Genomic DNA, 57,671 nt, shown 5'->3' with positions numbered 1-57,671 from the left:
GGTAAAGCCGTCCGGCCAACAGGCCTGTCGCCATCACAGACGGCAAGGTGCCCAGACCAAACGCCGCCATGTAGAGCGCGCCATTCACTGGCCCCACCTTAGTGGCCGTGGAGATCAGCATGGTGTACACCAGACCGCACGGTAACCAACCCCATATCGCCCCATAGACGACGGCCAGCGGAATCGATTCCACCGGCATCAACCGCCGGCCAAGCGGTTCAAGCCAACGCCACAGCGGTGCGCCGATTCGTTCAACCTGCGCCAATCGCGGCAACCAGCCCGCAATATGCAGGCCTATCAACACCATGATCAATGCGGCAAACCACTGTAACCAGCGGTGCCCTTGCCCCGGTCCCAGGGCTTCCAGCAGGGCACTACCCAGCAAACCGATCAGGGCACCGGCGGCCGCGTAACTGAGGATCCGGCCGCTGTTGTAAGCCAGCAAAAACAGCATGAATTTCATACTATTCTGACGCAGGGTCGACGGTAACCCGTAACTCAGTGCACCGATAATGCCGCCACACATGCCGATGCAGTGCAGCGTGCTGAACAAGCCAACGGTAAACGCCAGCGGCAATGACAGGTCCAATTAAATCCACCATCTCGTATCTAACTCCACAGACGGACTCACTCCTTCTGCAGACGTGTTGTCATGTGATGACCCGTCAGCGCCATCACTACCCGGTATCCCACCGTCCCGATATGATATGACATTCTCTCAAAATGGGTATTGATGAATGACAATTGCCCACCCGCGCACCTTTTGTCTGCTATGCGGGATTAAAGACTGATAAAGTGCGCCGGGATGGGCACAACAAAGGACTAATAATGAAAGAGCTGCACGATCTTGAGCTGATTCTGACTTCCCATACCCCGGTCATCGTCATCGAGTCGCTGGAGGAGGTGCGCGTCACCCAGATGCTGGCGCAACTGGGGTTGAGGCTCGACCATCCCATGTACCAATGGGCGGTTACCGAGGGGCTGAAGCGTTTGGAGGCGGATTTCGGGGCGCAGAAATTCACCTCGGAGCCGCTGGAAGTATTGAAGCATATCAAGTCGGTTTCCCAGCCGGGATACTATCTGCTACTGGACTTTCACCCCTTTCTCGACAACCCGATTCATGTACGGCTGATCAAAGAGATCGCCCAGGAGTATGAGCAGATCGCCAAGACCCTGATCTTCCTCAGCCACGACATTCCCATCCCCCCCGAAATCCGTCACCTGACCGCACGCTTCAATCTCCGGCTACCGGACCGCGCCAGTATCAAGATGTTGATCAAGGAGGAGGCGCGGCGCTGGCAGTCACACAACCGTCGCAAGGTGCAGGCCGATCCGCTTGCGGTGGATCGCCTCGCGTCCAATCTCACCGGCGTCACCGCTACCGACGCCCGACGGCTGATCCGCTCAGCTATCGAAAATGACGGCGCCATCAGCCAGGATGACCTTCCCGGCTTGATGAAGACCAAGTATGAATTGATCAACCAGGACGGTGTGATTGCGTTTGAATACGATACAGCCAGTTTTGCCGACGTGGCCGGTCTGTCGCGGCTCAAGGAGTGGCTAAGCCAGCGTCATAAATCCTTTGCCGGTCACAGCCCCAGCCTGGATCCACCCAAGGGGATTATGCTGTTGGGGGTACAGGGCGCCGGCAAAAGCCTGGCCGCCAAGGCGGTAGCCGGTACCTTTAGCGTCCCGCTGTTACGTATCGACTTCGGCATCCTCTACAACAAATACATTGGCGAAACGGAGAAGAACCTGCGCAACGCCCTGGAGATCGCCGAGAGTATGGCGCCCTGCGTACTCTGGATGGATGAGATCGAGAAAGGGGTCTCGCCCAGCCAATCGGATGACGGCGTATCACTGCGCATCCTCGGCACCCTGCTCACCTGGATGGCGGAAAACCGCCGTCGCGTCTTCATTGTCGCCACCGCCAACGATATCCAGCGCCTGCCGCCGGAACTGATTCGCAAGGGCAGGCTGGATGAGATCTTTTTCATCGACTTGCCCCGCCTGGACGTGCGCCGGGAAATCTTTGAAATACACCTACGCCGCCGCAACCAAGCACCCAGCGGGTTCGATCTGGAGCTACTGGCAAACAGCAGCGACGGTTTCACCGGCGCGGAGATAGAACAGGCGATCGTCTCCGCCCTCTATGCGTCCCAGGCGCAGGAGAACAGGCTGGACACCCAGCACCTGCTGGAAGAGCTGGAGCGGACCCGGCCGCTATCAGTGGTGATGGCGGAAAAGATGGATCAGTTACGGTCATGGGCGGCGGAACGTACCGTGCCGGCAGACTAACTATCGGAAAGCGGCTACCATACCCACCTGCAGCCGTAACCGCAGGAAACATTTGCCATGTCACCCACTCACCCACTGGGCCAACTCAGCGCCCTGCAGCAGATGATGGCCCAACTGCTGGAGCCCCTTAGCGACAGCGAGTGCCGGCACAGCCCGGCTCCCGAGGTCGCCCCGTTACTCTGGTATTACGGGCGTGCCGTTTACCTGGAGACGTATCTGCTCAGAGATCGGGTTCAGGGCAAGCCGGATATGACCGACCGCGTGGCCGACATTTTCACTACTGGCGCCCCTTCACCCGAAAGCCAGTGGCAGCAGCTACCGCCCAAAGTGCATCTGCTCAGCTGGGCCACAACGCTCCAGGACGAAAACCTGATGCGCCTGGCCAACCCGGACAAACTACCGCCTCATGAGTGGCTGAACGATAACCGCCTGATATGGCTGATCAACCAGCATCGGGCCATCCTGTATGAGCAGATGCTGCAGGCACTGGTAGAGCGACGTCTGGCGCACGCGGCCCCCTACCGGGCAAATCAACGCCTGATTGCCCAAGCACCCACAGACGATCTGGTGGGTGTTTCCCAAGGACATTACCGGATCGGCGCCAAGGACGACCCCGCCGCCCGCGACAATGAGCTCCCGACTCAGGTGGTCAACCTGAGCAATTTCCGCATCCAGCGCCATCCGGTCAGTAACGCGGACTGGCTCGCCTTCATGGAAACGGACGGCTACGGTTCACAGACCTTCTGGGATGAAGCCGGCTGGACTTGGCTCCAGACACACCCCCCACACCCACACCATTGGCGTCGTGACGATCAGGGTGCCTGGTATGGCATCGGCTTGAATGGTCCCGCCGATCTACCACCGTCCGATCCGGTAATGGGCATCACCTATCATGAGGCACAAGCCTACGCCCGCTGGATTTCAACGCTGGGCGGTGAACTGAGCGGAGCGGTATTGCAACACGAATATCAGTGGGAAGCCGCCATGCGCACCCAGGCGCTGGAGCCGTCCGGTCGGGTCTGGGAGTGGTGCGCCAATCGTTTTGCACCCTATAGTGAATTTCAGCCGGGCGCCGATCCAGAGGGGGGTGAGCAACAGTTTACCCTGGAGCATTTTGTACTGCGCGGTGGCTGCCTGCATAGCCAGGCAGCGCTCCGCCGCATCAGTTTCCGGCAACATGCCGCTCCCGGCTCCCGAACCGGCTTCAGCGGTACGCGACTGGTCTTTCCACCCGAGGGAGCCTAGCCCGGATGCTTAACTACGACATGCCACTCTATCGTCCCCCCAGTGAGGGCAATAACCTGATTATCCAGGCTACGCTCGGTTGCCATTTCAACCAGTGCTCGTTCTGTTCCATGTATAAACAGAAGCGCTTCAGCGTACGGCCGCTTGAGCAGGTTTTTAGCGAAATCGACCAAGCGGCGCGGGATTGGCCGGATGCCCAGCGGATTTTTCTCGCCGACGGGGATGCCCTGACACTGCCCACCGACCACTTGCTCGCTATCCTGGCAAAACTGGCGGAGACATTCCCCCGGCTGAATCGCGTCTCCTGTTACGCCAACCCAAGCGACATCCTGCGCAAGCAAACGTCCGAGCTGGAGAAGCTAAGAGCACACAAATTGAACCTGCTCTATGTCGGGATCGAATCGGGTTCGGGGACTATCCTGAAGAAAATCACCAAGGGAGCCAGCCCACGCAGCATTCGCGCTGCCCTGGAAATGGCGCACCAATGCCGACTCAAGGTATCTGCCACCATCATTCTCGGCCTGGGTGGCCGATCCCGCTCAGCGGAACATATCCAAGGTACGATTGAGTTGCTGAACCGCGCGCCGGTGACCTACCTGTCGACCTTGCAGCTTTTTCTCGATCCGGGAGAGGAAGAACGGTTCCTGGAAAAGTTTGGCGAGCCTTTCACGCCCCAAGACGATCAAGCGGTACTCCAGGAGCAACGTCGTCTCATAGCGGGCATCGAGCCGCCACAGCCGATTATCTTTCGTTCCAACCATGCCTCGAACGCGCTGGCCCTGGCCGGCAATCTACCCCGAGACCGGGCACGTCTGTTAGCCCAGCTGGATCAGGCGCTGGCATACGGCAAGCGACTGCGCCCCCGCCACTTACGTCGGTTATAGGAGGCAAGGTATGCGCCCGCCCTAACGGGCGGGGCATACATTGTGCCGCTTATTCGCCTTTCTTCTCTTCCAGCACCTTGGGTGCTTCGAAGGAGATCAGCTCAACCTCGAAAATCAGGGTCTCATTGGGGCCGATGGCGCCTGGCGCACCCACTTCTCCGTAACCAAGGCTGGCTGGGATAAACAGTTTCCACTTGGCACCCTTGTTCATCTGGCTGATACCTTCCCTGAAACCGGGAATCACGCCATTCAGTGAAAAGCTGGCAGGCTCGCCACGGGCATAGGAGCTGTCAAACTCTTGGCCGGAAATCAGCGTACCGCGATAATTCACCGTTACGGTGGCACCGGCCATAGGCTTTTCGCCCTCGCCAGCCTCTAACACCTGATACTGCAGACCGCTAGGCAACACCACTACGCCGCTCTTTTTGCCGTTCTCCGCCAAGAACTGCTCACCGGCCTGCTTGGACGCTTCTGCCGCCTGCTGCTTGGCCTTGGTCATCTCCTCTTTGGTCTGGCGGAACGCCTCGGACATCTGTTCCAGCGTTAATTGGGTTTTCTTGCCGCTCAGGACATCATCGATAGCCGCGCCAAAGGCCGCCCCTTCGACAGTTACCCCCTGCTGCTGCAGCTGTTGGGCAAACTGATAGCCCAAGGCGTAACTGAAGCGCTGCTCCAAACTGCCCAGATCGGCCGCTTGGACAGAGAAGGCCGTAGTGGCTAAAACAGCTGCCGTGATGATTGGTTTGATAGACACAGACATTAATTTTCCTTTGTGTGATGAATGGTGGCCCACCGGGCCTATTGAGTATAACCGGACAAGATAGAATTTTTATTCTTTAATGCCGTCAAATAATTGCGAATAGTCACATTATTGACTATTTTATCTAGTCAATATCCCATTGGACCTCTATGCTGAAATTAGCACTCTATTTCCAGGAACAGGCATGGCCATCAACTCCATATCGGATTCCGCCCTTCAGGGCATCCAGCGCGGCATGCAGCAAATGCGCCGCAATGCGGCGGATATTGCCAGTGCCAACCAGTTGACCAGTAAGGCCCCCACCAAAGACGCCGTCCGGGCCTTGGTGGAACTTCACCAAAGCAGCCTCCAGACAAGTGCCTCGATCAAGGCATTCAAGACCGCCGATTCACTGATAGGTTCCCTGCTCGACGTCAAAGCCTGAACTTACTCGTCAAAAAACCGCATCGAGAGATCGATCGCCCTCACATCCTTGGTCAACGCCCCGACTGAGATGTCGTCCACGCCGGTCTCCGCAATACCGCGAATCGTCTCCAGAGTAACCCCTCCGGATGCCTCAAGGCGAGCTTGCCCACCGACACGTGCCACCGCCTGCCGCAACCTCTCCAGAGAAAAATTATCCAGCAGAATACGCTGGGCACCGGCCGCCAGCGCCTCGTCCAACTCGTCCAGCGACTCCACTTCCACCTCAATCTCTACATCCGCCGCCAACGCCTGAGCGGCTTGCAACGCCGCCGTCACCGACCCGGCCGCTTCAATGTGATTCTCCTTAATCAGCACAGCATCAAAGAGACCGATTCGATGGTTGTGGCAGCCTCCGCAGGTTACGGCGTACTTCTGCTGCAACCTCAGACCCGGCACGGTTTTACGGGTATCCAGTATACGCACGCCCGTGCCGGAAACCGCATCCGCATACTGCCTGGCTAGCGTAGCCGTACCAGAGAGAGTCTGCAGATAATTGAGGGCAGTGCGCTCACCGCTTAGCAGCGCTCGTGTATTACCGCTCAACTCACAGACCAGGCTATCGGCTCCAATCGACTCCCCATCACGGCAGTGCCAATCAATGACGACAGACGAATCAAGCTGCCGAAATACCTCTTCAAACCAGGCGACGCCGCAGATCACCGCCGACTCGCGGCAGATCACCCTGACCCGGGACCGTGCCTCGGCCGGAATCAGTGCGGCCGTACGGTCACCGCTACCCAGATCCTCTTCCAGCGCCAGCTTTACCTGGGATTGAACCATTAACCGATCGGGTAATGACAACTCAGCGTATCTCCAACAACTCAACCTCAAACACCAGGGTGGCATTGGGAGGAATTACGCCCCCGGCACCCCGCGCGCCATAACCGAGCTGCGGCGGGATAGTGAGTTTTCGCTTACCACCAATGCGCATGCCCTGAACCCCCTCATCCCAACCGCGAATCACCTGCCCAGCGCCGAGCGCAAACGAGAAAGGATCATTCCGGTCAAGACTGGAATCAAACTTGCTCCCATCCGTGAGCCAACCGGTGTAGTGCACCACAACCCGCTGACCTGCCGCAGCCACTTCGCCCTCACCCTCTACCAAGTCATCATATTTGAGACCGGAATCAGTCATTTTCTCTGCCATTACCACACCCTCTGGGATTCAATAAAGTTGGTTATTGTATACCGCCGCCGATCTCAACCACCAGTCGACCCAACACATCGCAGTTGTCCCCAGCCCTCGCACCTCTCAAGCCGCTCCCGGCCATCCTTGGCCTCGGCTCTAGCCTCCTGCTTCGCCCTACCTCCTCCATCCCTGGAGTCGTCCGCGGCATAAGTCCATCCCCTCCCAACGCCGCTCCCGGCCATCCTTGGCCTCCGCGGCATAAGTCCATCCCCTCCCAACGCCGCTCCCGGCCATCCTTGGCCTCCGCGGCATAAGTCCATCCCTGGACAAAAAAAATACCCCCGCGAGGCGGGGGCTTTAATGGCACAGTAAACTCACTCATAACTTCACTTCTCTTTCCCACCACCGGGCTTTTTCGCCAGTGACTGATTCAACGTCACCACCATCGAATTCAACGCCCTATCCATTAATGGCACATCTACCTCTGGTAGTAACACCACTTTGCCACTACGCAGCCAGGCACCGAGACCCCGCTGCGACACCTCAGCGACCTTCATCCCTTTGCGGTTAACAAACAGGCAGCTACCACTGATACTGCTACGCCAGGAGAGCTTGGCACGAATCACCGAGCCATCTTCCTCGGTGAGCTCCAGCCAGCTACCCACAGCCAACTCCTCAGCCTGCTTATCGAAAGCATCGGGCTCGATATCGACCGGAGCAATCTGGGCATCCACCGTCTCGAGAACGATCTCCTCCATGCCCCCAGCGGCCTCACCACTCTGCCCCGCCCCTTCTGACTGAGTGTCTGTCACCTCATCCAGAGCCCGGCCACCGCGCAGACAAGCCAGATGACGCGCCTGCAACCCTTTAAAGGCCCGGGTCATCTTGTGCTGGTTATAAGAGATATCGCTAAGACCGGCGCGCAATCCCTTCAACAGCTCCGGAATAGAGCGTAGCAACTCCTGCCGCTCACGGTGACTAGGCTTGGGCATAACACTCCAAACCAATCGCTCCATCAGGTTGACCGCTTCACCCCACTCTTCGCTCTCTTTGCCTTTCCGCAGATAGATCAGCAACATCACGTCATTCCAGCCATCCCTGACCAGGTTTTGCACGACATCAGGAACTGAAGAGTAATTCGCCAGGCAACGACCAATTTCATCCGCCACATGACGCTTGGCCTCAACCAATGCCTCTTTCCCCTGGGTAACCTGAGCCGCCCGCTCCTCAGCAACATGCGCTCCCCGTTGCTCACGCTCAAGAAAGGCGGAAAACTGTTCGTACAGTTCATCGAACAGCGCCAGATCATCATCAAACTTCGCCAATATCCGGCTCACCGCCGACTCGATATGGGCATACAAGCCATCGCCACTGCGGCCAGACTCTTCTGTCCAACCGATAGCTGCCTGCGCCATCGCGTTAAGCAGGCGGCGCGCCGGATGATCCTTACGCCCAAAAAAGCTCTTATCCAGGATCGCCACTTTCAGCATCGGAATCTGCAACCTTGCCAGCAGCGCACGCATGGGATCAGACAGACCGGGGTCATCAAGAATAAACTCGAACAGCATGGAGATGACGTCGATGGTATCTTCGTCTGAGCGACCAATAGCCACTTTGCCGGACCCATCCTGTCCAATCTGCGGCATGCTCAGCAGCACCGTCCGCATAGCCCCGGCATCCAATACCTGTCCGGCGGGCGTCTTGGCACTATCGCTCTGCTGCTGCAACACTGAGAGCGCCGACAGCAGGCTTCCGGAATCGACGTACTGAACCGACCCTGGAGGTGTCTGCGGCATCGGGCGACGCTGCAACAGCAACTGCTGCAAAGTGGCAAACACCTCCGCCTGCAACTCCGGGTTATCCCCAGCCACATAGGCCGCCCGATCATCCGCGGCGGAGCTCCTTGATGACGAGTCATCGGATCGATAAGGCGAATTCCGCCGCATGGTCGGCTTGATACCCGGCAGGATACCGGCCTTGGCCAGCGTCGCGTTGACCTGGTCGTAAAGCGGGCCCAGCTTAGCAATCACCTCTTTCTCAAACTGCTTGTAAATCACCAGCTTGACAGCAAGCGGCACCTCCAACATAGAGATGGATTGCTTGAAGGCGGTACAAAATGTAGCCGGAGCCAGCGGATTACCGTCCTCGCCGATCTCCATCCCATTCAAGAGATAACTGAATCGCTGGTCCAGGGCATAGAGATCGCGATAAAAGCTATTATTGCCCTTGGAAACCATACCGGTGATCGCCAACCCCTCTTCCAGGTCATCGCTTTCCACCAGGTCCAGCTCGTCACAGGAGAGGGACGCACCCGACGCCTGCTGCGGCACCGCCCCCGGACCATGAGTCCAGAAACGATCAAACCGTCCCAATATGCCTTTGTTGTAAGCGCTTTGAATGGCAACGCGCTCCAGGCGCAGAATACGCATCGATTCAAAATAAGCCGTCTGATTCTGATCACTACCGGCCTTATCCGCCTGCGCATACAGCACATCATCCAAACGCTCGAACAGGCCGTCCATCTGCTTCGGCAAGTCCTTTACCAGCAACTGACGACAAGCATTAATGGTTCCGTTGTAACCCGACCTCAGGGTCACCCCCTGATCACCTGAACGCTTTCCGTCAAAAGAAATGATATTCCCGGCCTTCATAACTGGATTCCAATCGTTACCTGTCTCAAATTTAGAATCGGCGGCACCCGATCAAAGGGCCCTCCACAGCATGAAGTCTGGACCCCGCCAGACTGGGCTGTCGTGAGAAGCGTCACAAATAGTCAAAAGTCAAATACTTGTCACTCAAAACCGTGATTTAGCTCCCAGATAACCGGGCAATTCAGCACATTCTTCGAGTGATTAGCCGCCAATGTAGAGATCGACACCTATCTCACACCACCTATACATTTGGTTAACATCAATTTATCCGTCGTGTATTGTTACGGCGTGAACAAACTCATCCAACATTTTAGTAGGGCGCTGACAGAGAGCATTCGCGACCTACTCCCTATTGTAGTCGTAATTGCCTTTTTCCAACTGCTCGTATTCCGCCAACCGATCCCCGACTTGGGCAAGATGCTGCTCGGAACGGCACAGGTAGTGATTGGCCTGACGCTGTTCGTTCAAGGACTGAAAATGGGGCTGTTCCCAATTGGTGAATCGATGGCCCATGATTTCGCCTCAAAAGGGAGCCTCCTCTGGCTCACCTTGTTTGCCTTCGCTCTCGGCTTCGGTACAACCGTGGCGGAACCCGCACTCATTGCCATCTCAAATGAAGCGGCCCGTGTCGCCGCTCTCGGCGGCATGATCGCGGAAAGCCAACCGGCCATGCAACGTTACGCCGATGGCCTGCGCCTCACCGTGGCCGTTTCGGTTGGCCTGGCCATCGTGATCGGTGTAATAAGGATCATCAAAGGCTGGCCGGTGCAATATCTGATCATGGGCGGCTACGCCGGAGTGGTAATCATGACCGCTTTCGCTCCACCCGAAATCATCGGCATCGCTTATGACTCCGGCGGCGTCACCACGTCTACCATCACCGTCCCGCTGGTAACCGCACTCGGCGTCGGTTTGGCCAGCAGTATCCGTGGACGAAATCCAATGACCGACGGCTTCGGACTGATCGCCTTCGCTTCACTGACACCGATGATCTTTGTAATGGGCTACGGGATCCTGCTGTAATGACCTGGTTATCGGAATTTTTCAGCACACTGATCGCCACGGCCTCCGACGTTTTGCCCATCGCCGCCATCCTGTTTGGATTTCAACTGTTTGTGCTACGCAAACCCGTCCGTCACTTGGGACAGGTAGTCATCGGTTTTTTTCTGGTTCTATTGGGGCTGACATTTTTTCTCCAGGGCCTGGAGGAGGCGCTCTTCCCGCTTGGCAAGTTGATGGCGGCGCAACTCACCGCCCCCGAATTCCTGGGTATCAGCCAAACCGCCCATGAACTGGGCGCTAACTGGCAACACTATCTCTGGGTTTATCTGTTTGCCTTTGCTATTGGTCTCTCCACCACCATTGCCGAACCCTCTCTGATCGCCGTAGCAATTAAGGCCAATCAGGTATCCGGCGGCGCCGTCGGTACCTGGGGGCTGCGTATCGCCGTAGCGCTGGGGGTAGCGATTGGCATCGCGCTGGGGGCCTACCGCATCGTCACCGGCACCCCACTGCACTACTATATTATCGCCGGTTATATCGTGGTCCTGATTCAAACCCTGTTCTGCCCCAAGGCCATCATTGCCTTAGCCTATGATTCCGGCGGCGTCACCACCTCCACCGTGACCGTCCCGCTGGTGGCCGCACTGGGGTTAGGTCTATCCAGCACCATCCCGGGCAGAAACCCGATGCTGGACGGCTTCGGGTTGATCGCCTTTGCCAGCCTTTTTCCCATTATGAGCGTCATGGGCTATGCCCAACTTAGTGAATGGCTTGCCCGTCGGGCAAGAGCAACCCGAGAGAGGGAATAACTATGCATTTCAAATTGATCATCGCCCTCATTGAGGACAGCAAGACCAATATCGTAGTGGATGCGGCGAGAAATGCCGGCGCCACCGGTTCGACCGTAATCAACCAAGCCCGCGGCGAAGGGCTGCAGAAAAGCAAAACCTTTTTCGGACTTAGCCTGGAAGTACAACGGGACATGGTGCTGTTTCTGGTTGAAGAGCACCTGAGCCGCACCATCCTCGAAACCATTGCCGAAGTCGGAGAGTTCGATGACAAGCCCGGCACCGGGATCGCCTTCCAGATTGACGTGGAAGATGCTGTTGGGGTCAGCCATCAAATTCGCCAACTTACCAGCGTTGTGGAGGGCGAGCTGTGAACAGCGAAAAGGTTATCCGGGTCCGGGATGTCATGAAGCAACAGGTAGATACCGTTGACGGCATGGATACGGTAGAAGCCGCACTGCAGAAGATGAACTATGTGGAAACCAAGACATTGTTGGTCAACAAGCGGGATGAGAACGACGCCTACGGCATCGTCATGTTCTCCGATATCGCCCGCAAAGTACTGGCCAGGGATCGTCCACCGTCCCGCGTCAATATTTACGAAGTGATGACCAAACCCGTCATCTCCGTCGAGCCCGATATGGACATCCGTTACTGCGCGAGGCTGTTCGATCGGCTCCACCTGTCACGCGCACCGGTAATCAGCCATGGCCAAGTGCTTGGCGTAGTAAGCTTCTCCGATATGGTGATCAAGGGCATAAAAAAATGAGTCTCCCGAACTGGTCGGGGTGGCTGGATGGGGTACGCCACTGCCCTTCGCCCAATCAAGATGATCGCCCCGAATCCTGCCAAATCGATCTGCTGGTCATCCATGGCATCAGCCTGCCACCTGACCAATACGGCGGCCCCTGGATCGACCGACTGTTTCTCAATCAGCTGCCGCCAGACGCGCACCCCTATTTTGCCGACATTCACCGGCTTCGGGTATCGACCCATCTACTGATTCGACGGGACGGCGAGCGGGTTCAGTATGTACCATTGACACGGCGTGCCTGGCATGCCGGACAATCCTGTTTCGCGGGACGCGAGTGCTGCAACGATTACTCTATCGGTATTGAGTTGGAAGGGAGCGATACCACGCCTTATACCGCGTCGCAGTATCAGGTTTTGGCGCAGACGATTCGTGAAATTCAAACATACTACCCGACCATCAGCGATGAGCGGATAACCGGCCATAGCGATATCGCCCCGGGTCGTAAGACCGACCCCGGCCCGGCGTTTGACTGGGATTACCTAAAACGGCTGTTGGCGCAGAACCATTAATCCGCTTGCTTGACTTGTCGCCCGACAAAGGCATCCAGAAACAGCAGCGCCACCCCGAGGGAAATGGCGATATCCGCGACGTTAAACGCCGGCCAGTGATACGAGTTGTAGAAAAAATCCAGAAAATCGATGACATAACCGAACAGCAACCGATCCAGCAGATTGCCCACCGCCCCGCCAATGACCAAACTTAAAGAGATCGCCAACAACCGCTCACGCCTGAGTCGCGACAGCCAAATCACCAAAACCAGCACCACCACCGCGGCCACCAGGGCGAAAAACCAGCGCTGCCACCCCGCCTGGTCACTTAACAAACTAAACGCGGCGCCCTCGTTATAGGCCAGGGTCAGATTGAAATAGGGCAGGATGGAAACGGTCTCATAGACCAGCAAGCTGGACTCGATCAGCTGCTTACTGATCTGATCCAGTGCTATAACCACCAACGACAACCAAAGCCAACGATACATCAATGCTTCCCTAGGGTTTGCCAGGCAAAGGGGATAACGACGGATCAGGCAATCCGCCTGACCTCACCCACACCATCCACGTTCTCAACACAGCGCCCACAGAGGGCAGGATGAGCCGCGTGTTGACCCACATCCTCCCGATGGTGCCAACAACGTCCGCACTTTTCATGGTCAGAGGCACGCGCCAGCAACGCGACGCCAGGCAGATCGGTGGGCACCGCTTCGGCCGGTTTTTCATCCGCGTCATGTACCCGGGCATAAGAGGTGATCAACACAAAGCGCAACTCATCTTCCAGCTTATCCAGATCGGCTCGCGCCTGCGCATCGCAATAGAGGTCCAACTCAGCATCCAGGGACGAACCGATCACGCCGCTGGCGCGCAACTGTTCCAATTGTTTGCCGACCGCGGTGCGGATAGCAATTACCCGGCCCCAGAAATCGCGATCAAAACTATCCCCCTGGTCCAGCGCAAAAAGCCCGTCATACCAGGTTTCGACAAACACCGTCTCACTCCTCTCGCCCGGGATGTATTGCCAGATTTCGTCCGCCGTAAAGCTGAGGATCGGCGCCAGCCAGCGCACCATCGCTTCCATCACGTGATAGATAGCGGTCTGACAAGAGCGGCGGGCACGACTGTCGGCCTGGGTGGTGTACTGGCGGTCCTTGATGATGTCGAGGTAAACCCCGCCCATCTCCGGTCCGCAAAAATTGTGGATCTTCTGGATAATCAGATGGAATTGATAACCTTTATAGGCTTCGACGATCTCCTGCTGCAGGCGATAGGCGCGATCCACCACCCAGCGGTCCAGCTCCACCATCTCAGCCGGCGGCAGCATATCCTTGGCCGGATCAAAGCCGTTCAGATTGGCCAACAGGAAGCGCGAGGTGTTGCGGATACGACGATAGGCATCCGCCGTACGCTTGAGGATTTCATCGGAGACGGTTATCTCTCCGCGGTAATCGGTTGACGCCACCCAGAGACGGATGATATCCGCACCCAGTTGTTTCATCACATCCTGTGGACTCACGGTATTGCCGAGGGACTTGGACATTTTGTGTCCCTTGGCATCCACGGTGAAGCCGTGGGTCAACACACCCGCATAGGGCGCCCGATTATGGATGGCCACCGAAGTGAGCAGCGAAGACTGGAACCATCCGCGATGCTGGTCGGAGCCCTCCAGGTAGAGATCAGCCGGATAACGCAGCTCGGAGCGGGGCTCCAGCACGGCAAAATGGGTGACACCGGAGTCGAACCAGACATCCAGCGTATCCTGCACCTTGTCGTAATCCTGCGCCTGATCGCCCAACAGCTCCTGAGGATCCAGGGCAAACCAGGCTTCGATACCTTCCGACTCGATCCGCATCGCCACTTGCTCGATCAGCGTAGCCGTTTCCGGATGCAGCTCACCGGTCACCTTGTGGATAAACAGCGCTATCGGCACACCCCAGGTGCGCTGACGGGAGATACACCAGTCGGGGCGACCGGCCACCATACCTTCAATCCGGGCACGCCCCCAATCGGGCGTAAAGGTGACCTTATCGATCTCATCCAGAGCTGTCTGCCGTAACCCCTGCTGCTCCATGCTGATAAACCACTGAGGCGTGGCACGGAAGATGATGGGGGTCTTGTGGCGCCAGCAGTGGGGATAGCTGTGGGCCAGCCGGGCCTCCTGCACCAGCGCGCCACACACCTTCAATACCTCGATTACCTTTTCATTGGCGTTGAACACGTGTTCACCGGCAAACAGCTCGGTCCCCTCGACAAAGCGCCCATCACCCCCAACAGGGTTATCCACCTCCAGGCCGTAGCGCTGGCCGACGATGAAGTCGTCCAGGCCGTGTCCGGGCGCGGTATGCACAGCACCGGTACCGGCATCCAGGGTGACATGCTCTCCCAGGATCACAGGAACTTCACGATCATAGAAACAGTGCTTCAGCTTCAAGCCCTCGAAGGCGTCGCCCCGCCCATAGGCGATGACCTTATACTCCTCGATGCCCCAGCGTAGCATGCTATCTTTGAGCATCCCTTCCGCAACAATCAAGCGCTCTTTACCGTGGGCGCCATTCGCCTGCACCACGGCATAATCCAGCGCCGGATTCAACGCCACCGCCTGGTTGGCGGGCAGCGTCCAGGGCGTGGTGGTCCAGATCACCAACGACAAGGGGCCCTCACCGTGTCCGCCCGGTACCGAATGACAGCTACTCATCAGGGTTTCCGGATCGAGCACTTCAAAACGCACATCGATGGCGAATGACTCCTTATCCTTGTACTCCACTTCTGCCTCTGCCAACGCAGAGCGGCAATCGGTACACCAGTGCACCGGCTTGGAGCCCTTATGCACGTGGCCGTTCTCAACAATACGACCCAACGCCCGCACGATGTCCGCCTCGGTTTTAAAAGCCATAGTGAGATAAGGATCTTCCCAGTCACCCACCACACCCAGACGCTTGAAATCGGTACGCTGCTTGTCTACCTGCTTGGTGGCGTACTCGCGACAGGCGACACGAAACTGGGCCGCCGTCACTTTGCCGCCGGGCTTGCCGACTTTTTTCTCCACCTGCAGTTCAATTGGTAGGCCATGGCAGTCCCAACCCGGTACATAGGGGGAATCCAGGCCATCCAGAGTGTGACTTTTGACAATAATATCCTTCAGCACCTTGTTCACGGCATGGCCGATATGGATCTCACCGTTGGCGTAAGGAGGGCCATCGTGCAAGATGAATTTCGGGCGCCCGGCAAAGGTTTCGCGAATCTTGTGGTACAGCCCTATAGCTTCCCAGCGCTTGAGCATTTCGGGCTCACGGTTGGCCAGGTTGGCCTTCATGGGAAAGCCGGTATTGGGGAGGTTCAGAGTACTTTTATAGTCAGTCACAATCTATTGCCTTGCCGCAGCTGAATTCAGGTGTGCGATCTCTCTAGTCAAAATTCCGGTAGCCGTCGCCAAACAGTTCACAGGCGATGATGTTGTGGCAATTACACCACTGATTTAAATCCGATTCACTTACTAATCGATAGCAAAAAAGGTCCTGGCCTGGGCGGCATCCTGCTCAATCTGCCGACGCAAAGCGTCGAACGACTCAAAGCGCTGCTCATCCCGCAACCACTTACAAAACTCCACTTGCACATGCTCCCCATAGATGAGGCGCGAAAAATCGAACAGGTGCACTTCCAGCAGATAGCGGGGATCTCCCACCACCGTGGGCCGATTGCCGATATTGGCCACACCGGGTAACGATCCCTCCGACAACCCGTGGACTCGCACCGCATACACACCGTGCACCGGGCTCACCTTTCGGTGCAGATCGATATTGGCGGTAGGGAAACCGATGGTCCTGCCCCGGGCATCCCCATGGGCCACCCGGCCACAAATCTGATAGGGGCGCCCCAAATTCCTCTCCGCCAGCGCCAAATCACCTTGCGCCAGCGCCTCGCGAATGCGGGTACTGCTAACTCGTGCCTCACCATCCATGACGGTGTTCATATTGGCCACTTCAAAGCCGTGCGCCTCACCAACCTGACGCAACAGATCAATATCCCCCACCCGGCCCTTGCCGAAGCGGAAATCATCCCCGACAAACAGAAACCGCACATCCAATCCATCCACCAACAGTTCCTGGACAAATTGTTGTGCCGACATAGAGGCCAGCTTATGCCCGAACTCCAGCAACACCACCCTGTCGATCCCGGCATCTTTCAACGCCTGGAGCTTTTCCCGCATCCGGGTCAGGCGTGCCGGCGCCGCATCCGGCGCAAAGAACTCCATTGGCTGCGGTTCAAAGGTAACGACCGTCGTCGGCAGACCGAACGCCGCCGCCCGCTCCCGGAGATTCCGGAAAACCGCCTGATGCCCAAGGTGTACGCCATCAAAATTACCGATCGTGGCGACGCAGCCCCGGTGTTCAACACGCAGATTGTGGAGACCGCGGATAACCTGCATCTTCGCCCGCCAAAGGATCCAAAACGCTGCATTATAGGCAATGTTTTGTCACAAGTCTGTTTCTGAGTGGCCGTGACGGAGAGTCGTCCCGGTTCGCCCTGGCGCTCAGGAGGCGTGGCGGCGAAAATGACGTGGACCGATGCCCAACAAAGCCAAAACCGCAAAGTAGCTGCCGATACCGGCCATCACCCAGACCAGCAAACGCCACACCTTGTCCCAGGTCGAGCCCTCCATCCAGGAAGCGAGGTCACCCACCCCCCAGTAGAGCAGTCCGCCCATCACCGCCGAAGCCGTCACGCCACGCAGAATCAACAGTGGCCAGCCGGCTTCCGGCCGGTATACCTCCGCTTTGCGCAAACCACGAAACAGCAGAAAGGCGTTAAGGGTTGCCGACAACGAGGTGGCGAGCGCCAAACCGGCGTGAGCCAGGGGAAACACCAGGATAATATTCATCACCATATTGGCAATCATGGCGATCACGGCAATCTTGACCGGCGTACGGGTATCTTGCCGGGAGTAATAACCGGGAGCCAACACCTTGATCAGGATAAAAGAGAGTAGCCCCAGGGAATAGGCCATGAGACTACGCCGCGACATAATCACATCAGTCGCATCAAATAGTGACGACTGGAACAGGGTGGCAATCATCGGCCCGGCCAATACGAACAATCCCACCGCAGCCGGCAACCCCAGCAGCAACCCCCAACGCAACGCCCAATCGATCACGTACGAAAACCCTTCCGGCGACTCAGTGGCATGCTTTTTTGATAAATTGGGCAATATAACCGTCGCCAGCCCCACCCCCAGGATCCCCAGCGGAAATTCCATCAACCGATCAGAGTAGTAGAGCCACGAGATACTGCCGGAGACCAGAAACGAGGCGATCAGGGTATCCAGCAACAGATTCAATTGTGTCACCGACACACCGAACAGGGCCGGCAGCATCAGTTTTCCGATACGCCGTACCCCCTCATCCCCGGGGGCAAACCGAAACCGTGGCAACAACCGGAGGTGACGCAAAAAGGGGATCTGGAATAACAACTGCAGTATCCCGGCCAGCAACACCCCCCAGGCCAGCGCCATGATCGGCTGATCCATTTGCGGCGCCAGCCAGATGGCGCAGCTGATCAGCGAGACATTCAGAAATACCGGGGTAAAGGCGGGGATACCAAATCGCCCATGAGCGTTAAGGATCCCCCCGGCAAACGCGGTCAGGGAGATAAACAGCAGGTAAGGAAAAGTGAGCCGCAACATATCCACGGCCAGGTCCAACTTCCCCTCAGCGCCGATAAAACCGGGTGCAAAAATCATCGCCAACACCGGCGCACCCAGCACCCCGGCCAGGGTAACCGCCAGCAACACGCCACCCAGGGTACCGGCCACATGGTCCACAAAACGTTTCAAGTCATCAAAACTGCGTCGCTCCTTATATTCAGTAAGCACCGGCACAAAGGCCACCGCAAAGGCGCCCTCGGCAAACAGGCGACGCAGAAAATTGGGAATCTTAAAGGCGACAAAAAACGCATCGGTTCCAGCATTGGCACCAAAGATATGCGCCACGACCAGATCCCGGATAAAACCGAGAATCCGCGACAACAGGGTATTGGAGCCCACCTTGGCCAGAGATCTGAACATGCGTCTGAATACTACCTATTATTAATGCCACCGGAAGCGGCCGAAGCGCGGATTATAGGCTGTTTATCGCCTTTTTTCAGAGGAATCCGCAGTCGTACACGCAGGATTTCCTTGTACAATGCCGGCGAGTCTTCCGCTGCATAGGAGCGGGACACCACCCCTCACTGACACGACAGGAGGATGAGGGCGATTGGCGGGAGACAAGGGACCACAGGCTATAATTAGCGGTTGACAAACAGCCTATCAACCTCCAGAATACCGCGCTCTTTAACGAGATACTCATTTTTACTGAATTTTTGGAGACAGACCTTGGCCAACTCACCACAAGCCCGCAAACGTGCGCGTCAGGCCGAACAGCATCGCCAGAACAACGCGTCGCGTCGCAGCAACATGCGCACCTACCTGAAAAACGTAGTGAAGGCGTTGGCGACTGGCGATAAGGAAAAGGCTACCGAAGCTTACAAACAGGCGGTACCGGTGATCGACCGTGCGGCAAACACCGGCCTTATCCACAAGAACAAGGCTGCCCGTCATAAAAGCCGCCTGAATGCACAGATCAAATCGCTGTAAACAGTAGCGCCTGTGCATCACGAAAAACCGGCCAAAAGCCGGTTTTTTTCTGCCCACCATAAATCCCGCTCTCCGGCACGCGACATCGGTGAACCATCCCATCCGCTTACGTTATACTTCCCCCTGTTAAGCCTGAAATCAGCCGTATAGGGATAGACAACATGACCACAGCCGTACCCAGCAACCGCAAACGCCGGCGCAGGCTCCTCATTACCTTCACCACCCTGCTCATCCTCCTGATTGCCACACTCACGCTGCTGCCACTAGGTATCAGCTACGGGCTCAAACAGTGGCTACAAGAGCATGGCGGCGAACAGGTCTCGGTCGAAAACATAGATTTCAACCCTTTCACCGCCACCTTCAGACTCGACAACCTGAATATCGTTAACAAAGGGGTGAATACCCTCGCCCTGCCCAGACTCGACCTGCAGTTGGCATGGCACCCCCTCTGGAACAAACGCCTGGTGGTGACCGGACTCGACCTGTCCGGGATCCGACTCAAGCTGGTTCAGACCGACAAAAACAGCACGCTGGAAATCGGAGGACTGCTATTCTCGACACCCACCGATAAAGAACCGGCCACCACCGGCTGGGCGATCAGGTTGGACCATATCGGCTTGCGCGATTCGGAGTTGGACTACCAGGGCCCGAAATTCTCATCCCGGATCAAGGTCGACATGCTCGATCTGGACAGCATCGCGTCGGACAAAAAGAGCCACATCAGTGCGCTGGATTTACAGGCCCATATCGATCAGACACCCGTAAAACTGCACGGAGAGGTCATGCCTTTCGCCGACACGCCCTCCTTCGACGGCGACATACAGATCGACGACCTTGCTCTCGATCGCTACGCCAAGCTGGCTGAACCCACGCTAAAACAGCTGCAAGGGAAGCTGAGCATGAGCGGGAAGCTCTCCCTGACACTTCTCCCGCCTGGCCCACCTCGCATCAGCCATCGCGGCACCCTCAACCTGACCGATTACCGGATCGACTACCAAGAGCAAACTGTTGCCGGCAACAAATTGTCCTGGAAAGGCACGGCCAGCAGTGACAAGAGCAAGCATGCTGTAAAGGGCGAGCTGGTCACGACCGCGTTTCAGTTCGACCACGCAGACGCGGAGAGTCGCTACCGCCACGACGGACTGACCTGGCAGGGTGACCTCAAGCTGCAATCAACAAAAGAGGCCGACGGTCTCACCAGTAGTGGCAAACTCGAGATTCTGGGACTGGACATGCAGGAGGCGGAAAACCATTTTATTGCGGAACGGGTCGGGCTCGATGTGGAAAATGGCACCGCCTCCCTCAACCGCGAGCGGCAGACAGCCCAGCTTCCAGTCAAATTGAAGCTGGTCGGCAGCCAACTCTCCACCGCACTGCAAGCGTTGACCAGCAATATGTCCAACTGGGAAGGTAGCATTCAGCTCGACAAGCAGACGGATAGTCTGGGCTTCTCTGCTGAGGGGGACCTGGCACAGGGCGCTGCAACCCTGCAACTGCTCAACAAGGATGCGACCATCCGCATCGACAACCTCACCTGGCAAGGCGCCTTGGCCCTGACACAGACAGCCGACAGTAGTCGCTTCCAGCCGACCGGCAACCTGGATATCGCTGGGTTTTCAGCCATCGATAATGGTGCCGGACTCACGCTGCTATCACTGGACTCGTTGAGCACCCGCGACGTGTCAGGGGATAGCGAATCGTCCCTAACGGCAACCCAGATCGATGCGCGCCTGCTGCGGGCCGGCCAGACGCCGGCCAACCCAACCCAAGAGAAACAGGCCATGCTCACTCTCGCTGGCCTGAAGATCTCGCAGCCGCAATACTCAGAAGAACGCGGACTGGACATCGACCGGATAGAAGCCAGCGGCTGGCAGCAACGCCTGATACGCAATCCCGACAAGAGCCTTAACCTTGGACAGCTGATCACCGCAATCCGCCGCCTAACTACGGATGACCAGGCAACCGCCACCCCGGACAAACCGTTACCCATTCAGATCGGCCGGATCATGTTGAGTGGCGATAGCCAAATCCAATTCGAGGACCAAACCACGGAGCCTGTCTACCACCTACGACTGAAACCGAAGCAGGCCAGCCTGGCCAATATCACCAATACACCCAAAAACCGGGCCGGCCCTTTCCAGCTCAACGGCATCGTGGACGAAAGCTCAGTACTTGATCTGAAGGGCAAGGTGGCGCTATTTGCCGTCGAACCCACCTTTGAACTGACCGGCCGTATAGAAGGCTTGGAACTGCCACCGCTCTCCGCTTATACCCTCCCGCTTATGGGCTATCGGCTACAGAGCGGCAAGGCCAATAGCGATCTCCACTTTTCCGCCAAGTCGGGGCAGATAGAGGGCAACAGTGACCTAACCCTTAACCAACTCGAAGTGGCGCCTGTTGACCAGAAAAAGATGGAAGCGATGCAGAAACAGTTGAGCATCCCGCTGGAGACCGCCCTCGGCATGCTCAAGGACAAGAACAGCCAGATCAAACTGAATCTTCCGATCAGTGGCGCAATCGACAATATCCAGGTCGACCCCAGCGATGCCATCAACCAGGCCATCGGACGCGCCATGAAAAAAGGGGCCAAGACTTATCTGGCGACAGCTCTGTTCCCGTTTGGCACCCTACTCACCCTGGTGGAACTGGCGGGCGATGCAGCGGCCAAAATCCAGCTGGATCCGATACCGTTCGCCCCCGGATCGAGCAATTTAACAGCGAACCAGCACGAATACCTGGGCAAGATAGCCAAGCTGTTGACCGACCGTCCCGAGGTACATATCCGGTTGTGTGGTGTAGCGGTTGCCAGCGATATCCCGGTGCTACAGGAGGCCGAACGCCAGCGTTTGGAAGCCGCCGCAAAAAAGCAGGAGAAAGCGGCCAAAAGCGAGAAAACGCCAGCTCCTGATATCAGCGATCAACAGTTGGCGCAATTGGCTAGCGAACGAACCAAAAGTATCGAGCGATACCTGTCGAGCCGGCACCAGATCAAGGCGGATCGTCTGATCACCTGCGAACCCAGGCTGGAAAAGACCGTAAAAAAGGATCAACCCGCACCGCGCGTCGATCTATTAATCTAAGGGACCTCTGATAAGGCTGGGGACGATTTAATCAAAGCCCCTCCTAAACCGGGCAGCCGACCGTCACACCAGAACCAGGTTATCCCGGTGGATCAACTCCTCTTCGTCCACGTAACCGAGGATCTCCTGGATTCGGCTAGAAGCGACGCCCTTGATCCGGTCACTCTCGGCGGAGTTATAGTTGACCAAGCCGCGGGCAATTTCCCGACCCCGCTCATCCACACAAACCACCATCTCACCCCGGGAAAAATCGCCGATCACCTGTTTCACGCCTACCGCCAACAGACTGCGGCCGGACTCGCGAAGTACATGAACCGCACCGGCATCCACTACCAGACGGCCACGAACCTGAAGATGCCCGGCCAACCATCGCTTGCGCGCGGCCTCGGCCTCTTGCACCGGCAGCAGTAGGGTGCCCACTGCCTCACCGGCAGCAATCCGGGTCAGCACTTGCTCACCCACTCCCGGTGCGATAATGGTCGCGGTACCGGAACGCGCCGCCAGACGCGCGGCACGTATCTTGGTTACCATGCCACCCTGCCCCAATAGACCGGAACTGCCGCCGGCCACCTGATCCAGCACCGGATCATCGACCCGGCTCTCATTGATTAGCACCGCATCGGGATTGTGCCGTGGATCGCAGTCATAAAGACCTTGCTGATCCGTTAACAGCACCAACAGATCGGCCTCCACCAGATTCGCCACCAGCGCCGCCAGGGTATCGTTATCACCAAAGCGTAACTCTTGGTTGGCCACGGTATCGTTCTCGTTCACCACCGGCACCACACCGAGCGAGATCAACGTCCGTAGTGTGCTGCGGGCATTCAGGTAGCGACGCCGATTGGTCAAGTCATCATGAGTCAGCAGTACTTGGGCAGTATGCAGACCGTGTTTCTGGAAACAGGTTTCATAGGCGCGCACCAGGCCCATCTGGCCGATCGCCGCAGCGGCCTGCAATTCATGCAGGGTGGTGGGACGGGTGGTCCACCCCATGCGGCTCATACCTTCGGCAACGGCACCGGAAGAGACCAGAATCAACTGGTTGCCGGACAACACCCAGCGGGCCATCTGCTCAACCCAGCCGGCCAGCGCCTCCCGCGCCAAGCCCTTGCCATCAGCCGTCAATAACGCGCTGCCAATCTTGACCACCCAGCGGTGGGCCGATGTGAACTGTGTTCGGGACATGCTCATACTACCGCCCCCTAGTCCTGCAAAGGGTCCCAGGGCTCTTCTGCCTGCTGCTGCTCCGACGTGGCAGCCGGCGCGTCCTGATCCTGTTCACGCAATGTTTTCAGACGCTGCATCAGGTCCTGCATCAGTTCCCGGGTACCCTCGCCGGTCAGCGCCGAAATCGAATAGACCGGCCCCTGCCAATCTAATTCAGCCAGCATGGCATCACGTTTCGTCGAAAACTCTTCAGTCGGCAACAGATCCAGTTTGTTCAATACCAACCAACGCTCACGCTCATACAGGTCGTCACTGTACTTCTCCAGCTCGGCGGCGATCAACCGTACCTCATCTGCGGGTGAAACGGTTTCATCCATCGGCACCATATCCACCAAATGCAGCAACAGCCGGGTGCGATTCAGGTGCTTGAGAAACTGCAGACCCAGACCCGCCCCTTCGGCAGCGCCTTCAATAACGCCCGGAATATCGGCAATCACAAAACTGTTACCGGTTCCCAGACTGACCACACCGAGATTGGGGTGTAGCGTGGTAAAGGGATAATCCGCCACTTTCGGCGTAGCGCTTGAAACCTTGCTGATCAGACTGGACTTGCCGGCATTGGGCATTCCCAGCAACCCCACATCGGCCAACAGAATCAACTCCAGCAAAATATCCCGCTCTTCACCCATGGAGCCGGGAGTAAACTGGCGCGGTGAACGGTTGGTGCTACTTTTAAAGCGGGCGTTACCAATACCGTGGAAACCGCCCTTGGCCACCAGCAGCTTCTGACCGTTGCTCAACAGCTCGCCGATCAGCTCTTCTGTCTCCAGGTCGGTCACCCGGGTGCCCACCGGTACCTTTATATAGAGGTCCTCGGCACTACGTCCGGTACAGTTGCGCCCCATGCCCTGCTGCCCACTCTGCGCCCGATGACGCCGCTGGTGCCTGAAATCTACCAGCGTATTAAGGCCCGAGTCAGCCACCAGATAGACGCTGCCGCCGTCACCGCCATCACCGCCATCAGGGCCGCCACGAGGAATATATTTCTCGCGCCGGAAACTGACGGCACCATTGCCCCCCTTTCCAGCTTCTACACGAATTGTGGCTTCATCAACAAATTTCATGGGCGTGCCCGTGACCGTTAAAAATCGTTCGCATCGCCGCTCCCGCCCATCCCTGGACTCCGCGGCATACGTCCATCCCTGGGCATAACGTAAAAAGCCCCGTCATAAGACGAGGCCTTTTGTCGTTGTAAAGCGGTGGCGCGATCAGGCCGGAATCACGCTGACATAGCGACGATTTTTCGGGCCCTTGGTTTCAAACTTCACCACGCCATCCACCTTGGCAAACAAGGTGTGATCCCTGCCGCAACCGACATTCACACCATTGTGAACAGCTGTGCCACGCTGGCGAATAATGATACCGCCGGCATTGATGGCCTGGCCGCCGAATACTTTGACGCCAAGACGCTTTGACTCAGAATCGCGGCCGTTACGTGTACTACCGCCTGCTTTTTTATGTGCCATTGCCTAACCCTGCCCCTCAGCCTGCGCTGATTCCGGTAATCTCGAGTTCTGTGTACCACTGACGGTGTCCCTGACGTTTCATGTGGTGCTTACGCCGTTTGAATTTCAGGATCGTCACTTTCTTGGCCCGCCCATGGGATTTAACCGTAGCGGTAACCTTGCCACCGTCTACATAGGGGGTACCGATCTTAATATCTTCGCCGTTGGCGACCAACAGGACCTTATCCAGATCCAGCGAGGTACCCTCTTCGGCACCCAGCTTTTCAACCTTTACTGTATCGCCCTCGGAAACCCGGTACTGTTTACCCCCGGTCTGAATTACGGCATACATACCAAATCTCCGCAAAAAATCTGCTAATTTCGGCGCGCGAATGAAGCAACGCGCCAACGAAAGAGGCGGAATTCTACCCGCGACCGCTGCACAGGTCAATCACCATACAGAAAAAAGCGCAAAATAGGCGCGCTCACCCGGCATTCTCCACCCGGCGGGGCAAACGCCCGCGCTTGACAGCATCCGGGCAGACTCCTAGCATGCTCCACTCCTAATATACCCTGAAACCAACGCAGTTAAGACAGACCCCATGGAAATGAGCACAATCCGCGAGCTGGTTGCGGAAGACATGAAGGCAGTTGACGCCCTGATTCTGCGCCGGCTGCAATCCGATGTGGCACTGATCAACCAGGTTGGCCACTATATCGTCAACAGTGGCGGCAAACGGCTGCGTCCGATGATTGTGCTGCTGGCGGCACGTGCGTTGAACTACCAGGGTGAAGGGCATATCGATTTGGCGGCGGTAATCGAGTTCATCCACACCGCCACCCTGCTGCACGATGACGTGGTCGACGAATCGGACATGCGACGCAACCGGGATACCGCCAATGCGGTTTGGGGCAATGCCGCCAGTGTACTGGTGGGCGATTTCCTCTACTCCCGCTCTTTCGAAATGATGGTCGACATGAACAGCATGCGGGTGATGGAGGTGCTCTCCCACGCCACCAACCGCATCGCCGAAGGCGAAGTCCTGCAACTGCTCAACTGCAACGACCCGGATACCACCGAAGAGAAATACCGCGAAGTGATCCTGCGTAAAACCGCTACCCTGTTCGAGGCCGGCGCCCGGCTCGGGGCGGTACTGGGTGAAGCCTCACTGCCTGAAGAGCAAGCCATGGCCGATTACGGCCTGCACCTGGGTATCGCCTTCCAGATCATTGACGACGCCCTCGACTACAGCACATCCAGCGAAGAGATCGGCAAAAACATCGGCGACGACCTGGAAGAGGGGAAACCGACCCTGCCTATCCTGCGGGCCATGCAGGTCGGCACAGCCGAGCAGCGTGCCGCACTCCGGGAAGTGATCGAAAAGGGCGGCCGGGAACATATCGATATCGTCATGGCGGCCATTGAATCCACCGATGCGATCGAGTACACTGCGCGCCTTGCCGCGGAGGAAGCCGAAAAGGCCAAGCAGGCGCTACTCGCCCTGCCCGAATCACCTTTCCGCGACGCGCTCTCTGCGCTGGCCGACTTTTCCGTCAGACGCAGAAGTTAAACCGTATTCGGGGTGTAGCTCAGCCTGGTAGAGCACTGCCTTCGGGAGGCAGGGGCCGGAGGTTCGAATCCTCTCACCCCGACCAGACACATCAAGGCCTGCAATTGCAGGCCTTTTTGTTGCCTGCGGGCCAGCCGACCGCCCCTCCACACACATGCACGATATCCACCTTTTTGTCGAATCCCCCCTAACCATTCCACAGAACCCTAAACCTGGTTTAAGCTTTTCCTGCCAAAGACGTTACAATCGATACGCGTCGAATTTTTATGGATCATCACAACCCATCGATTACGTCAGCTACCCTTAATGCGGAGGCACAAGCAACCAAGATGGCCAGAGGATTATTTAACATGAACATAAAACAACCCCTGCCGGCACAGATAGCCCGCTCTGCATGAAGCCAGCATCATCCACACCCACCCATGAGCACGCCAGCCACCTTCACGGTGGCGTACTGCGCATTGTTCTGATCTACGCCGGCATGGCGATGCTCTGGATTCTGTTTTCAGACGCCTTGGTCAGCCGGGTCCTAAGTACCTCCGAAGCGATCAATGTTGCCAGCACCATCAAGGGGTGGCTATTTGTCGTGATTACCTCGCTACTGCTCTATATCCTGGTAAATCGTCTGGTGAACCAGCTTTCCAGCGCAGCACGGCGCGAGCAAGCCATCCATGTAGAACAGCTGCGCACCCTGACCCTGCTGACATCGATCACCGACAACTCCACCGACGCCATCTTTGTTAAAGATCGAACGGGGCGCTACCTTGTCGCCAATCCGGCACTATCCGCATTGTTGCAGTGCCCGTTGGAGCAGATCGTCGGCCAGGACGATTACGCACTCTTTCCCAGGACCGTAGCCGAACAGTTTCGCCAGGATGATCTACGCATCATGGGTTCCGGAAAGACGGAAACCTATCACGAGTCGGTTATCACAGATGAACAAACCGTGCCGTTTTTAACCACCAAGGGCCCACTGGTGATCGGCGGTTCGATTGAAGGCGTGTTCGCCATAGCCCGTGACATATCCCACATCAAACAAGCTGAAGCAGAGGTCGAGCAGAGCTTGGCCAGTGCACGCATGCGGGAGGCGGAACTGGAGGCGGTATTTCAATCCCTACCAGATCTATTCTTCCGCATCGCCGCGGACAGCACCATTCTCGATTACCGCGCCCAAACGTTATCCGAGCTTTACACCAGTCCGGATGCCTTTTTGGGCAAACGGATGGCCGACATCCTGCCCCACCCATTGGGCGATCTATTTCTGACAAAACAGAATCAGGCGCTGGATGAGGACCAGATGGTGGTCTTCGATTACGATCTGAACATCGGGCAGACACTTCAGCATTACGAAGCGCGCCTGACCAAGCTGGCGCAACGCGACGAGCTGATCTGTGTCGTGCGGAATATCACCGACCAGTACCAAGCTCAAAAAGCCCTCGCACACAGCGAACAGCGTTTTCGCACCATCTTTGAACAGGCGGCAGTGGGCGTAGCCCTGGTCGAATCAAAAAGCGGTCGTTTCCTACGCATCAATCAGCGTTTTTGCGACATGCTCGGTTACAGCATGGAAGAAATGGCCGATAACAAGACCTTTCACGAAATTACCCACCCGGATGATCTGCAGCAGGATCTGGACAACATGGCACGGCTCTTGTCCGGCGATATCAAAGATTTCAGTACCGAGAAGCGCTACTGCCACCAAGACGGCTCGATTGTTTGGGTCAATCTCACCGTTTCACCGACCTGGCACGAAAACGAGACACCCGTCAGCCATATCGCTGTAGTGGTCGATATCACCAAGCGCAAGCAGGCCGAGGTGGCGCTACAGGAGAACGAACACCGTCTTCGCACATTGATCAATGCCACCCCGGATATCATCTGCTTCAAGGACGGTGAAGGTCGCTGGCTGGAGGCCAACGACGCCGACCTGGAACTGTTCTCCCTGGCGGATGTGGCGTACCGGGGAAAGACCGACTTGGAGTTGGCGGAGTATACCGCCCCCCTTTATCGGGACGCCTTCCAGGCTTGTGAAGCGAGCGATGAGCAGGCGTGGCAAAACACCGGGATCTCACGAGGTGAAGAGGTCATCCCCAAGCCGGACGGCACCCACAAGGTATACGACGTCATTAAGGTGCCGCTGCGTGAAGAGAGCGGACAGCGCAAGGGGCTGATTGTACTGGGCCGGGATATCACTGAACGCAAACAGGCCGAACTCCAATTGGCACGTGCCAACGGCGAATGGACCCAGGCGATGAATCAGTTTGATGGGGCGGTTTATCTGCTGGATATGCAACAGCATCTGCTGCGGGCGAACAAGGCCTTCTACCAGATAACCGGTTTGGACCCTGCCCAATCCCCTGGCCGGCCGATTGTGGATCTGATGCATCCGCAAGGCGATAACGCACACTGTCCGGTCTGCCAGGCGCTGGCCGCAAAAAAGGAGACCTTGATCACCCTGGAGGCCAACGACCCGCACAACATTGACGGCCGGCCAGTGGAGGTTAGCCTGAAACTGATTCGGGATGAAAGCCGACAGGAGACCGGTATGCTGATCAGCATGCATGACCTCAGTCACTCGCGCCATGTAGAGGAGCGCCTGCGGCTGGCCGCCAGCGTCTTCGACAACACCGATGAAGGTATCCTGATCACCGATACCCACGGCACCATCGTGGAGGTCAACCGAGCCTGCAGCGATATCCTGGGCTACTCCCGCGAAGAGTTGATCGGGAGCAATCCCAGCCTGTTCAAATCCGGACGCCATGACAAGAGCTTTTTCCGTGACCTGTGGCACGCCCTTCACGAAACCGGTCGCTGGCGGGGTGAGCTGTGGAATCGGCGCAAAAGCGGCGAACTGTTCCCGGAATGGCAGACCATCAGCAGCGTGGTAGATGGCAGGGGTCGGCTCACCCACTATGTCGGGGTATTTTCAGACATCTCCCACATCAAGCGCTCACAGGCGCAGTTGGATCATATGGGGCACCATGATGCGCTGACCGATCTACCCAACCGACTGCTATTAAATGAGCGCCTGGAACAGGCGATCAAACATGCCGAACGGCACGACTCCCAACTGGCGGTTATCTTTATCGACCTGGATAACTTCAAACATATCAATGACAGCCTCGGCCACCCTGCCGGTGATCAACTGCTACAGGATGTGGCCGGCAAGTTGCTGGAGATGGTTCGCCAGGATGACACCGTAGCCCGTATCGGCGGGGATGAGTTTGTACTGCTGCTGGAGGATATAGGAAAACCTGAAAACGCCGGCCTGGCAGCACAGAAACTGACCTCCATATTTCAACACCCTTACAAACTGGGCGATCAGGAGGTGCGCGTCACCGCCAGCCTCGGCATCTGCATCAGCCCGCAGGACGGGAAAGATCCGGCCACGCTATTGCGAAACGCCGATTCCGCCATGTACCGGGCCAAAGAAGAGGGGCGTAACAACTACCAGTTTTACACGGAAGAGTTGACCCGCAACGCCTTTGAGCGGGTATTGCTGGAGAACAACCTGCGCCAAGCCATCGACCGGCAACAGTTGATCCTGCTCTATCAACTGCAGAAAGAGCTGCAGAACGGCAAGATCATTGGCGTAGAAGCACTAATCCGCTGGGTACATCCGGAACTCGGCACCATTCCCCCGGCCCGTTTCATCCCCATGGCGGAAGAGTCAGGCCTGATTCACCCGATTGGCGATTGGGTTCTGCGAACTGCCTGCCGCCAGGGTAAGGAGTGGCTGGATAAGGGAATCGATTTTGGGCGGATCTCGGTCAATATCGCCGGCCCCCAGTTGCAACGGGGCACGCTGGTCAATGAAGTGATGGCAGCACTCGAACAGAGTGGCCTGCCGACAGACCGGCTGGAACTGGAAGTCACCGAGGGCTTTATCATGCAGCAGGCGGAGTCAGCCATTGTCCAGTTGCAGGCGCTACGCGAACTGGGCGTCACACTGGCCATCGACGACTTCGGCACCGGCTACTCCTCCCTCAGCTATCTGAAGCAGCTGCCGATTCATAAGCTGAAAATCGATCAATCTTTTGTGAGGGACATTCCGGAAGATAAAAATGACATGGCGATCGCCGACGCCATTATTGCCATGGGCAAGAGTCTCGGATTGACGGTCATCGCCGAAGGGATCGAGACCGAGGCTCAAGCCGATTTCCTCAAGTGGTCAGGTTGTCAGGAGGGGCAGGGATATCTTTACAGCAAACCGGTCACGGCGGAAGCAGTGGAGGCGCTGATTACGGCTCAGCGAAAGTGATCAACCGCGGCATCTCCCAGCACTGGCACTAAACAGAGCCAGGCGATGACCCGGCGGCCTGATCAAAAAACATTTTAACCGGATCATTCAAGAGCCCGTGGTCATTCAACAGCAGGGTGAAGTGATTGACCCCGGGCAGATCGATACGGCGCCCTTGCGGTATCCAGCGGACAATGGCATCGGTCTCCGCCTCGGAAAAGATATGGCCACGCTGACCGCCTAGCAGACCCTCGCCGGCACGGACAAACAGGGCCGGACACGCCATGGCCGGAAAATGCAGGCACATACTGTAGAGAGAGTGGAGATCAAGATCCTGGTGCAGAGCCGGTGCACACGCCTTCGGTTGGACCGCACCCCCTTCCAGCACATGCACATCTTCCCGCAAATAGGTTTCCAGCATCCCGCCCCATTGGGTTGCGTAAAACGGCATTTCCCGCATCACTTCAAGATAGGCATCCATTGAGGGAAAGCGGGTTTCCAGATGTACCAGGGTCGGCCGAATGGCCTCCAATACGCGCTCGGTAGGATCTGCACCACCCTCAAGCAAGACTATAGCCTTGACCCGTGAAGGTCGTATCGAGGCAAGATAAGTGCCCAGGGTGGCGCCGAACGAATGACCGACTATCGCGAAGCTTTCGATCCCCAGTTGCTGCATGAAGGCGAGGATATCCCGTGCATGATAGGCAAACCCATACCCCTGTTCGGGCTTATCACTGTCGCCACGCCCCCGCAGATCCAGCGCAATCACCCGATAATCGGGGGCCAACGCCTGCGCCAAGCGATCAAAACTCCCCTTATGCCCGGCAAAACTGGGCAGGCAGAGGATCGGTCCCTTGTCACCTGGCCATTCACGATAGCTGAGGGAAATGCCATTGACCCGAACGGGAGCGGTTCGGAAAGGAGTGATCAGAGACATCCGATTACCAATACTTTTCCATATGCAGGGTCGCCGTCTCCCCGGTCCGTTTCTGCCGGTATCCACGGGACTCAAGCCGCGCCGTGGCATCCTCGATCATCGCCGGATTGCCACACAGCAAAGCATGACTGGGCCCCGGCTCCAGAGAAAAACCACACAGTTCCTCCAACTGCGGCGCCTCCAAAAAAGGCGGGATACGGCCAGTCAAGCCTTGCCAATCCCGGTCCACTTGGGGACGGGAAACCATAGGAATATAGCTAAAATGCTCGTTATATAAGGCGAGCGACTCCAGTTCGCGACGATACCCCAGATCCCAGGAGAAACTGGCACCGTGCAACACCGCGATACGCCGCTCCCGATTCGCCAACACTTCGCTACGCAACATGCTGACATAGGGCGCCAACCCGGTACCGGTCCCCACCAGCAACACATGACTCTGTGACGGGACTCGGTCCAGGGTAAACAGCCCTTTGGGCTTATCCCCCACATAGAGCCGGTCACCCTCCCTCAGAGCAAACAGCCTTGGGGTCAAGGCCCCGGATGAGACTATGGAGATATAAAACTCCAGATAGTGAGTTTGGGTACTACCCGACGCGATGGAGTAGGCCCGCCTGATCATCGGATCCCCACCCGGCTCCCGGACATCCTCTTCTTCCTGCGCCTCGGGTATACGCGGAGCATCCCGCAAGAGTCCCAACATGGTGTACTGCCCGGCCTTGAAACTGAATGCCATCTCATCCAGTGCCACCCGTAGAATGCGGATCTCTCCGGTCACCTCTATAATCTTGCTGACGGTTGCGTTATACCCGAACTTGCTTGTTTTCATCGATTTTCTACACTACCTGATCCGACACCAATATATCCGGCCACCATTCCGAACAAATGGTTTCATTTGATACTTAATGACCAAACATGTCAAACGGCCTGTTTCGATACCGGCACGAACTTAGAATTGGATCACTTCACCCAGCGTCGGAATCGAGGCATCCCAGTTGTACTCTTCCACAAAACATTTCTGCAGGGCCAACATGGCTTCGCTCTCGCCGTGCACCAGATAGAGCCGGGGCATGACTTTACGCATGTGCCCCGCCCACTCCAGCAACTGGGACTGGCCGGCATGGGCGGAGAAGCCGCCCAAGGTATGAATATGCGCCTTGACGGCGATCTCACTACCGAGGATTTTCACCTTCTTTACGCCATCCACCAACAGCCGCCCCAGGGTACCGCGGGCCTGAAAACCGACGATAACCAGATGCGTGTTCTTACGCCACAGGTTATATTTCAGATGGTGACGGATGCGGCCGCCGTGACACATGCCGCTACCGGCGATAATGATGGCACCCCCGGTAATTTTGTTCAGTGCCATCGACTCCTCGACACTACGAGTAAAGCGCAGGATCGGTAGCCACTGCTCCCAGTCATGGGTCATGATCTCGCGGAATTCGGGGTCGTCTTTATTGAACAGCCGGGTATTTTGCTCATAGATCTCACTGATGCTGGTCGCCATCGGGCTATCGATAAAGATATTGTTCTGCTTCAACTGACCGGACTGATATAACTGGCCCAGGTAATAGATAAGATCCTGAGTCCGTCCCACGGCAAATGACGGAATCAGCACATTGCCACCACTCTGCGCCGCCGCATCCAGTGCGGCCCTGAACTCTTCCAGGGTCCGATCAAGGGGCTGGTGATTGCGATCACCATAGGTCGACTCCATCAGCAACAGATCCGCCTCGGTAATAATCGCCGGGTCACGCATGAGTGGTGCCTTGCTGTTTCCCAGATCACCGGAAAAGACCAGTTTACGGGTCTCCCCCTTATCTTCCAGCCACAGCTCCACAATGGCTGAACCGAGAATGTGGCCAGCCTCGCGGAACGAAAGCTTTACGCCGGGCAAAATCTCCGACACCGCACCATAGGCCAAGCCTTGACACTGCCCCAGTTCCTGTTCCACGTCTTCCACATCGTAAAGCGGGGTGATGGCTCTTTTTCCGGCACGGGCGCGTCGTTTATTTTCCCATTCGGTATCTTTCAACTGCAGGAATGCCGCATCCTTATGCATGGTCGGAAGCAGCGCTTCCGTCTGTTGCGTCATGTAAATCGGGCCGCGATACCCCTGCTTCACCAACAATGGCAACATGCCCGAATGGTCCAGATGCGCATGGGAGAGAATGACCGCATCGATCTCCCCCACCTCAAATGGAAAACGCGCTTCGGCGCTATCGTGGCCGTTTGTGCGGTCCCGCTTGCCCTTGGGCTTGTGGTTGTTTTCCCCCTGCAGCATGCCGCACTCCAGCAGTATGCGCTGCGCCCCCCGGTGAATCAGGTAACAGGAACCGGTCACCCGCTGTGCCGCACCGTAAAATGTCAATGTGCTCATCTGACTCTCCTGTAACGCAGCAAGAACCATAACCGCCTAATACCATCTTACTAGCAAAAGCCCCCACGCATTCGACGAACACAGATGAGTGTTGATCCTTATCAAGCAGCGAAGTCGACAGTTGCGGGCTGATTCTACTAGGCTGTTGTTAGCATCGACGGATAGCACGGCGTTTGGAAACCCAGGTCCGACAATGAGCATCGACCAACAATACGAACAGGGGAGTGACACGGTAATAACCGCTTGGCACGCACAAGAGACGGAGACTGTGCTGCGGAATCTCTCCAGCCGCCCTGGGGGACTGAGCCAGGCCGAAGCCGGACGACGCTTGGCCCGCTACGGCCCTAACCGACTCAATCCGCCAACCGCCCGCAACGCCCTGGCGCGCTTTATCGGGCAGTTCAAGAACGTGCTGATCTACATTCTGCTGGTGGCGGGGGCGGTGACCACCGCCATGGGTCATTTTATCGACTCCGGGGTGATCTTCGGCGTGGTCATCGCCAACGCAATCATCGGCTTTATCCAAGAGGGCAAGGCCGAGCGAGCCCTTGAGGCGGTGCGCAACATGCTGTCGCCCCAAGCCATGGTAATCCGGGACGGCAAACGCTTTTCCCTGCCGGCGGAGAAGCTGGTACCGGGGGACATAGTGTTCATCCAGTCCGGCGACCGGGTCCCGGCAGATCTGCGTCTGCTGAACATCCGTAATCTGCATATCGACGAGGCGATGCTGACCGGCGAATCGCTGCCGATTGAGAAAGATACCGCACCGGTTGAAACCCGGGCGCCACTGGGCGATCGGCGCTGCATGGCTTACTCCGGAACCCTGGTAACCTTTGGCCAGGGCACCGGCCTAGTGACCGCCACCGGCGAGCAGAGCGAGATCGGCAGGATCAGCACCCTGCTGGCCCAGGTGGAGGTGCTAAGCACCCCCCTGACGCGGCAGATGGGGCAATTCGCCGGCCGCCTCTCCAGTGCCATCCTGGCGATAGCCCTGTTCGCCGCCTTGTTCGGTATCCTTGCACACGGCAACTCGGTGGAGGAGATGTTCCTGGCCGCTGTAGGGCTGGCCGTGGCGGCCATTCCAGAGGGCCTGCCGGCCATCATCACCATCACCCTGGCGATCGGCGTGCAGCGCATGGCGGCCAGAAATGCCATCATTCGACGCCTGCCAGCCGTGGAGACGCTCGGCTCGGTGAATGTGATCTGCTCCGACAAGACCGGCACCCTGACGCACAACGAGATGATGGTGCAGTCCCTGGTATTTGCCGATAACAGCTTCGAAGTGGAAGGTAGCGGCTATGACCCTCACGGTGGGTTTGTCGACGGCGCGGGTCGCGCCGGGGACCTCGACGACCCGCTGCTCAGTGCCTGCTGCCGCGCCGCCGTGCTGTGTAACGATGCCACGCTGACCGAGCAGGATAACGGCTGGCAACTGCATGGAGACCCAATGGAAGGTGCGCTGGTGGTGCTGGGCATGAAAGGCGGGGTGGAACAGCGGCTGCTGGCGGAGCAGATGCCGCGCACAGATGTCATTCCATTCGAGTCGGAGCACCGCTTCATGGCCACCCTACACCATGACCACAGCGGACAGGGCTGGATTTATATGAAAGGCGCCAGCGAAACCATCCTGCCACGCTGCCACAGCCAGATGACCGGCAGCGGCCCGCAGCCGATCGACCTAGCGTTCTGGAGTGGGCAGACCGAGGTGATTGCGGCACGCGGCCAGCGCACTTTGGCCATCGCCATGCGCCCAACAGATACGCAACAGCGGATGCTCACTTTTCAGGAGGTGGAGGGCGACCTGATCCTGCTGGCACTGTTGGGCATCGTCGACCCGCCGCGCCCCGAGGCCATTGAGGCGATTGCCCGCTGCCACGCCGCCGGGATCCAGGTCAAGATGATCACCGGAGACCACGTAACCACCGCCCGGGCGATCGCCCACAGCATGGGCATTACGGACGCCGACAGATCGCTTACGGGCGACGAGATAGCATCCCTGGACGAGGCGACGCTCAGGGATAAGACCCGGAACATCAATGTGTTCGCCCGCACCAGCCCGGAGCAGAAACTGCGCCTGGTGGAGGTCCTGCAGCAAAACGACCGGGTGGTAGCCATGACCGGCGACGGGGTGAATGACGCCCCAGCCCTGAAGCGCGCCGATATAGGCGTCGCCATGGGCATCAAGGGGAGCGAAACCGCCAAGGAGTCTGCCGAAATGGTCCTGGCCGACGACAACTTCGCCTCCGTCGTCCAGGCCATAGAGGAAGGCCGGACGGTCTATGACAACATCAAAAAGTCCATCCTGTTCATCCTGCCGACCAACGGCGGCGAGGCGCTGACCATTCTTGCCGCCATCGCCTTCGGACGGCTGCTGCCGGTGACCGCCGCGCAGATCCTGTGGGTCAACATGATCACCGCCGTGACCCTGGCGCTGTCGCTGGCCTTCGAGCCGGGTGAAGCCCATATTATGCAACGGCGCCCACGGAACACCCGGGACGCCCTGCTCTCGCCGTTTATGGTGTGGCGGATACTGTTTGTCTCGGTTCTCATGGTGATGGCCACCTTCGGGCTGTTTATCTGGGAGCGCAACAGCGGCGCCGGGATCGAAGTGGCGCGCACCGTGGCGGTCAATACCCTGGTGGTGACGGAGATCTTCTATCTGCTCAATACCCGTTACATCACTGCATCGGTACTCAATCGGAAAGGGCTGCTGGGCAGCCGCTACGTGCTGATCGCTATTCTGATCGTTTCCCTGTTCCAGCTACTCTATACCTACCTGCCGGTCATGCAGCTGTTCTTCCACTCCGCGCCGTTGCCCGGCGACGCTTGGCTGCGCATCGCGGTATGCGGAGTGCTGCTGTTCTTTCTGGTGGAGCTGGAGAAGTGGATTGTACGCCTGTTTTTCCGCGGCGCCGGGAAGTGATGGGGCTCTTCAACGGAGCCTGTGCGGCGCTCAGGCGTCCAACTGTTCGAGCCGGTAACCGTGCTGGTACACGGCTTTCAGCTGCCAACCGTACTCCGGAATCAGTTGCAGCTTTTGTCGCAAACGGCTGACATGGGTATCCACGGTCCGGGTGGCAATATTGGCGGAAATACCCCAGATGTGCTCCAGCAGGTGGTCCCTTGAGATCAACCGTCCGATATTGTTGAACAGCATGACAGCCAACTGGAACTCCCGTTCAGTCAATTCCGGGTTATCACCTCTCACCCGTATCTCACTCCGGCCAACATCGATAGAGATATCACCAAACTCCAGTACCGTTTTCTCTTGCCGGTGTGTGCCCAGGCGGCGGCCCAACGCATTGATCCGCGCCACCGTCACCGCCCGCGAGGCAGGCTTGACGATATAGTCATCCGCGCCCTGCTCCAGGGCATAAACGATATCCGATTCGGCATCCCTGGCGGTCATAAACAACACGGGAATCGGCCAGTCGATGTACTGCCTGACCCACTGCAATACCTCGATACCGGACGAGACCGGCAACTCCCAATCGATCAGCAACAGATCAAAACTGCTGCGTTGCAGACTGCGCTGAAATCCGGCCGCATCGATATAGGGGTGACAATGGTGTCCCGCCTCCTGCAACCAGAGCTGGAGCATTTTGATCTGATCTTCATTGTCCTCTAATACGGCAATACGCACATCCGACCTCGCAGGCTGGGCTCAATCACTAATTCTGCTCAAAGATCAAGGTTATTTGCCATATTACCATTTCAATTAAGTTCTCATGAACTCCCTATATCACACCTTCACCTTTTTAAACTGATCAAATAACCCATATTGCCAGCGCCGCAGCGCCAACACCACGGTAGTGCCGAAACGCTGCTCGAACGGTAGTTGGGCATCATCCTGATTCAGTTCATCGAACTCCCTGACCAGCTGTTCCAGCTTACGCTGAAATACCGCATTGGAACTACTGGCCAGCATCCCGTTACCGAAACCACGCCGGTCGCCAGCGTCAACATCCCGGATCGCATTAATGAGCGGGATTGACATAATCAGACCAGACAGAAGATCGGTAGCGTAGGCATGCCGCTGCCGGGAGGCGGCTTCCGGATTGTGGCCCCGCATACCTTCGCGACCCTCCCCACAGGAGAAGACGGCCTGATCTTGATCGGTGGCAGCCAATTGATGGTGGAGTATCTCAACGATCCGGAGAGGAGCCGCGATGCCATCCGGGAACTGGATGGCCGGCGCTGGTATCTCAGCGGAGACAAGGAGCATGGATGAAGATGGTTTTCGGACCATCGCCGATCGTTACCCACGCTTTGCCAAGATAGGCGGAGAAATGCTCAGCCTGGGAGCCGTCGAGCAGCAGATAACCAGTCTGTTCCCAGAGGAAGAGGCGGTCGAGATGCCGGCCACCAGTGTGCCCGACTAGCAGAAGGGTGAGCGCATATTGCTGTTGGTAGCGGGAGAGATCAATCCAGACAGCGTGCTGGCGCGCCTAAAACAGTCACCGATCAACCCGCTGATGCGACCGGCGAAGATACCTCCTGTCGATCAGATCCCCAAACTGGGCAGCGGAAAAACGATTATAGCCGTGCCCGCACCCTCGCCCTCCAGGCAGAGGGCTGACAACCGATTGGGGCGGGCAGATTTAATGCGCTACAATCGTAAAAATCCGCCCGCCCCGGTTCACGCGTCAGTAGTTGTAACCGGACTCCTCATGGCTGACGATATCCAAGCCTTCAACTTCTTGCTCATCGGTGACGCGTAGCCCTCCGGTCAGCATAGCCACCAGCTTCAATGCCAGATAGGTCACCACCGCCGTAAACAGGATACTGACCACGACACCGGTCAACTGCACGGAGAACTGCCCCCCCATACTGTCGATGCCGTCGGCGAAACCGTAGCCACTGAAGACGCCCAGCTCGGTCGAGGAGAGAATACCCGCCAGCAGGGTACCCATGATGCCGCCGATACCGTGCACCGGGAACACGTCCAGGGAATCATCAATCTTGAGTACCCGCTTGATGTATTGAGTAGCTGTAAAGCAGACGCCTCCCGCCAACAAACCAATGACCAACGCGCCGCCGGGCCCCACAAAACCGGAGGCCGGCGTAATGGTACCGAGGCCGGCTACCATACCGGTGACGGCACCCAACACGCTGGGCTTGCCGAAACGCCGCCACTCAATCAGCGACCAGGTCATGGCGCCGGCTGCGGCCGATATGTGGGTGGCCAGCATCGCCATCGCAGCATCACCATTGGCGGCCAGTGCACTGCCACCGTTAAAACCGAACCAGCCCACCCAAAGCATGCCGGCACCGGTCACGGTCATGGGCAGGTTGTGCGGTGGCATCGCGGTGGTAGGAAAGCCCTTGCGTGGCCCCAACACGACAGCCGCCACAAGGGCGGCCACGCCTGCAGTGATATGCACCACTACACCGCCGGCAAAATCAAATAGACCCATCTTCTGCAGCCAGCCTCCACCCCACACCCAGTGTGCTATCGGCGCGTACACGGCCAACAGCCAGATACAGCTAAACACCAGCATGGCAGAGAACTTCATCCGCTCGGCGTAACCACCGATAATCAGCGCCGGAGTGATAACGGCAAACGTCATCTGGAACAGCATAAACAAGGATTCTGGAATATCGCCGGTGAGCGCTTCACGGCCAATACCCGCCATCATCACCTTGCTGAAATCGCCGATCACGCCGTTCCCCGCTCCAAATGCAAGGCTGTACCCGACAATTAACCAGAGGATAGATGCCGCTCCGGCAATGGCAAAGCACTGCATCAATACGGACAAAACGTTCTTAGTCCTGACCAACCCACCATAAAAGAGCGCCAGTCCTGGCAGCGTCATAAACAGCACCAGCGCCGTCGATGTGAGTATCCATGCGGTATTTGCACTGTTCAAGGTCGCCTCCTCTGCCTGAACCAGGCCGGGCATCAGTCCCGACAGGAACGCTATCAGTAGCGGTTTTCTCATTACATCACTCCCAAGCATAAAAAACGGCACCCACGATCAGTGCCTAATTGCAGTAAAAAAACTGGCGATCATCAACATCAGTCGAAAAATTGCCAATTTTTATGCACAATTCATGCCCATGAATAATATACAATAAAAACAATAGCTTGTCTGTATTATGCCCTAAAAAAATACAAAGCATGCACGCTTTAGAGGCAGTAACGGCCATTTATTGCACCATTATTGTGCGCAAATTATTATGCGCCCATTCCCAACACAGCCCCCCCTAACCCAAGCTTCCCGCTTCCCCCACCTCTGGACAAAAAAAACCGCCCCGGGGAGAGGGCGGTGTCAAGTCAGACTTAAATGCCTGAAGGGGAGTCCTAAATGAACAAAAGTACACTTCAATCGCTGATACCGCTGTAGTATCGGCATCAACTATAGAGACCGGAAAAGACGCTAAAAGTTTCCACATGATTAGAAAAAAATAGAGGCAGCACGCAATCTGCTCAATCAGGTGTTATCTGCGCGCAGTCATCCAGACCCATTCTGTGCTTAAATGGGCCGGTACAAATAACAACACAGGATGATGGCTTATGAACCGTAGACGTATCGCGACCCTGATGACCTTGATCACCCTAACCGCGCTCCCCTTTACGCAGGCGGCCAATGCCGGATGGGACCCCCGAGAAGATAGCGGTACAAGCAAAAGCCATACAGGCAATCGCTCGGTGGACGAAGCTATCACCAACCTCAAAAAAAAGGACCCTGGTATTAAGATATTTTTCAATAAGGCCTACGGCTACGCCATTTTCCCCACTGTCGGCAAGGCCGGTATAGGGTTGGGAGGGGCGTACGGTGAGGGCGAGGTGTACCGACAGGGGCACTATCTTGGCACCTCCAGCCTGTCCCAGATAACCATCGGCTTCCAACTGGGCGGCCAAGCCTACACGGAGATAATCTTCTTCAAGGACAAACGGGCACTGAATGATTTCACCAGTGGAAACTTCGAATTCAACGCGCAAGCATCTGCCGTGGCGGTCACAGCCGGCGCTTCTGCCGATGCCGATTATGACAACGGCGTTGCCATTTTCACCATGCCCAAGGGCGGTCTGATGTATGAAGCTACCGTGGGCGGCCAGAAATTCAGCTTCACTCCGGCTCGTTGAAACTGGTCGCCCCCCACCGAGGGTCGCGTCATCTCCGCACAAAAAAGCCCCTTGGCATCACCAAGGGGCTTTGATCTGGTGGCTACGGGTGGAATTGAACCACCGACCTACGGGTTATGAGTCCGTCGCTCTAACCGACTGAGCTACGTAGCCAGAAGGCGGGGAAATATACCGGGGCTTCCTCCATGTGTCAATTCAAAACACGCCTTTAATATTCATCATCCCAAAACAGGCAAGCTATCTCGCTGATATTTGTCCATTTTACAGCGAAATTCCATGCCTCGAAAAATCCGCGCTAAACATTGAAGCGGAAATGAATCACATCGCCATCCTGCACCACGTACTCTTTCCCTTCCAAGCGCAGCTTACCAGCCTCCTTGGCACCCTGCTCCCCTTTACAGGCGATAAAATCCTCGTAAGCAATCACTTCAGCGCGGATAAACCCTCTTTCGAAATCCGTATGAATCACCCCCGCCGCCTGCGGTGCCGTAGCCCCCACCGGTATGGTCCAGGCACGGACCTCTTTAACACCGGCGGTAAAGTAAGTCTCCAACCCAAGCAGTCGATATCCCGCCCGAACAACCCGATCCAAACCGGGCTCTTCCAGCCCCATGTCGGCCAGAAACTCCTGACGTTCTTCATCATCCAGCTCGGCTAGCTCGGCTTCGATGGCCGCACAGACCGCCACCACGCCGGCTCCTTCGCGCTCCGCCAACTCTTCAACCGCTTTTAACAAGGGATTATCCACAAAGCCGTCATCGGCCACGTTGGCAATATAAAGGGTGGGCTTGATGGTCAACAGATGCAAATCACGCAGCGCCAGCTTCTGATCGCGGGTGAGCGCCATGGCACGAACCGGTTCTCCCTGATCGAGATGGGCTTTGACCGCCTCCAGTAGCTCCTTCTGCGCCAGTATCTGCTTGTCACCCGTTTTTGCCTGCTTGGCCGCTTTCAACAGCGCCTTCTCCACAGACTCCATGTCCGCCAAAGCCAATTCGGTATTGATGATTTCGATATCTGACAACGGATCTATCTTACCCGCCACATGCACCACATCGTCATCCTCAAAACAGCGGACAACATGGCAGATAGCATCCGTCTCACGGATGTTGGCGAGAAATTTATTTCCCAGGCCTTCCCCCTTGGAGGCGCCTTCCACCAATCCGGCGATATCAACAAACTGCATGGTGGTGGGAATGATGTTTTGCGGCTTGACGATTTTCGCCAACTCGTTTTGTCGGGGGTCGGCAACCGGGACCACGCCCACATTTGGATCAATCGTACAAAAAGGATAGTTTTCAGCCGCAATAGTGGCTTGTGTCAGTGCATTAAAAAGCGTCGACTTGCCCACATTCGGCAATCCGACGATGCCACATTTAAAACCCATGCTGTATTGCCCCGACAGAAAAAGGGCAAGGATAGGGTAATTGGCGAAGAGTTTCTAGCCTGTCTCGACGCTTTAGACCGACAAGCCGTTAGAAAAAGGCGGAATTCCCGTTCACCGGCACAAGAACAGACCACTAGACATGGCGTGTCGCTACTCACGCGATGCTAAACAACTTGTCAAAATTGGCGATTTGCAGAATCTCCCTCACTGCGTCATTGGCGTTTACCAGTGACACCGGCATTTGACCGCAGGCATGCTCCTTGAGCTGCAACAACATCCCCATAGAAGAGCTGTCCATGTACTCGGTATCCGATAGATCGACCACGAACCGCCGCTCACCTTTCGGATACTGCTTATAGGCCGACGAAAACTCGTGGTGACTGGAAAAGTCAAAACGGCCCGTCACTTTGAGTAAGACCTGCTCCTTATCTGCTGACTCTACCACTGAAACCCCCATCGAACGCCTCCTTCGATTAGCATCGAATTACTGCCCTCGTGAGTGCAGTATCGCCCAACCGAGAAAAACTGCCAAGACTCGAATATTGACTACCGATCCAATTCGATACGCCGCAACAACTCACCGGCCAATTGTCTGAAATCCGCCGCTGAACGGCTATGGGCTCGATACTCAAAAACCGTCCTACCCATTTTCCTTGCTTCGGTAATCAGCTCCGACTGGCAGATAACAGTCTGCAAAAAATTTTCCGGCGCCAGACCTGAAAATTTCGACACCGCCACCCCCGTCAGACGACGTCGGGCCGGGATGCGGTTCATCACGATGGTATACCTGAGCGCCCCCCCTCTCGCCGCACTGAAACGTCGCACCGTCTCCAATAGATGAGGCAATGATTCTGCACCGGCCGCATCACCGCTTACGGGGATCAGCGCCATATCCACTCCCAGCAAGGCGTTGGCGACCAGCAATTCCGATACAGAAGGACAATCAAATAGCATAAACGCCTGTCCGGGCATTCCCTTGAGTAGCGCTTGTTGTAACAGCAACCCCTGCTTCATACCTGGATGCTCCGCCCGCTCAAGTTCCGCGAGTCTGGATCCAGACGGTATCAAGTGCATCTCATCACGTGTACTGATCGCAACCGTCTCAAAGTCAACAGCATCAGTCAGTACCTGATCTATCCCTTGCGCCGGTTGCCTGAACAAGCCCAGGGCCGTTGAAAGATCACCGGCAGGGTCAAAATCCACCAGAGTGACTTGATGCCCCGCCAGGGCAAGGGCATGTCCCAAATTGAGCGTTACCGCCGTTTTGCCGACGCCTTCCTGGCTATTGAAAATTGCGATCGTGTACATAATCAGCCCGTCGATATGCGGCCGTCGCCGCAAACCTGCTGGCGCCGCTCCATTCCCGGGACCGTCAATCGATCAGATGGCGATGGTATGCTCATCTCCCTTGTATAACAGATAGAGACCATATTCACTAGGCAGCGTATGCGAACCTAAGCACTGATCGGAGCCTGTTAACACTACATGGATACCCGGTATTGGCCTGGCACAGGCCGTCACAAGGATGGCCGACGAATCGGCAGTTGCACAGAAAAGCAGGCTCCCTGGCCGGGTGATGATTGAACCTTCATGGTACCGTTGTGATTTTCGGTAACGATAAAATACGATACCGACAGACCGAGGCCGGTACCGACCCCCACCTGTTTGGTAGTAAAGAAGGGCTCAAATACCCGCTTGAGGACTTCAGGGCTCATACCCGGACCATTGTCCTCGATATCGAGCTGAACCCGCTCACCGACCCTAAACAGCCGGATAGTAAAACAGGGCTCCGCGACGTCCGCCCCGGGTTGAAACATGGCCTGCGCGCCGTTCTTTAACAGGTTGAGAATAACTTGTTTAATCTGACCGCTTTCACAGGCCACCTTGGGTAAATTTTTTGCGTATTCGCGCCTAATCTTGATTTTTCGAAAATCATATTTTTTCTTCAGATCATAATCGTTGGATGCCAATTCAATCGTGACATCCACCAACTTCGGCATATCCTGTGGATTGTAGTCGACACTGCTTTTTCGGCTGAAACTCAGCATATTCTCCACAATACGGGCCGCCCTCAGTCCCGACTGGGAGACATTCTCCATCATCTTATAGATGCCCCGTCTATCGAGGTAAGCTTGCAACGCATCCAGCGGCAATTGACACTCAACCGCCACTTTCTTATTGACCTCCAACGACAAATTAAAACGATTCCGCATAACCTGAATATTCTGAATAATCCCGGCCAAGGGATTATTAATTTCATGGGCCATGCCAGATGCCAAACCACCCACAGAGAGCATCTTTTCCGACTGAATCATCAGTGCCTCAATACGCACCCGCTCCGTCACATCATCGATCCGGATCACTGCACCGCCAGCCTCTCCGGCCAGAGGATAGACACTGATATCCTCATAGATATAACCCGAGCCTATGCCCCTGACACGCCTTGCACTGGTAGCGGGTTGGCCGGTTGACATGGCACTTCTAATATTGTCCATGTCTATTGAAATCTGCGGAAAAACTTCGTCCAGCAGACCTCCAACAGCCTCATCCGGATTCACTCCCACACAGGCCTTTGCCGCACTGTTCAACTGTACGATACGACACCCCTCATCGACAGCCACGAGCATGGAAGGCATTGAGTCGACCACATTCTGCAAATAGTTACGCAGTTGCATTGCTTCGCGAGCCGACGCCTCCCTATCGGTTACATCCAGACCGATGGTAATGGATCCTGGTCGCCCCGCGGTCTCACTCAGCGCCCGGATATTCCATACCATGCTCCGTTGCATGCCATTTTTGCAGACAATGCGGGTATGAAAGTTCTCTAACGAATGATTGGCGGCGATCGCCGGCAACACCACTGAACTAATTTCATTCAGGTACTCTGTGTCGGGATAAAGCCGTTTCATGATATGTCGGCGCGACACCACTTCTTCACGGGTATAGCCACTGATCCGTTCGGCAGTCTTATTCCAGATAGCGACATTTTCCTGCTCATCATAAACAGCCAACCAGACTTCGGCGTTATCAATAATGGTCTGCTGAAATTGGTTCAGATCACGCACGGCCTTCTCGGCCGCGGCGCGGTCGGTGACATCCCGGGCAACCCCGACCATGCCGACAATTTTTCCAGCTTGGCGGTAAGGGCGCTCACTGATCTCAAGACGGATTGACCGACCCTCTTTGTGCCGTATCTCAATTTCATACGGAGGATGGGGTTCGCCGGTGCGCAGTGCCTGGTCGGTAATCTCTTTTACGGGCTGGTTAATCGGAGCATCGGTGAGGGTATCTGCATAATTGCCACGCCACTCCTCAGGGTCAAAACCGGTTATTCGCCTTACGCTGGGTGACACATACTGAAAATTCCCGCTCAAATCGTGTCGATAGATGAAATCGTTGATGTTATTCAACAGGAAGTTTTGTTCGGCAAGCAGCATTTCCAGTCGGTCTCTAGACTGTTCCAATGCCGCCTGGACCTCCTTTAACTCACTGATATCCCTTCCTTCAGGGATCAAAAGCGTTACTACACCCTGATCATCCAATATCGGTTTGAGGGAAAAATCCATATTGAGCAACCGCCCATCTCGAGTGTAGTGGGAAGTCTCAAACCGCACAAAATGTCCCTGCGCAGCCGATTCAATGGCGTTCGCAACCTTTGTCCGCTCACTTTCGGAATGGGCAAACCAGGGGGTATCCGCGAAGTTCATCCCACAGACCGAATCCAGGGTAACACCGCAACTATTCAACGCACTTTCATTAGCATCCAGAACCACTCCTTCCGGCGAAAGGAGGCCTATGAATTGAAAGGTCTGGTTAAAGATTCCCTGAAACCGCTGCTTGTTCTCCCGCAATCTGGCCTCGGCCTCTATACGCGTGCGGATATTGAAAATCAAAATAACGATGGTACCCAGTAGAATCACGACTAACAGGAGCGCCACCCATATCTCTATTTTGTAAGCTTTATAAAATGACCAGGGCTCATTGATGATGATGGCATCAGACGGCAGCGACTCCGCTGATATATGCCAGCGTGATAATGCATTAAAATCGAATATATAACGGTTGGCGCCCTGCTTGACGACAGGAATCGATCCAGCCGGCTCCCCCCTGAGGATGCGCTTACCCAGCTGGGCCATCACTTGGCCCTGATAGTAACCGCTGATAACGTTACCACCGATAATATGTTTTCCGACATTGAATTCCAGCAGGCAAAAAACCGGTACCTGACTGGCGCTGGCCAGTGCCTCACCGATCTGTTCGTAGGTAGATTGAAATCCCTCCCGATCAGAAAAATAGACGCCAAGAAGTACCACTGAATTGGCCGGTAGTTGGGCGATTCGTTCGTGCTGTTCATCCAAGGACAGATTGTCGGCATAGGTGATATGCAGCTGGCCTTCAAACGGTTTCAACTGGCGCCTGATCTCCGACTCCCAGGCGCGCCCCGTCTTCAGATAATCGTTGATAATGTAGATTTCTTGTGTCTTCGGAAAGAGGCGCAGTGCCAGTTCCACCGTTGCCGGCGCATCAAATATCTCCGCAACACCGGTGATACCGGAGATGCCCTTTATTTGCTCATCGTTGAAGTCATTGACGCCGGCAAACGAGACCGGTACGCCAGGAAAGAGCTCGTCCCGATGAGCCCGTATAAAATCATAGGCATGGTTGTCGGAAACCAGTATCAAATCGAACGGCCTGTCACGGTATTTTTCCGCAAAATGCCTTGCTAATGACTGCAGATAAGCCTGGCTGTAATGGCGCTTGGTATCCATATTTTCCACCTGCAGCACCACTTGACCGTTTTCCGGTGATAGTTCGTCCCGCACGGCACGTTCAATATCTTTCACCCAGGTCATACCCTGGTGATAGGAGTTGATCAGTAGAACCTGTTTCTGATCAGGGTGACTCGCAAATAGATTCAGCGGGAATAGCAGAAGGAAAAAACATAGAACAATAAGCCGGCAACTACTTATACGCGCAAGCAGTCGGCTCATCCCTAGGCAAAAAAATGCCCGTCGATCATCGCTTCTCATTCAACAACGTCCTGACACCTTCAACAAGAACCGTCAGGTCATCAAGGGGCTTCAGGTACACATGTTGCGCGGTTATTCCGTGATTTTTCAATATATCAGTAAGATGAAATTCGACGGATCCCGTGTGTATCAGAAAACGCAGATCTTGCATAAGCGCCGCAGCCTTAACAATAAACACATCACCACTTTCACCCGGCAAACGCATATCGACTATGGCCACGTCAAACCGCTCTCGTTGAAGCATGTCCAGTGCCTCCTCGGCACTCTCCGCCGATTCGACGACATAGTCGTAATCCTCAAGAAAAGCGCTTAGGCTCTCCCTAATCGAAGCTTCATCATCAATCACCAAAATCCGATACGGCTCAGACAACGTCGGCACCCACGTCGGCGTCGACACCCGCTGTCATATAAGCCTCAAACTGCTCTATGGGTAGAGGCTTACTAAAATAGTAACCCTGATATCGACCACACCCTTTCGCCAGCAGGAATTTCAGTTGATCCTGGGTTTCGACCCCTTCCGCAATCACCTCAAGCCCAAGATGATCCGCAATGGCAATGATCGTTTCCACTATCGCCGCATTGCTCTCATCCACCGTCACCTCCTCAACAAAACTCTTGTCAATCTTCAGGATATCCAGTGGCAATTTTTTGAGATAGGAGAGTGAGGAATACCCGGTACCAAAATCGTCGATGGAGATTTTGACGCCCAGCAATTTAAAGGAAGCCATCTTCTCCACCGTGTCCGCGACATTGTCGATGACCACACCTTCGGTCAACTCCAAGCCAAGACGACTGGGGTCCGCCCCCGTTTCAGCAAGTATGCGCTCAACCTGGGCGGGGAAATCCGGCTGCCGGAACTGCCAAGGGCTGACATTGACAGCAATATGCCCCAGCAAAGCACCCCGCTCACTATTGCTCCAGCGGGTGATTTGGCGGCAGGCAGTGCGCAATACCCATTCGCCTATTGGCAGTATTAATCCCGTCTCTTCGGCCACCGGAATAAAGCGATCCGGGGTGATCAGCCCGTGTTCCGGATGATCCCAGCGCAAAAGTCCCTCCGCGCCGCACACGGCGCCGGCGGCGTCTATTTGCGGCTGATAGAAGAGTCGCAACTGATTATTCGCCAAAGCCACCCGTAGGTCCTTCTCCAGGCTCAATCGCTCATCGGCATCCGCCTGCATACCCGGCAGGAAAAAGCGTATGGTATTTCGTCCGGCCGCCTTGGCCTGATACATGGCGGTATCGCCATGCTTCAAGACCGCATCCGCATCTTCTTGATGCATCGGGAACAGGGTGATACCGATACTGGGAGTGATATAGAGTTCATGATCTCGGATGCGAATGGGCAGAGAAAGCAGTTGTCGTATCTTTTCCGCAATTCCCTGTGCCCGTCGCGCCGTTGCCTGGGTATCGCTGGCGACATCGGAAAGCAGGACCACAAACTCATCACCGCCGATTCTCGCCACCGTGTCCTCTTCCCGCAGCACGCTGGCTAGACGTTCCGATACTTCACAGAGGAGCTGATCGCCGACACTGTGCCCAAGAGAGTCATTAATCGTCTTAAAACGGTCCAGGTCGATCAGCAGCAGCGCACCCTCATAGCCATGTCGCTTAGAACGGTTAAGGGCCAACTCCAGGCGATCCAGCAACAAGCTCCGATTGGGCAGATTGGTAAGGCTATCGTGATAAGCCTGATGCTCAATTTTTGCCTCAGCCAGCTTTCGTTCCGTAATATCACGAAACACACCGTAGATTCGTCCATCACCGTTTGGAGCCTGCTCCCGGGTAGCGGTAATGGCACAAGGGCGCTTCGCGCCCTCGTGATCTATCAAGGCGACCTCAAAGTCAGTCACCATACCCGCCTGTTCAAGCTGATCCAGCATCATGTCGCAATGGGCTTGATCTGAAAAGAAATCCCATAACCGCGCCCCCAGCATCTTCTCACGCTGGTAATTGAGATTATTTACGATCGATGGCGATAACTCCTCGATCTGGCCGGCGAGGTCCACCTGGAAATAGACATCCGTCAGACTCTCGAAAATCGACCGGTACTTCTCCTCGCTCTGCATGAGTTGCCGGTTTGTTTCCTGCATCTCCGCATTGGCAAGCTCAAGCTCTTCTGTCCGCTTTTTGACTTGTTCTTCAAGATGTTGCTGGTAGGCCCGGTTCTCTTTTGTCAGGTAACTTCGTTCTAGCGTCTTTTTGACCGCATGAAGCAGTACCGAGAGATCCTGCACCGGTTTGAGCATGTAGTCCCAGGCACCGAGGTGAAGTGCTTCGATCACATCATCAATCACCCCCGTTCCTGAGACCACGATAATCGGCGTATCAGGGGATTTGTTGACCACATACTCCAGCACCTGCAATCCATCCACTTCAGGCATTCGCAGGTCAACCAGTACCAGATCGGGATTGATGGAATCGAATAGTGCTATACCCGCCCGACCATTGTCGGCTTCAATCACCCGGTAGCCATAATCTTCCAGATAGAGGTGAAAGCTCTCCCTGATCGCACGCTCGTCGTCGATCGTCAGGATAGTGGTCGTGTCATCCTTAAGGTCACTCATGCCGGGATCCCGGGCAACGCTTGCCCATGAAAAGATCACGTGCAGATAAAATGGCCGTACAGATCAAAATTCGATTCCCCAGACTCTCCCGTCGTTCAAACATATCACAAGGGGAGTTTTTATATGCTTAATTCCCGGAAATTCTAAACGGTATTGCCCGCCAACGGTATCGGTATCGGTATCGGTATCGGTATCCGGGAATCCCTGTAACATCTTATCTCGGCCCAAGACAGAAAATCTTTAAGGAATATTATGCCTTAGATGCTCGGATAGACTTTACGCCCTATCCCCAGGGCGCAACGAAACAAACTGCACCTCATACTCGACACAAAAAGGCTAATGGAGAGCCGCATACCAGCGGCATTTGACCGTAGGATAGGAATTATTCGCCCCTCCACATTATCCCCAGGCAAAAAAAAAAGGCCGGGCGACTCTCGTCGCCCGGCCTTAGCTCTAACAATTACTTCTTTCTTTCCAAGGTCTCTTTGATGACATCGTCAGCGACATTCCTGGGACATGGCAGGTAGTGCGAGAACTCCATCGAGAACTGGCCACGACCGGAGGTCATGGTACGCAGATCACCGATGTAACCGAACATTTCGCTCAGCGGCGCCTCGGCCTTAATACGGATACCGGTAGCGGCCGTGTCCTGAGACTTGATCATGCCGCGACGACGATTCAAATCACCGATCACATCGCCCACATGATCTTCCGGTGTGTAAACATCCACTTTCATGATCGGCTCGATCAGCTGTGGTCCCGCCTTCGGAATAGACTGGCGATAAGCACCCTTGGCAGCGATCTCAAACGCGATAGCCGAGGAGTCGACAGCATGGAAACCACCGTCCACCAGGGTCACTTTCACATCCAGGCAGGGGAAACCGGCCAGGACACCCTTGTCCATGCTGGTCGCAAAACCCTTCTGAATAGCCGGCCAGTACTCTTTCGGCACGTTACCACCGACCACCACTGACTCAAACTGGAAGCCGCTGCCGGGCTCGCCTGGCTCAATGATGTAGTCGATCTTACCAAACTGACCGGAACCACCGGACTGCTTCTTGTGGGTGTAACTATCTTCGACCCGCTGGGTAATGGTTTCGCGGTAAGCCACTTGGGGTTTGCCCACCGTCACGTCGACACCGTGGGTACGACGCAGGATATCGATCTTGATATCCAGATGCAGCTCACCCATACCCTTAAGGATGGTTTCACCGCTGTCCTCGTCGGTTTCCACATAGAACGAGGGATCTTCCTGCACCATCTTGTTCAGGGCGATACCCATCTTCTCGACAGCGGCCTTATCCTTCGGCGCGATGGCGATGGCGATAACGGGATCCGGGAACACCATCGGCTCCAAGGTCGCCGGGTCTTTCGGGTCACATAGGGTGTGGCCCGTCTTGACGTTCTTCATACCGACCACGGCAACGATATCACCGGCCTGGGCACGGGTCAGCTCTTCACGGGAGTCGGCATGCATCTCAACAATACGACCGATACGCTCGGTCTTACCGGTAAAGGTGTTCAGCACCGTCATGCCCTTCTCCAGTACGCCGGAGTAGATACGCACAAAGGTCAAGGCACCAAAGCGGTCATCCATGATCTTGAACGCCAGGGCGCGCAAGGGTTTTGCCGGATCAACGATAGCAAACTTGCCGGTCTCGTTACCTTCCAGATCCACTTCGGGCTGGGGCTCCACTTCAGTGGGGTTCGGCAAATAGTCGACCACTGCATCCAGCACCAGTTGAATACCCTTGTTCTTGAACGCCGAACCACAGTAGGTCGGGAAGAAATCCAGAGCAATGGTGCCCTTGCGGATGCAGCGTTTCAGATCTTCGATGGACGGTTCTTCACCATCGAGGTACTTCTCCATCAGCTCATCGTCTTGTTCAACAGCGGTCTCAACCAGCATCTCACGATACTCTTCGACCTTTTCGACCATATCGGCCGGCACATCCTGCAGGGAGTAGTTGGTAGGATCACCGGACTCATCCCAGACCCAGGCCTTGCGGGTCAGCAAATCGACCACGCCGACAAACTCATCCTCGGTACCGATGGGGAGAACCATGACCAGCGGATTGGCTCCCAGCACGTCCTTGACCTGCTTAACCACCCGGTAGAAATCGGCGCCCAGACGATCCAGTTTGTTGACCAGGATGATACGCGCCACTTCGGACTCGTTGGCATAGCGCCAGTTGGTCTCGGACTGAGGCTCCACGCCGCCAGAACCGCAGAATACACCCACGCCACCATCCAACACCTTCAGAGAACGGTATACCTCGATAGTGAAGTCAACGTGTCCCGGGGTATCGATGATATTCAGTCGATGCTTGTTCCACTCACAAGAAGTAGCTGCAGACTGGATGGTAATACCACGCTCCTGCTCTTGCTCCATGAAGTCAGTGGTTGCCGCACCATCGTGCACCTCACCGATCTTATGGATCTTACCTGTCAATTTCAGGATGCGCTCGGTGGTGGTCGTTTTACCAGCATCTACGTGAGCGAAGATACCGATATTTCGGTAAAGGGTTAGATCTGTCATGTTCGTACTCTAGAGTTAGACATTAAATGTTAGTATCTGGTGACCACCAACACACATTACCCAGGAGACGGGAATATCAGGGCGATGTCCCCTCCACTCAAGCCTCCCCATCTGAGTCGCTGGTCCGGGCGATCTGCAGACCCACGACAATATGATAAACGTGCCAGATGCTGGTGGTAGCACGAGATGAATTGCCCCGCTCAGCACCCGAAGAAAAGCAGCGCCACGGCAACCCAGCCATAAATAGCCGGCTATTTTAACCTGAAATCCAACCCCAGTGGTAAAGTTTCGTGCTTATTTTTTAAGAATTTTCCCTGCAGTAGAAATGGAAATAGCCGCAAAGTAGAGAAGGCGTGGTACGCCAGGCGAGTGAAAGCGCTAACAAACGCAGCATTTTGCCAAATTCCCCCCTCCTCCTTGCCCAGAGAAGAGTATCGGCAAAGCGCAGGGCCAACCCTGCCATCTATGGATCACATTTCAGCGCGCGGATACCTAAACAAATAAAACCAACCTATTCTGTCAGAATTTTTAACACTCCAAACCTCTACCCCTTCTCCAACAAAACATAACCGACTGTAATTAAATGACAAATGTCAGTCGGCACAGAATCTGCTGGGTAAAGTAATCACCCTATTCATAAACCAAGACGAGGAACGTTAGCGTGAAACACTCTTATGTATCCGCCGCCCAAAAGGTTGTATCGATAGCGGTTATGGCCATGCTTTCAGCCCCCGCTTTTGCCACTTTCCAGGCTGTTCCGGAACCAAGCACGCTGTTATTGCTCGCCGGAGGTGTGGGGGCCGCGCTTATTATTGGTAAATTCAAAGGCAGAAAGTGATCCAGCCACACGTGGGCAGCACCGCGCTGCTCACGCTGGATGTATCCAACCCCTCACTTCAGTGCAGTAACTGACCGCTGTGGAAGACTTTCTGACCGAACATTGGTGGCTGCTGGCCAGCGTTACGTATGTCAGCGGCTTTCTAGCCGTTGCCTTTTGGGAGATGGCCGCTCCGCGGCGCGAGTGGTCTGTCTCCACACTACGCCGTTGGACAAACAACTTCGCCGTATTCATCACCAGCGCTGCGGCCACGTACCTGCTAATCCCCGCACTAACGGTAGGATTCTCACAAATGGTCTTCACCCGGAGCTGGGGGGTATTTAACGTCCTTGGACACGATGGGCTATGGGTAGTTGTCGCGGGAGTCATCATCATGGATTTTGCCCAATACATCGAGCACCGCATGATGCACCAAATACCCATTCTGTGGCGCCTGCACCGCATGCATCACGCCGACATGGATTACGACGTCACCACAGGATTTCGTTTTCACCCGCTTGAGGGGATACTCGCCACCGGCTGGAGAATGGTAATAATTGCCACATTTGGTGTCCCCATCGTCTCTGTAATGCTGGCAGAGTTACTGTTAATTGCCATGAATTACTTTGTTCACGGCAATGCACGTGTTCCGTTGGACCTGGACAGGCTACTTCGTAGGGTAATCGTTACTCCAGACCTACACCGCGTGCACCACTCCATTGAGAAGATTGAAGCCAACGCTAATTTTGGTTCGGTTTTTTCTTTTTGGGATCGCGCCCTTGGAACCTATGTCGCTCAACCGGCCGCCGGGCATAAAAACATGGTGATAGGACTGGAAGGGTTCCAGGAACATAAACACATGAATCTGCCATGGATGCTGGCCAATCCCTTCCTCACTCCTGCCACAGTTGCGATAACAAACCCGGAGCAGGCTCAACAGGTCAATATGGAAACCAAAATCAAGCCGTCAATTCGCCCCTGAAGGACTGAGCCGGGCACTTTTACCCCAAGGGCTGACTATGACCTAGAAACTAATGGGTGCTTGAAAGAGAAAAAGGTGCGGCCATAATTTTTAAGCCGCTGAAAAATATGGAGCTGGCGACAGGAGTCGAACCCGCGACCTGCTGATTACAAAGGATTTTTATTCATTTTTTAAGCTGTTTGAAATTCTTTGCGGTTGTTTTATTACCCATTGTTTTTATTAACTTTTTCTTGCCTTCCTGTTTGAAACCGTATTACACTCTTCGCCGGAATTTGAATCCAGGTGTCTACATTGTGTCTACATTTAAAAATAATCAGCCGGTCAAACTGACCAAAAAACGGGTGGAAACCGCACCCCCACCTATTAATAGGACCCAAGCCTTTATCCGGGACGCGGAACTGCCCGGTTTTGCCCTTCGGATCACCCAGAAGGGGACCAAGTCCTTTATCGTCGAAAAACGGATCAAGGGCCGGGTACGCCGCATCACCCTGGGCAAGTTCGGCCCCCTGACCGTGGAACAGGCCCGGCGCAAGGCCCAGATGGAGCTGGCCCAGATCGCCATGGGCAATGATCCCATCGCGGAAAAGCGCACCCGGGAGGCCCGAGCCGTCACCCTGCGGCAGTGTTTCGACGACTTTCTCAGGGCGCGCAAGAACCTGAAACCCAAGACCGTCAACGACTACACCCGCCACCTGGAGAACAACCTCGGCAGCTGGCTGAAGAAGCCGATCACGGAAATCACCCTGCAGATGATCAGCCGCCGCCACCGGGAGATCGGCGAGAACAACGGCAAGGCCCAGGCGAATGCCGTATTCCGCACCCTGAAATCGGTCCTCAACTTCGCCCGCTTCGAATACCTGGACGGGGAAGGCCAACCCGTTCTGCCCAGCAACCCGGTGGACTACCTGAACCATACCCGCGCTTGGTACCGGGTCAAACGGCGCCAGACCTTCATCAAGCCGCACCAGCTGGCCGCATGGTATCAAGCGGTGCAGGACTTGAAGGCCCCGGACAAGCTCACCTCCTGCCACGTGATCGCCGATTTTCTGGTCTTTGTCCTGTTCACCGGCCTGCGCCACAGCGAGGCCGCCCAGCTCCAGTGGGAGCATATCGACCTGGAGGATCGCACCCTGTTCTTGCCGGATCCCAAAAACCGGGAACCGTTTACACTCCCCCTCTGTGACGTGGCGATAGAGCTCCTGCAAGAGCGCCGCTTTCTGGCAGTGAATCGATTTGTCTTCCCCAACCGCGACGGCTCAGGCTACCTGGTTGAACCCCGCCGCCAGATGCGCCTGGTCACCGAGGCAACCGGGCTTGAGTTCTCCGTACATGACCTGCGCCGCACCTTCATCACCGTTGCCGAAAGCCTGGAGACCTCTCCCTACATCCTGAAACGGATGGTTAACCATAAGGTCAGCAGCGATGTGACAGACGGCTATATCATCAGCGGACCCGAGCGGCTGCGCGCACCGATGCAGCAGGTGGCCGATTTTCTCAAAGATACGATCGGGATCAGCACCCCGGAGAAGGTGGTGCCCCTGGATACCCGGAGGCGGCAGCAGTGAGCATCCGACACAGTTTCGATAACTTCTCACCACTCAATGAGGAGATTGACACCTCAACACCTTATGGCTTTCACGTCGAGATGATTGCCATCAGGGCACGCGAACTGCTCGCCAATCGAACTGATGAGCAACTAAAAGAGTCTCTGGACACCCTCAGCTGGATCCTCGAAGAGGGCACAAAAATTGAGGAACGGGCCGCAGATGAGGCACTCTCCGACGAGTCAGACCGTGACACCTATGTCATAACCAGCACCAACGCCCTCCGCTCCTACATGCCTCTTTTTGACATCAAAGACCAGGCCACCTTCCCCGAGGCCCAGTGGCCAGAGTATTTTGCCCTGCTCTCCCTCGCTTACATCGGCCTGGCGCTTGATGACTCGGGCGACGAAGAGATGAAGCAGCTTGTCACCTCGATCGGTGTAGACCCCAGTACTGTCGATACCCAACGCGAGAACAACCGGCTTGAATACCTGCTATCCGCCGCCGAGGCGATTTCAACGGCCGAAGCGCTCCACCAGTTGCAAATTGACAAACAGAAAATCCATGCCCGTGGGGGTCAGCGCCGGGCGGCCAAATACGCGGCGCTAAAAACCTTTGTTATCGACGAGTGGACCAAAAAATACCAACAGATGAGCAATCGCCAGGCGGGCAAAAAGATCTGGAAAACACTCCCCGACGACCTGAAGGGCCTGCTCACCACTGATGAGCCCTGGCACCGGTTCGCGACCTGGATCGGCCAACATCAGCGTAGATCCTAGCGCCGCACCGGAGAATCCCCGCCCGCCGCAGAGGTTACATATATACGTATGCCAAGTATCCGCGTATGCGTACTTAGCATACGTATACGCCTACTCAGCGGGCACATTCCATCCCCCCTGAAAAAACATCACTGTCTCCTACGAGTTCATTCAATCAGGAGACAACCATGTCGCAACAACTGCTCAACACCACTGAAGCCGCCCGTTTTCTGGGAGTGAGCAAAGCCTTCCTTGAGCGTGACCGCTGGGCAGGCGCACGCATCCCCTTTGTAAAGGTCGGATCCCGGGCTGTCCGGTACCGCCAGGCAGACCTGGACACCTACATTGAACAGGCCACCCGCTCCTCCACATCAGACCGAGGCTGACCATGTACCGTGATTGGAGCCAACCTCGAACCGATATCCATCCACCCATACCATTTGAGGCAAATCCAGCGGTCGAGCTCCTGTGGCGATTACCGGACTCGACCGACCTGGATCGGCACTTCCTACTTGACCAGCTTAATCGATACCCGACCGAGATAGCCTCTGCTATCGCGGACAGGTATCAACTGACAGCGGACAAACAGGGAAAGCGGCAGGCCAACCTCAACCTTCTGCGCTACTCCTCGAGAACTGGCCCCGACGTCAACATCCTCAGCATGACCGAGGAAGAGATTCAAAACTGCGCCCACATAAAGGCACGGGCCTGTAAGCGTATCCGCCAGGGCTACGGCGATACACACCAGGCGTATCGGGCACTATGCAGCCATCTTGAGGCCGAGGGTTACCAACCCGCTGCGATATCGCAGCAAGTCTCGCTTGTTGGTGCGCTAAACCGCATGTGTCACCACAGGTGGTGGAAGCGGCGCATTGAAACCCGCTCAATTCGCACCTATGAATCACTAGCCATCGAGAACGGC

47 protein-coding genes, 2 tRNA genes and 1 pseudogene (1 of these 50 running past the window's edge) are annotated in these 57,671 nt (G+C 56.0%); 23 read left to right on the top strand and 27 right to left on the bottom strand.

Going from position 1 to position 57,671, the window contains the following annotated elements:
* Nucleotides 1-589 carry the 5' portion of a sulfite exporter TauE/SafE family protein gene (locus ACQY5R_RS14275; protein ID WP_428609585.1) on the bottom strand. The gene continues 131 nt to the left of window position 1, outside the view, so 589 of the gene's 720 nt are visible here — the first part of the coding sequence; the start codon lies at nt 587-589; the stop codon falls past the left edge of the window.
* 239 nt (nt 590-828) lie between these two features.
* On the opposite strand from ACQY5R_RS14275, the gene ACQY5R_RS14270 reads away from it, so the two are divergent.
* The 3 genes from ACQY5R_RS14270 to ACQY5R_RS14260 are packed head-to-tail and all read left to right on the top strand — an operon-like array spanning nt 829 to nt 4,427.
* Nucleotides 829-2,298 carry an AAA family ATPase gene (locus ACQY5R_RS14270; protein ID WP_428609584.1) on the top strand — a complete coding sequence of 490 codons (1,470 nt, stop codon included), beginning with the start codon at nt 829-831 and terminating at the stop codon, nt 2,296-2,298.
* Nucleotides 2,299-2,355: 57 nt separating this feature from the next.
* A complete protein-coding gene (locus ACQY5R_RS14265; RefSeq protein WP_428609583.1) occupies nt 2,356-3,543 on the top strand; it encodes a formylglycine-generating enzyme family protein in 1,188 nt (395 codons plus the stop codon).
* A 5-nt stretch (nt 3,544-3,548) separates the two neighbouring features.
* On the top strand, nt 3,549-4,427 hold the full coding sequence (locus ACQY5R_RS14260; protein WP_428609581.1) for a radical SAM protein: 879 nt from the start codon (nt 3,549-3,551) through the stop codon (nt 4,425-4,427).
* A 49-nt stretch (nt 4,428-4,476) separates the two neighbouring features.
* On the opposite strand, the gene ACQY5R_RS14255 is transcribed toward ACQY5R_RS14260, so the two are convergent.
* A complete protein-coding gene (locus ACQY5R_RS14255; RefSeq protein WP_428609580.1) occupies nt 4,477-5,181 on the bottom strand; it encodes an FKBP-type peptidyl-prolyl cis-trans isomerase in 705 nt (234 codons plus the stop codon).
* 190 nt (nt 5,182-5,371) lie between these two features.
* Between ACQY5R_RS14255 and ACQY5R_RS14250 the strand changes: the two genes are divergently transcribed.
* Nucleotides 5,372-5,611, top strand: a complete 240-nt coding sequence (locus tag ACQY5R_RS14250; RefSeq protein WP_428609579.1) for a hypothetical protein — start codon at nt 5,372-5,374, stop codon at nt 5,609-5,611.
* Between the two features lie 2 nt (nt 5,612-5,613).
* Here the strand turns inward: ACQY5R_RS14250 and nadC are convergent, their stop codons facing one another.
* From nadC to ACQY5R_RS14235, 3 genes are all read right to left on the bottom strand, one after another.
* Nucleotides 5,614-6,432 (bottom strand): carboxylating nicotinate-nucleotide diphosphorylase, encoded by an 819-nt coding sequence (gene nadC / locus ACQY5R_RS14245; protein WP_428609620.1) that lies wholly within the window; start codon nt 6,430-6,432, stop codon nt 5,614-5,616.
* Between the two features lie 22 nt (nt 6,433-6,454).
* Nucleotides 6,455-6,787: an FKBP-type peptidyl-prolyl cis-trans isomerase gene (locus ACQY5R_RS14240; RefSeq protein ID WP_428609577.1), complete on the bottom strand. Its 333-nt coding sequence runs from the start codon at nt 6,785-6,787 to the stop codon at nt 6,455-6,457.
* Between the two features lie 380 nt (nt 6,788-7,167).
* Nucleotides 7,168-9,432 (bottom strand): DUF1631 domain-containing protein, encoded by a 2,265-nt coding sequence (locus tag ACQY5R_RS14235; protein WP_428609576.1) that lies wholly within the window; start codon nt 9,430-9,432, stop codon nt 7,168-7,170.
* Nucleotides 9,433-9,720: 288 nt separating this feature from the next.
* Between ACQY5R_RS14235 and ACQY5R_RS14230 the strand changes: the two are divergent.
* The 4 genes and pseudogenes from ACQY5R_RS14230 (at nt 9,721) to ampD (ending at nt 12,545) form a co-directional block, all read left to right on the top strand.
* A pseudogene (locus tag ACQY5R_RS14230) lies at nt 9,721-11,243 on the top strand (DUF1538 domain-containing protein).
* 2 nt (nt 11,244-11,245) lie between these two features.
* Complete coding sequence (locus ACQY5R_RS14225) at nt 11,246-11,596, top strand: P-II family nitrogen regulator (RefSeq protein ID WP_428609575.1); 351 nt, start codon at nt 11,246-11,248, stop codon at nt 11,594-11,596.
* Complete coding sequence (locus tag ACQY5R_RS14220; RefSeq protein ID WP_428609573.1) at nt 11,593-11,991, top strand: CBS domain-containing protein; 399 nt, start codon at nt 11,593-11,595, stop codon at nt 11,989-11,991. Before ACQY5R_RS14225 ends, ACQY5R_RS14220 begins: the two co-directional genes overlap by 4 nt.
* Nucleotides 11,988-12,545 carry a 1,6-anhydro-N-acetylmuramyl-L-alanine amidase AmpD gene (ampD, locus tag ACQY5R_RS14215; protein ID WP_428609572.1) on the top strand — a complete coding sequence of 186 codons (558 nt, stop codon included), beginning with the start codon at nt 11,988-11,990 and terminating at the stop codon, nt 12,543-12,545. The genes ACQY5R_RS14220 and ampD overlap by 4 nt, the downstream gene beginning before the upstream one ends.
* Here the strand turns inward: ampD and lspA are convergent.
* From lspA to murJ, 4 genes are all read right to left on the bottom strand, one after another.
* Nucleotides 12,542-13,012, bottom strand: a complete 471-nt coding sequence (gene lspA, locus ACQY5R_RS14210) for a signal peptidase II (protein ID WP_428609571.1) — start codon at nt 13,010-13,012, stop codon at nt 12,542-12,544. The genes ampD and lspA overlap by 4 nt on opposite strands.
* Nucleotides 13,013-13,056: 44 nt before the next feature.
* Entirely contained in the window at nt 13,057-15,885 is a 2,829-nt protein-coding gene (gene ileS, locus ACQY5R_RS14205; protein ID WP_428609570.1) for an isoleucine--tRNA ligase, read from the bottom strand.
* A 132-nt stretch (nt 15,886-16,017) separates the two neighbouring features.
* Nucleotides 16,018-16,950 (bottom strand): bifunctional riboflavin kinase/FAD synthetase, encoded by a 933-nt coding sequence (gene ribF / locus ACQY5R_RS14200; protein WP_428609569.1) that lies wholly within the window; start codon nt 16,948-16,950, stop codon nt 16,018-16,020.
* 105 nt (nt 16,951-17,055) lie between these two features.
* Nucleotides 17,056-18,585 carry a murein biosynthesis integral membrane protein MurJ gene (gene murJ, locus ACQY5R_RS14195; RefSeq protein WP_428609568.1) on the bottom strand — a complete coding sequence of 510 codons (1,530 nt, stop codon included), beginning with the start codon at nt 18,583-18,585 and terminating at the stop codon, nt 17,056-17,058.
* 309 nt (nt 18,586-18,894) lie between these two features.
* On the opposite strand from murJ, the gene rpsT reads away from it, so the two are divergent.
* Both rpsT and ACQY5R_RS14185 read left to right on the top strand, forming a co-directional pair.
* The gene (rpsT, locus tag ACQY5R_RS14190) at nt 18,895-19,155 is read left to right on the top strand and encodes a 30S ribosomal protein S20 (protein WP_260293365.1); all 261 of its coding nucleotides are present in this window, start codon (nt 18,895-18,897) and stop codon (nt 19,153-19,155) included.
* A gap of 161 nt (nt 19,156-19,316) precedes the next feature.
* Complete coding sequence (locus tag ACQY5R_RS14185) at nt 19,317-22,235, top strand: DUF748 domain-containing protein (RefSeq protein ID WP_428609567.1); 2,919 nt, start codon at nt 19,317-19,319, stop codon at nt 22,233-22,235.
* Between the two features lie 63 nt (nt 22,236-22,298).
* On the opposite strand, the gene proB is transcribed toward ACQY5R_RS14185, so the two are convergent.
* The 4 genes from proB to rplU all read right to left on the bottom strand — a co-directional run bounded on the left by proB (nt 22,299) and on the right by rplU (nt 25,259).
* Entirely contained in the window at nt 22,299-23,426 is a 1,128-nt protein-coding gene (gene proB, locus ACQY5R_RS14180) for a glutamate 5-kinase (protein WP_428609566.1), read from the bottom strand.
* A gap of 11 nt (nt 23,427-23,437) precedes the next feature.
* Entirely contained in the window at nt 23,438-24,526 is a 1,089-nt protein-coding gene (gene cgtA, locus ACQY5R_RS14175) for an Obg family GTPase CgtA (RefSeq protein ID WP_428609565.1), read from the bottom strand.
* 144 nt (nt 24,527-24,670) lie between these two features.
* Nucleotides 24,671-24,928, bottom strand: coding sequence for a 50S ribosomal protein L27 (gene rpmA, locus ACQY5R_RS14170; RefSeq protein ID WP_428609564.1), 258 nt, complete (start codon nt 24,926-24,928; stop codon nt 24,671-24,673).
* A gap of 16 nt (nt 24,929-24,944) precedes the next feature.
* Nucleotides 24,945-25,259, bottom strand: coding sequence for a 50S ribosomal protein L21 (gene rplU, locus ACQY5R_RS14165; RefSeq protein WP_428609563.1), 315 nt, complete (start codon nt 25,257-25,259; stop codon nt 24,945-24,947).
* 250 nt (nt 25,260-25,509) lie between these two features.
* Here rplU and ispB point away from each other — a divergent pair, with 250 nt between their 5' ends.
* From ispB to ACQY5R_RS14150, 3 genes are all read left to right on the top strand, one after another.
* Nucleotides 25,510-26,478, top strand: coding sequence for an octaprenyl diphosphate synthase (gene ispB, locus ACQY5R_RS14160; protein ID WP_428609562.1), 969 nt, complete (start codon nt 25,510-25,512; stop codon nt 26,476-26,478).
* A gap of 8 nt (nt 26,479-26,486) precedes the next feature.
* Nucleotides 26,487-26,563 (top strand) — tRNA-Pro (locus tag ACQY5R_RS14155).
* Between the two features lie 309 nt (nt 26,564-26,872).
* Nucleotides 26,873-30,739, top strand: coding sequence for a PAS domain S-box protein (locus ACQY5R_RS14150; protein ID WP_428609561.1), 3,867 nt, complete (start codon nt 26,873-26,875; stop codon nt 30,737-30,739).
* Nucleotides 30,740-30,767: 28 nt separating this feature from the next.
* Here ACQY5R_RS14150 and ACQY5R_RS14145 read toward each other — a convergent pair whose 3' ends face one another.
* The 3 genes from ACQY5R_RS14145 to ACQY5R_RS14135 all read right to left on the bottom strand — a co-directional run bounded on the left by ACQY5R_RS14145 (nt 30,768) and on the right by ACQY5R_RS14135 (nt 34,035).
* On the bottom strand, nt 30,768-31,655 hold the full coding sequence (locus ACQY5R_RS14145) for an alpha/beta fold hydrolase (protein ID WP_428609560.1): 888 nt from the start codon (nt 31,653-31,655) through the stop codon (nt 30,768-30,770).
* 4 nt (nt 31,656-31,659) lie between these two features.
* On the bottom strand, nt 31,660-32,481 hold the full coding sequence (locus tag ACQY5R_RS14140) for a ferredoxin--NADP reductase (RefSeq protein WP_428609559.1): 822 nt from the start codon (nt 32,479-32,481) through the stop codon (nt 31,660-31,662).
* Nucleotides 32,482-32,601: 120 nt separating this feature from the next.
* Nucleotides 32,602-34,035, bottom strand: a complete 1,434-nt coding sequence (locus ACQY5R_RS14135) for an MBL fold metallo-hydrolase RNA specificity domain-containing protein (RefSeq protein WP_428609558.1) — start codon at nt 34,033-34,035, stop codon at nt 32,602-32,604.
* Nucleotides 34,036-34,228: 193 nt separating this feature from the next.
* On the opposite strand from ACQY5R_RS14135, the gene ACQY5R_RS14130 reads away from it, so the two are divergent.
* Nucleotides 34,229-36,958 carry a cation-transporting P-type ATPase gene (locus ACQY5R_RS14130; protein ID WP_428609557.1) on the top strand — a complete coding sequence of 910 codons (2,730 nt, stop codon included), beginning with the start codon at nt 34,229-34,231 and terminating at the stop codon, nt 36,956-36,958.
* A 30-nt stretch (nt 36,959-36,988) separates the two neighbouring features.
* Here ACQY5R_RS14130 and ACQY5R_RS14125 read toward each other — a convergent pair whose 3' ends face one another.
* Together ACQY5R_RS14125 and ACQY5R_RS14120 are read right to left on the bottom strand one after the other, a co-directional pair.
* On the bottom strand, nt 36,989-37,678 hold the full coding sequence (locus tag ACQY5R_RS14125; protein WP_428609556.1) for a response regulator transcription factor: 690 nt from the start codon (nt 37,676-37,678) through the stop codon (nt 36,989-36,991).
* 99 nt (nt 37,679-37,777) lie between these two features.
* The gene (locus ACQY5R_RS14120) at nt 37,778-38,032 is read right to left on the bottom strand and encodes a hypothetical protein (protein WP_428609555.1); all 255 of its coding nucleotides are present in this window, start codon (nt 38,030-38,032) and stop codon (nt 37,778-37,780) included.
* A 33-nt stretch (nt 38,033-38,065) separates the two neighbouring features.
* Here ACQY5R_RS14120 and ACQY5R_RS14115 point away from each other — a divergent pair, with 33 nt between their 5' ends.
* Both ACQY5R_RS14115 and ACQY5R_RS14110 read left to right on the top strand, forming a co-directional pair.
* Nucleotides 38,066-38,266: a hypothetical protein gene (locus tag ACQY5R_RS14115; protein ID WP_428609554.1), complete on the top strand. Its 201-nt coding sequence runs from the start codon at nt 38,066-38,068 to the stop codon at nt 38,264-38,266.
* Nucleotides 38,259-38,417 carry a hypothetical protein gene (locus tag ACQY5R_RS14110; RefSeq protein ID WP_428609553.1) on the top strand — a complete coding sequence of 53 codons (159 nt, stop codon included), beginning with the start codon at nt 38,259-38,261 and terminating at the stop codon, nt 38,415-38,417. The genes ACQY5R_RS14115 and ACQY5R_RS14110 overlap by 8 nt, the downstream gene beginning before the upstream one ends.
* Nucleotides 38,418-38,681: 264 nt before the next feature.
* Here ACQY5R_RS14110 and ACQY5R_RS14105 read toward each other — a convergent pair whose 3' ends face one another.
* A complete protein-coding gene (locus ACQY5R_RS14105) occupies nt 38,682-39,977 on the bottom strand; it encodes an ammonium transporter (protein WP_428609552.1) in 1,296 nt (431 codons plus the stop codon).
* A 575-nt stretch (nt 39,978-40,552) separates the two neighbouring features.
* On the opposite strand from ACQY5R_RS14105, the gene ACQY5R_RS14100 reads away from it, so the two are divergent.
* Nucleotides 40,553-41,125 carry a YSC84-related protein gene (locus tag ACQY5R_RS14100; protein WP_428609551.1) on the top strand — a complete coding sequence of 191 codons (573 nt, stop codon included), beginning with the start codon at nt 40,553-40,555 and terminating at the stop codon, nt 41,123-41,125.
* Nucleotides 41,126-41,201: 76 nt separating this feature from the next.
* On the opposite strand, the gene ACQY5R_RS14095 is transcribed toward ACQY5R_RS14100, so the two are convergent.
* The 8 genes from ACQY5R_RS14095 to fusA all read right to left on the bottom strand — a co-directional run bounded on the left by ACQY5R_RS14095 (nt 41,202) and on the right by fusA (nt 52,648).
* Nucleotides 41,202-41,278 (bottom strand) — tRNA-Met (locus tag ACQY5R_RS14095).
* A gap of 142 nt (nt 41,279-41,420) precedes the next feature.
* On the bottom strand, nt 41,421-42,512 hold the full coding sequence (ychF, locus tag ACQY5R_RS14090; RefSeq protein WP_428609549.1) for a redox-regulated ATPase YchF: 1,092 nt from the start codon (nt 42,510-42,512) through the stop codon (nt 41,421-41,423).
* 154 nt (nt 42,513-42,666) lie between these two features.
* Nucleotides 42,667-42,969, bottom strand: coding sequence for an STAS domain-containing protein (locus tag ACQY5R_RS14085; RefSeq protein ID WP_428609548.1), 303 nt, complete (start codon nt 42,967-42,969; stop codon nt 42,667-42,669).
* An 89-nt stretch (nt 42,970-43,058) separates the two neighbouring features.
* The gene (locus ACQY5R_RS14080; protein ID WP_428609547.1) at nt 43,059-43,820 is read right to left on the bottom strand and encodes a ParA family protein; all 762 of its coding nucleotides are present in this window, start codon (nt 43,818-43,820) and stop codon (nt 43,059-43,061) included.
* Nucleotides 43,821-44,029: 209 nt separating this feature from the next.
* Nucleotides 44,030-47,356, bottom strand: a complete 3,327-nt coding sequence (locus ACQY5R_RS14075) for a PAS domain S-box protein (RefSeq protein WP_428609546.1) — start codon at nt 47,354-47,356, stop codon at nt 44,030-44,032.
* Between the two features lie 172 nt (nt 47,357-47,528).
* On the bottom strand, nt 47,529-47,888 hold the full coding sequence (locus ACQY5R_RS14070; RefSeq protein WP_428609545.1) for a response regulator: 360 nt from the start codon (nt 47,886-47,888) through the stop codon (nt 47,529-47,531).
* A 16-nt stretch (nt 47,889-47,904) separates the two neighbouring features.
* The gene (locus tag ACQY5R_RS14065; protein ID WP_428609543.1) at nt 47,905-50,109 is read right to left on the bottom strand and encodes an EAL domain-containing protein; all 2,205 of its coding nucleotides are present in this window, start codon (nt 50,107-50,109) and stop codon (nt 47,905-47,907) included.
* 460 nt (nt 50,110-50,569) lie between these two features.
* A complete protein-coding gene (gene fusA / locus ACQY5R_RS14060) occupies nt 50,570-52,648 on the bottom strand; it encodes an elongation factor G (RefSeq protein ID WP_428609542.1) in 2,079 nt (692 codons plus the stop codon).
* A gap of 712 nt (nt 52,649-53,360) precedes the next feature.
* On the opposite strand from fusA, the gene ACQY5R_RS14055 reads away from it, so the two are divergent.
* The 6 genes from ACQY5R_RS14055 to ACQY5R_RS14030 all read left to right on the top strand — a co-directional run.
* On the top strand, nt 53,361-53,486 hold the full coding sequence (locus tag ACQY5R_RS14055) for a PEP-CTERM sorting domain-containing protein (protein WP_428609619.1): 126 nt from the start codon (nt 53,361-53,363) through the stop codon (nt 53,484-53,486).
* A 79-nt stretch (nt 53,487-53,565) separates the two neighbouring features.
* Nucleotides 53,566-54,447, top strand: coding sequence for a sterol desaturase family protein (locus ACQY5R_RS14050; protein WP_428609540.1), 882 nt, complete (start codon nt 53,566-53,568; stop codon nt 54,445-54,447).
* Between the two features lie 293 nt (nt 54,448-54,740).
* On the top strand, nt 54,741-56,012 hold the full coding sequence (locus tag ACQY5R_RS14045) for a tyrosine-type recombinase/integrase (protein ID WP_428609538.1): 1,272 nt from the start codon (nt 54,741-54,743) through the stop codon (nt 56,010-56,012).
* Entirely contained in the window at nt 56,009-56,770 is a 762-nt protein-coding gene (locus tag ACQY5R_RS14040) for a hypothetical protein (RefSeq protein WP_428609537.1), read from the top strand. Before ACQY5R_RS14045 ends, ACQY5R_RS14040 begins: the two co-directional genes overlap by 4 nt.
* Nucleotides 56,771-56,937: 167 nt before the next feature.
* Nucleotides 56,938-57,135: a helix-turn-helix transcriptional regulator gene (locus tag ACQY5R_RS14035; protein WP_428609536.1), complete on the top strand. Its 198-nt coding sequence runs from the start codon at nt 56,938-56,940 to the stop codon at nt 57,133-57,135.
* Between the two features lie 2 nt (nt 57,136-57,137).
* Nucleotides 57,138-57,671: hypothetical protein (locus ACQY5R_RS14030; RefSeq protein ID WP_428609535.1), on the top strand; the 534-nt coding region annotated here is incomplete at its 3' end.

Origin of the sequence: Sedimenticola sp. (assembly GCF_050289425.1) — a bacterium.
Classification (GTDB): Bacteria; Pseudomonadota; Gammaproteobacteria; order Chromatiales; family Chromatiaceae; genus Sedimenticola.
The sequence above is the reverse complement of the archived record's forward strand: the minus strand, read 5'-3'. Positions and strand labels throughout refer to the sequence as shown.

Coding starts and splice junctions, on each gene's coding strand:
- nadC (WP_428609620.1), bottom strand. CDS start 6,432: ATGGTTCAATCCCAGGTAAAGCTGGCGCTGGAAGAGGATCTGGGTAGC.
- ACQY5R_RS14270 (WP_428609584.1), top strand. CDS start 829: ATGAAAGAGCTGCACGATCTTGAGCTGATTCTGACTTCCCATACCCCG.
- ACQY5R_RS14250 (WP_428609579.1), top strand. CDS start 5,372: ATGGCCATCAACTCCATATCGGATTCCGCCCTTCAGGGCATCCAGCGC.
- ACQY5R_RS14080 (WP_428609547.1), bottom strand. CDS start 43,820: ATGTACACGATCGCAATTTTCAATAGCCAGGAAGGCGTCGGCAAAACG.
- ispB (WP_428609562.1), top strand. CDS start 25,510: ATGGAAATGAGCACAATCCGCGAGCTGGTTGCGGAAGACATGAAGGCA.
- ACQY5R_RS14145 (WP_428609560.1), bottom strand. CDS start 31,655: ATGTCTCTGATCACTCCTTTCCGAACCGCTCCCGTTCGGGTCAATGGC.
- ychF (WP_428609549.1), bottom strand. CDS start 42,512: ATGGGTTTTAAATGTGGCATCGTCGGATTGCCGAATGTGGGCAAGTCG.
- rplU (WP_428609563.1), bottom strand. CDS start 25,259: ATGTATGCCGTAATTCAGACCGGGGGTAAACAGTACCGGGTTTCCGAG.
- ACQY5R_RS14240 (WP_428609577.1), bottom strand. CDS start 6,787: ATGACTGATTCCGGTCTCAAATATGATGACTTGGTAGAGGGTGAGGGC.
- ACQY5R_RS14055 (WP_428609619.1), top strand. CDS start 53,361: ATGGCCATGCTTTCAGCCCCCGCTTTTGCCACTTTCCAGGCTGTTCCG.
- ACQY5R_RS14110 (WP_428609553.1), top strand. CDS start 38,259: ATGGATGAAGATGGTTTTCGGACCATCGCCGATCGTTACCCACGCTTT.
- ACQY5R_RS14225 (WP_428609575.1), top strand. CDS start 11,246: ATGCATTTCAAATTGATCATCGCCCTCATTGAGGACAGCAAGACCAAT.
- ACQY5R_RS14085 (WP_428609548.1), bottom strand. CDS start 42,969: ATGGGGGTTTCAGTGGTAGAGTCAGCAGATAAGGAGCAGGTCTTACTC.
- ampD (WP_428609572.1), top strand. CDS start 11,988: ATGAGTCTCCCGAACTGGTCGGGGTGGCTGGATGGGGTACGCCACTGC.
- ribF (WP_428609569.1), bottom strand. CDS start 16,950: ATGCAGGTTATCCGCGGTCTCCACAATCTGCGTGTTGAACACCGGGGC.
- ACQY5R_RS14130 (WP_428609557.1), top strand. CDS start 34,229: ATGAGCATCGACCAACAATACGAACAGGGGAGTGACACGGTAATAACC.
- cgtA (WP_428609565.1), bottom strand. CDS start 24,526: ATGAAATTTGTTGATGAAGCCACAATTCGTGTAGAAGCTGGAAAGGGG.
- ACQY5R_RS14065 (WP_428609543.1), bottom strand. CDS start 50,109: ATGAGTGACCTTAAGGATGACACGACCACTATCCTGACGATCGACGAC.
- proB (WP_428609566.1), bottom strand. CDS start 23,426: ATGAGCATGTCCCGAACACAGTTCACATCGGCCCACCGCTGGGTGGTC.
- ACQY5R_RS14100 (WP_428609551.1), top strand. CDS start 40,553: ATGAACCGTAGACGTATCGCGACCCTGATGACCTTGATCACCCTAACC.
- rpmA (WP_428609564.1), bottom strand. CDS start 24,928: ATGGCACATAAAAAAGCAGGCGGTAGTACACGTAACGGCCGCGATTCT.
- ACQY5R_RS14265 (WP_428609583.1), top strand. CDS start 2,356: ATGTCACCCACTCACCCACTGGGCCAACTCAGCGCCCTGCAGCAGATG.
- ACQY5R_RS14105 (WP_428609552.1), bottom strand. CDS start 39,977: ATGAGAAAACCGCTACTGATAGCGTTCCTGTCGGGACTGATGCCCGGC.
- ACQY5R_RS14235 (WP_428609576.1), bottom strand. CDS start 9,432: ATGAAGGCCGGGAATATCATTTCTTTTGACGGAAAGCGTTCAGGTGAT.
- fusA (WP_428609542.1), bottom strand. CDS start 52,648: ATGACAGATCTAACCCTTTACCGAAATATCGGTATCTTCGCTCACGTA.
- lspA (WP_428609571.1), bottom strand. CDS start 13,012: ATGTATCGTTGGCTTTGGTTGTCGTTGGTGGTTATAGCACTGGATCAG.
- ACQY5R_RS14035 (WP_428609536.1), top strand. CDS start 56,938: ATGTCGCAACAACTGCTCAACACCACTGAAGCCGCCCGTTTTCTGGGA.
- ACQY5R_RS14135 (WP_428609558.1), bottom strand. CDS start 34,035: ATGAGCACATTGACATTTTACGGTGCGGCACAGCGGGTGACCGGTTCC.
- ACQY5R_RS14260 (WP_428609581.1), top strand. CDS start 3,549: ATGCTTAACTACGACATGCCACTCTATCGTCCCCCCAGTGAGGGCAAT.
- ACQY5R_RS14115 (WP_428609554.1), top strand. CDS start 38,066: ATGCCGCTGCCGGGAGGCGGCTTCCGGATTGTGGCCCCGCATACCTTC.
- ACQY5R_RS14185 (WP_428609567.1), top strand. CDS start 19,317: ATGACCACAGCCGTACCCAGCAACCGCAAACGCCGGCGCAGGCTCCTC.
- ACQY5R_RS14150 (WP_428609561.1), top strand. CDS start 26,873: ATGAAGCCAGCATCATCCACACCCACCCATGAGCACGCCAGCCACCTT.
- ACQY5R_RS14120 (WP_428609555.1), bottom strand. CDS start 38,032: ATGTCAATCCCGCTCATTAATGCGATCCGGGATGTTGACGCTGGCGAC.
- ACQY5R_RS14140 (WP_428609559.1), bottom strand. CDS start 32,481: ATGAAAACAAGCAAGTTCGGGTATAACGCAACCGTCAGCAAGATTATA.
- murJ (WP_428609568.1), bottom strand. CDS start 18,585: ATGTTCAGATCTCTGGCCAAGGTGGGCTCCAATACCCTGTTGTCGCGG.